The following is a 57,671-nucleotide window of genomic DNA, read 5'->3' as shown; positions in this document are numbered from 1 at the left end:
ACGTCAGACTTCGTATCAAATTTGCCCTCAAAGATAGATCTTGTGGCGACTTTTAACCGCTTTATCACGAATCACGAATCATTAAGGTTTAAACTTTTGCCATAAAAGGCTAATTATTCAGCAAGCCAAGATTGAGTCAATAAAGGGGTAGCAGCTTTTGTGGCTGATAATATTTGCTCAAAAGACTCATATTCTATTTCTGCCCATAGTTTGACTTCAAACTTTGCCCCTTTAGCTATTAAGCCCACGCCTTTGGGGGTTCCGGTCATCACAATGTCACCCTCTTCTAGTGTTAAAAACTCGGTAATGGAACTTTGTATGTCAGTCTCCGAATACATCATCAAATCGCTATGACCTAATTGCGCTAACTCGCCATCAATCGTCAATTGAAAACAAAACTTGTCACTTGAGTTACCAGATGGCAATTCAATAAACTCGCTAAACACTGCTGAGCCATTAAAAGCTTTTGCCCGCTCCCAAGGTAACTGTTTGGTTTTAAGCTTTGATTGAAGTTCACGCTTAGTTAAATCAAGCCCAATACCTACAGCCGAAAATTGGTTATTTTCAACTTTAAAACACAACTCAGTTTCAAAATGGATCGGCTCCTGATGAAATGAGGTCAAGGTCTCAGAAATAGCAGAGTTTGGCTTAATAAACACCACCATATCATCTGGTAATTCATTGCCAAGTTCATGAATATGATCAACGTAATTTCTGCCGATACAAACAATTTTTGAAGGAGTGATGTTTCCAATGTATCCGCGCTGGTTAATGGTTTTTAATGCCACAATAAATCCTTAACTAAGCTTATTTTTCAATTAAATATATGTCGAATAACTAATCGCTTTCTGAACTAAGTCTTTTGCATGAAACCTACTACACTTTACTAATAGTTATCAATCACTTTGGTGTCACTTTGGTTAAGCCTACCTTATTGATGGCTGAAGATAGAACAAAAAATAATTAATAATATAATCAGCTTTGCGTGGGGAAATATGGTTCAGCTCACTATAAAACAAAAAATCGCTTTGGGTTTTGGTTCCATCGGCATACTTTTAGTCATTGGCAGTAGTTTCTTTTATCGCTCGCTTGCGCATATACAAACTGCAAATACCAATATTGCTACGGTTGCCGTACCTGTTCAAAATTACTCAAATGAATTACAAGTCACACTATTACAACTGGCTAAAACTGGAAGTTTAGCTTTTTCCTTATCGGACCTAAACCAGATCCAAACTAGTTACCAACAATTTAAAGCGTTGGATAAAACATATCAGCAACTTAATCTTCAACTCACCGATAAAGTCAGTCATCGACCTCAAATGAAGGCCAGTTTAGCCGCAGCTAATAATGCTTATCAGCAATACTCTCAGCAATCTAACGCTTTATTTAACGCAAAACTTGCCATTGAAACCACAAAAGCTGCATTTAACACGTTAGAGAATGAGTTTATTACCGCAAGAAACAATGCCAGTAATAACACTATCGATTTGGAAATGCTGCAAGTTCCTAATGAAGACTTACAGTTATTAGAGGAAGTGACAGGCACAGGTATTAGAATTGACGATGCACTCTATACACTAGGTAATACTATGTTGGAGTTACCAAGACTGACATCGTTAGCTGAGCTTAAAAGTCACCAGCAGGATGTCGCCATTATATTAAGTAATATCAGCACTTATTCTGTTTATATTAAACAGCAGGCTGCGACTTTACCTGCCAAGGCGTTACTTGAAGATTTAGACAGCAATTTAACAAAAATAAATACCTTACTTGCCGAGCCAGCAACACTTTATCGCGCTCAAGAAGCAGTAATCAACCAGCAACAGCTAGCTCAAACCAATTATCTCGCTGCTAACAAATCCCTCGAAATCAGCAATCAAGCACTTGAACAAATAGTGATAATGGCGAATGGGCGTTTTACCGAGTTAATGCAATTAGCCGACGATGAGGTGCTTACAGCGCAAACATTAGCCGTTTCAATGGCGGTTATATTTATCGTGATGGCTTGTCTAATTTACTTTTTCACATCAAAAGCCATGCTTGGACCACTCACAGCGGTCAACCGAGCATTATCTCGCATTGCCAGTGGCGATCTTTCTAAACGCCTAACTAAACGAAATGAAGATGAGTTTGGTTTGCTGATGGATAACATTAATAAACTCTCTGATGATTTAGCGTTATTACTTAAAAATATTCATAAAGATGCCATTTTACTTGATAAGTCTGCCACTCAGTCACAAAAGCAAGGTCAGCAAATTGCCCGATCAGCAGACAACCAAATACAGCAAATTGAGCAAGCTAAACAACTTGCTGAACATATTCACCACAGTTCAGACACTGTAAACAGCCAAGTTTTTGATGCTGAAGAACAAATTAAACGCGCTTCAGAACAAAGCGGTCAAGTTAAAGTCATTGCTAACACCAATCGTGAGCGTATCGAAACCTTATCGACAAGTCTTTATGATTCGGTGGGTATTATGTCTTCACTAAGCAATCACAGCGATAATATTGGCGGGATCCTAGTGACCATTAGTGCTATTGCTGAGCAAACTAACCTTCTGGCGCTAAATGCAGCTATTGAAGCTGCAAGAGCTGGTGAGCATGGGCGAGGGTTTGCTGTGGTTGCTGATGAAGTTCGCTCCTTAGCTTCACGCACTCAATCATCTACATCAGAAATTCAAACTATGATTAGCGCTCTGCAGCACGAAACCCAGAATGCAGTCAGCGCCATTTCCCAAGGACAGCAACAAGCAAAAGATTGTGTCTCACAAAGCCAAAGTTTGAATGATGCAATTGAGCAAATCGAGCAAGCCTTAACAACCATCAGTAGTATGAGCCAACGCATAAGCCAAGCATCAAATGAGCAGCTTAATTATAGTGAAAAAATTGAGGCAACGATGGCAGAAACCACAGAAACAGCGCAGCAAAATGCAACTGAATCAAGTGAGATGGCAATGCGCAGTGAAGAGCTAAATCAACTAGCCCACTCGTTAAGTACATCAGTAGAAAGGTTTAAGTTATAGCAATAAAAAAGTCACAGGTTGAAAAACTAATCTGTTCAGCCTGTGACTTTCTGTGTTTGATCCGTGCTTGTTTTTGTGTTTGTTTTTGCTAACGCTTAACTATACAAATGCCATATATGAATGTCATATGTTAATGCTATTTGTTAATGCAATATATAAAAACCATCATTAAGCATAAGTAGAGATAAACTCATCTAAATGCTCATTGGCAATTTCAATGTCATCACCAACAAACTGCGCAATATGAAATAGCGCTTCACCCTCATTTGCCACAGGAATATTACTCAAGCCAATAATAATACCATCGGTCGGCGATTTAAGTTGTGACAACTCACCCCCTAATGGATTGACGACATTGGCTAATACGCAACCTTTGCTCACTCTAGAGCCAATTTTACGCTTTATATTCACTAAACCATCTGACTCACTTCGTAGCCAATAGCTACGACTCGCATTGATTGAGGCCGTAGGTTTGAGTTTACTGCTAAGCATTCCTAAATGACGCATCACATTAAGTACGCCAGTTAGTCCTGATTTTATGGCAAGCTCACTAAACCTAAGTGCCTCGCCTGCTTCATATAAAATACAAGCAATACCAAGCTCATTCGCATAGCCACGCATCGAACCTTCGCGCGCTTTTGAGTCCATAATCACTGGCGCACCAAAAGCTGTGGCCATTGCCATCATGGCTTCATCATCTGTATCACAGCGTATTTGCGGGAAATTATCCCGATGAATAGCGCCAGTATGTAAATCAACAATATGGGTCGCTTGCTTTAATAATTCATTTGAAAACAAGTTTGCTAAGCGGCTAGCCAATGCCCCTTTAGCACTGCCAGGGAAGCAACGATTTAAGTCGCGTCTGTCAGGTAAATAACGTGATTGGTGAATAAAACCGAACACATTGACTACTGGCACAACCACTAGCGTGCCAGTTAAGGTCTTAATATTCACTTTATCGATCAATCGTCGACATATTTCGATGCCATTTAATTCATCACCGTGAATAGCCGCACATACCAACAAAACAGGGCCAGGCTTTTTGCTGTGAAAAACTTCAACATGCAGATCTAAAGGCGTGTCGTTATACAGCTTTGCTGCGGGCAGTTTAATGCTAGCACGACTGCCAGCATCAATACTGAACTCACCAATTGTAAACGCTTCACGCTTAGGTGCCATTAACCCACCCCTTTAGTTTTTGTACCGCTTGGTTTATCATTTTTTTCAATAAACTGAATAATCTTTTCAGCCACATCAATACCGGTAGATTGCTCAATACCTTCAAGACCCGGAGATGAGTTCACTTCCATCACTAAAGGTCCATGTTTTGAGCGAAGTAAATCAACACCAGCTACATTTAACCCCATGGTTTTCGCAGCTCGTATCGCTGTAGATCGCTCCTCAGGGCTAAGTTTGACAACTTTAGCACTCCCACCACGATGTAAGTTAGAGCGAAACTCACCTTCAGCGCCTTGACGTTTCATTGCCGCAATCACCTTGTCGCCAATCACAAAACAACGAATATCTGCGCCACCAGCCTCAGCAATGTATTCTTGCACCATGATATTCGCTTTTAAGCCCATAAATGCTTCAATAACACTTTCTGCAGCTTTACGTGTTTCAGCAAGCACCACACCAATCCCTTGGGTACCTTCAAGTAACTTAATAACACACGGTGCACCGCCTACCATGTCCAAAAGATCTGGTACATCAGCAGGTTTATTAGCAAAACCAGTCACAGGCAAACCTATGCTTTTACGAGACAATAACTGCAATGAGCGTAACTTATCGCGAGAGCGAGAGATTGCTACTGACTCATTTAAAGGTCGAACTCCCATCATCTCAAACTGGCGTAGTACAGCCGTACCATAAAATGTAACTGAAGCGCCAATACGAGGAATAACAGCATCAAACTTAGGTAACTCTTCACCACGCATGTGAATACTAGGCGCCATCATATTAATGTTCATGTAACACGCTAATGGGTCAATAATCTGTACTTCGTGACCACGAGAAATGGCAGCCTCTTTAAGGCGACGAGTTGAATATAAATTAGGACCTCGAGACATAATTGCAATATTCATTTTTAATGAACTCCTGTTAAATGTGCTGCTGATGAATCAACTAAATAGCGCCCAGCTAACGCTCTACGTCCAAGTAACATTCTAAATTGCATGTTGTCGCGTTGAGTAAGTGTCACTTCAATATCAAATTGGTCCTCGCCAATGATAATCGGCGTTTTAACCACGTAACGGTTAGTAATATGTCCACCTGAATCTTTTACATGACGGCGATCAAATACTTCAAATTCACAAACTAACTCTCTTTCACTGTCTTGTTCTGGATGCATCCATACTTTAATCCAGTCTTCGTCACCTTTAATGAATGGCTTAATCCTGAAAGCATGTAAACATGACGTTTTAGCACCGGTGTCGATTTTCATATTAATCCGTTCATTGCCAAGTTCAGGAAACCTTGCCCATTCACACCAACCAACAACTTTTAATGTATTCTTTGTCATGTTTAAGCCTTTACAAAACCTTAGTTAATTTTTAAAGCGTTATACCCAAACAACCTGAAGATGCTCGATTTCAGCAAGAATTTACACGCGTTTAGGCAAGGCATTGATTGCGGGTAATGGTTATTCCCTTTTCAAAATCAATAACGCAGCATAAACGCGTGTAAAACTTGCCCTCAGGGAGTTTCACCGTGTTCCCACTACGTTGTTGCGCTAATTTATAAGGTACCTACATTACCGCATTAACGCGCCTAGTATTGAAAACACGGTGAAGCTCTGAAACACGTATCTTCAAGTTGTTTGGGTATAAATATTGAGATATGAACAAACTTTATATGGATACCTAGACAGTATCATAGCCATATAAAGTATCAAATTTAACCAAACTGACGAATTTTTAGGTTAGCAACAAGTTAATAACCTAACCTCAGTCAATTTGGAAGCGCATAATACTCCTAAAGTTTAAAAATACTACAAAAAAAACATCCGATATAAAAAAAAACCATTCACAACAGTAAGCAAGCTGAGATTAGATATATTTCGAAACACCTAAAAACAACAAACAACTTGAGACATAACAGGCAAAAACATCAAAGTAAATTAATATTGACGTTTTAACACACAGTATCATATGACATTAGTAGAAGTATTAATGCAGAATATAATTCAACCACTGAAGCTTGTAATACTTTTAAAGTCAGACGCGTTTTAGCGCGGTTAAATTCAGCGTATCGCTGACGCCTCAACATCATCACAGGTCAAGCTTTGCTTAAATAGACTTGATTAACAAAGAACTGTATTCCTAAAAATATCGTAAATTAGTGACTTTTTATGGCACACTTTAACTTCATCTTTTTTAGGATTTGTTATGTACTCTCAGCAAAGCTTTGACTTTTTAACCCTACTTGCCAATAACAATGATCGAGAATGGTTTAAGGCCAATCAGCAAGATTATGAAGATAAAGTCAGAACCCCGACTTTGAAATTTATTGAGGCCATGCAAGGGCCTATTCTAAATTTATCCCCTCGCCTAACTGCCGTTCCTAAAAAAGTGGGTGGTAGCATGATGCGACCACAACGCGACAGCCGTTTCAGTAAAGATAAAAGCCCTTACAAATTAAACGTTGGTATTCAGTTTAGACATTTTCAAGGGAAAGATGTCCACGCTCCTGGGCTATACTTACACTTAGCCAATGATAGCTGTTTTCTTGCTGCGGGGATCTGGCACCCTGAATCTAAAGCCTTAAATGCCATTCGACACTGTATTGATGAAAACCCAAACGGCTACAAAAAAGCATTATTAGCATTAGATAAAGCGGGATTTGAATTATCAGGCGATAGTCTTATTCGACCTCCACGGGGCTTTGATAAAGACCATCCGCTGATTGATGAATTAAAGCGCAAAGATTTTATTGCTATAAAACCCATTAGTATTGAACAAGTCTGTGATAATGGCTTTGTTGATTACTGCGCTAAAGAATTTGAGAAAACGTCTCTGTTAATGGGTTATCTTTGTTTTGCGCTAGATTTAGATTTTTAATCATTTTTTGTCTTTGATTACTCCTCAAATACCATTTAACAAACTGATAAAACGCTAACTCGATAGTTAGCGTTTCCAACAGCTCATTTCAAAGTTCTTCAGTCACTGTTCTATAGGCACGAAATTCATTTAATACCTGTACCTTTTCGCACTAACAATCTATATTATTTAATAAAACACAAACAAATCAACAACAAACCTTTCCTTTGAACCCCATGTAATAACAGGGATCGCTAATGATGAATAAACGCCACTGCACTCGTTTTGTAAAATCAATAAATGGTTCGAATACATTAGCCAACGCCTTATCAGTCATAGTCGTGTCAGCTGCTTTATTACTATTTAGTCATTCTTCTATAGCCGCTTCAGCTAATGTAAAGTCTGCCGTTAATCGCTCAGAGACTCCTGATACGGGTGCAGAGAAGCTCCTGCTACCTTACATTTTCAGCACAGACTCTATGGGAGTTAACTTAGGCTTAGGCGCAATGGCCAGTGGTTATTACCAAGATCAAATGACAGTGGGTGGAACTGTCTATGGTGGAGATGTCAGTTATGGCGCAGGAGGCGGTATTTGGAATTACCAGCTTCCGTCAACCGAGAGATTCTTTGTCAGTTTAGTTGGATTCATGGGCTATTATCCACAGCAAAAAGCTTATGCATCAGGCGGGGATTATATCCCTCAAGGCACGCCGAGACCTGGCAGTAATTACTCCTCAAATGAGCAGTTTCTTCAAGCTGATGGCTCATCAAATTGGTGGGATATTAAACTCGAATACGCTTTACCCATTGGAGCCACAAGAGATAAAGGCCGAGTCAACTATGAACTAACCGCAGGTTTACTAACCTCAGAGCCATCTGGTGGCAAAGTATGGAACCCACTTGAGTCCGGCGCAACCGTTGCAGTCTTGAAACAATTTAACCGTTATGAAAGCTACGAATTTGATGATGAAGAACTCGATGGCGCAGTGCATGCCATCGAATTAGGGCTTCTGTACGATAATACAGACTTTTCCATTAACCCAAGCTATGGCAGTAAACAGTATATCTCAGTCTCACACGATGCTGGTTGGCTTGAGTCTGATCATTCTTGGACATTTTTCGAATTTGAAGCCAGCAAGTACTTCTCATTTGGTGAATCAACCTATGCTTCACAACGTATTTTAGCGGTAAACTTTTGGACGGGTTATTCGCCCTCTTGGGAATTAGAGTACGATGACCAAGGTGGGAGCAAGGCTAATAATAATCCACCTCATAGTGAAGGGGCAAATTTAGGTGGCTTCTACCGTATGCGAGGATTTGATAGTCATCGCTTCCACGATAAAGCTGCAATTTACGGCACTGCGGAGTATCGCTATACGCTAAAATATAATCCCATAGCAGATGTAAACTGGCTTAAATTCTTACGCCTTGATTGGTTCCAATTAGTCGGCTTTGTTGAAGCAGGTAGAGTTGGTGAGTCATATACGGCAGAGGAGTTACTCACGGATATGAAATACGATTATGGGGTATCACTTAGAGCATTAACAGCAGGGATTGTGGTGCGTTTTGATGTGGCTCAGTCTGATGAGAATACCAATGCTTGGGTTATGGTCGACCATCCTTTTTAATCAAACTTTAACTAGCCACTTTAAACAGATCTCTTTAAAGCAAAGCATGTTTAGTAGAAGAGTTCATACGAGCGGTGATACTTATTCAACCCCATTTAAAGACATGGTAAACTGCAGCTCAATTAATTTCGCGTTACCAAAAGCTTTCAATACGCTTTGGTAACCACAGTTAGAGTCAAAGATGCAGCCAGTAAATCATTCCCAAATACAAGCTACAACACCCGCAGAAAAAAGAGCTCTGAGCTATTCGAGTACCATTAAAAAACTCTTTGATGAAGTGTTAGACACTAAAATGCCTGCGGACAGAATTGTAGCTAATTACTTTAGGGAACATAAAAAGCATGGCTCGAAAGACCGCCGCGTAATTCGCGAAACCTTATTTGGATTATTTCGTTGGTGGGGCTGGTTTAAGCAGTTAGGTTCGCAACATGACGAACAAACTTGGTTTAAAATGCTAAGTAGTTGCGCCCTATTAGAGCAACATAACTGGCAGCAATTTGCTGAAGCTTGGCAAGGTTTTGCGGGTTTTCGCAATGAGCAACTTCAAACCATTGCAGATTTCATTGCTCAAGCTAATCCTACTATAGAAGAAACAAAGACGTTATCTGTCTGCAATAGAAATCAGCTAATGAATCAACTATTTGCTGATATTGAATTTAAAGAACAGCAACTAGTACCAGATTGGTTCTGGGATGTTTGCCCGATTGAAGATATCGCTCAACAAATTGAGCTAATCGAAGCGATGAGTTCACGTCCACCGATTTGGGCGCGTGTGCAAAAGTACGATACCCACAAAGCGATTAACGAGTTACAACAAGCGCAAATTGACGCAAGTGTAAGTGGTTACTTCGACGATGCGATAAGCCTTGGCAGTAAAAGTATCAATTTAAATGAAGTAAAACTTTATAAAAATGGTCAACTTGAGATCCAAGATTTAGCTTCACAAGTGATTGGTAATGTCTGTCAGCCCAAAGCGGATGAAAATTGGTGGGATACCTGTAGCGGTGCAGGCGGTAAAACCTTACAGCTTCGCTCAAAACAATTTCAAGACGCTAAAGGCTCAAAGTCAGCTGGTAGCATCATCTCATCAGATATTCGCTCGAAAGCTCTTGAAGAGTTAAATAAGCGTGCTAAAAGAGCTGGCTTTGACAACATCTCAATTGCACGCTGGAAAAGTGATGAACTGCCAGTTGATAAAAATAGCTTTGATGGCGTATTAGTCGATGCACCTTGCAGCTGTACCGGCACATGGCGCAGAAACCCAGATATGCGCTGGATTGATGACAGAAGCTGTGTCGATGACAAACCAGCGCTTCAGTTAGATATCCTCACCCGAAGTGCCAAAGCAGTTAAATCGGGAGCAACGCTTGTTTATGCAACCTGCTCATTATCACCTCTTGAAAATGAAGAGGTCGTTACGCAATTTTTAGCAACTAATACTGAATTTGAACTTGTAGTGAGCACTCACCCTTTTACCAAAGAGCAAAGCAAGCACATCACTGTTTGGCCTTATGAAGCCAACAGCGATGGAATGTATGTTGCGAGAATGGTAAAGCGCTAGAGCTAAATTTAGAGTTAAAAGTTCAAATTAGAGCTTTTGAACAAGTCGCTTTAAAGAACCTGACCAATTGGGGGATTTAATTCCCCAAGTGTCATTGATTTTTTGACAATTCAATACTGAGTATTTAGGTCTTACCGCTTGATTTTCAATTGTTATTTTAGCTTGGTCTTGATTGGGTATTTTAGCTTGACTTGTTATTTGAACTTGATTGCGAGCAGCAAATTCTTCTGAAGAAATAGCAACTACTTTAGGTTTTAACGTAATTTTAGAATGAACAACGGCTTCATCTAAAATTTGATGAGTTAATTCATACCAAGTCATTGCTGTATCACCACAGTAATGAAATGTCCCCCACTCTTTTTGCCCTTTAGCTATAGATATTATTAAGCTGCAAATTGCTTCAGCTAAATCACTGGCATAAGTAGGACAACCAACTTGATCATCTATAATGGTTAGCTGCGGGTGCTGCTTGGATAATCGTAGAACTGTATTGAAAAAGTTATGTCCACGCTCACTAATAAGCCAGGAAGTACGGATAATAAGATACTTAGCTAACGTTTTTCTGATTAATTCCTCGCCCTGGAGTTTTGACTGTCCATAAGTATTGATTGCATCAGTTTTATCATCTTCTAAATAAGGCACACTAGCCTGACCATCAAACACGTAATCCGTTGAAATATGGATAAGTGGAATATCTGCCTCACTGGCAACTATCGCTAAATTAGCCGCGCCGTGTGCATTTACCTGCATACACAAAGCAGTTTCTGTTTGAGCAAGCTCAACGTTCGTGTAGGCAGCAGCATTTACAATAATGTCGGGGTGGTTTTTATTAACAAACTCTGAAATTGATGCCAACTGGCATATATCAACATCTGACTTTGTTGTGGCAATAAAATTAAGCAACTGCCCTTTTGGTGCAAGTTCATTATCATTGAACTCAATGATACTCTTACCTAGCTGACCAGCGGCTCCAACTAACCAAACCTTCACTGTTCGGACTCTCGATTATTTATATTGCTTATATTTATATGACTAATATCTTTATGACGAACCTGTAACTCCTCAAGCTTTAAATCCTTTAATTTCAAACCCAGCTGGTCTTTTTCAGATAAAATCGGAGATTTAACTGGCCAACCAATCGCCAAGTCAGAATCATTCCAAAGTAAGGATGCTTCGTGTTGAGGCGCGTAATAATCAGTGCATTTATATTCCACGTCAGCAAGCTCAGATAATGTAACAAAGCCATGAGCAAAGCCTTCAGGTATCCAAACTTGGCGCTTATTTTCTGCTGATAACTCAACTCCAATCCACTTGCCAAAGTTTTCTGAGTCCCTGCGTAGATCTACTGCGACATCAAAGATACTTCCACTAATGATGCTGATGAGTTTTCCTTGAGGTTGTTGTCTTTGAAAGTGAAGTCCTCTTAAAACCCCTTGTTTAGATTGAGATACATTACTTTGCACAAAAGGCTTTGGGATATTTAACGCTTTTTGGTAGCGTTCAGCTTGGAAGCTTTCATAGAAAAAACCTCTGTCATCATTAAATACTTGCGGCTCAATAATTTTGACATCTGCCAGTGATGTTTCAATGATTTTCATGCTGTTACTGGTTTTATGGCTTTTCATATGAATGACTTTGTTCTTGTGCGATTAGCATTAGATAATCTCCATAAGCCGTTTGTTTATGGCGCTGAGCTTGCAGCTTAAGTTGCGTCACATCAATCCATTGATTGATAAATGCAATTTCCTCTAAACAGGCTACTTTAAGACCTTGGCGCTTCTCAACTGTTTGCACAAAGTGACTTGCCTCTAATAATGAGTCATGGGTACCCGTATCTAACCAAGCAAAACCTCGGCCCAGTATCTCAACATTCAGCTGCTTTCGATTAAGATATGCCAAATTCACATCAGTTATTTCTAACTCACCTCTTATAGAAGGTTTCAGGGATTTAGCGATATCAATCACTTCATTATCGTAAAAGTATAATCCAGTGACAACATGGTTTGATTTAGGCTTTAAGGGCTTTTCTTCGATATCGATGACTTGTCCATCATTATTAAAATCGATTACCCCAAAATGTTCAGGTTCACTCACTCTGTATCCGAATATGGTGGCACCAGACTGTTTCGACACCGCCTTTTTGAGTTGTTCACTAAAGCTTTGTCCGTAGAAAACATTATCTCCAAGCACAAGCGCAACATTACTATCACCGATAAATGATTCACCAATTAAGAATGCTTGAGCCAGACCATCGGGTGAGGCTTGTTTTTCATAACTAATCTTAATCCCAAATTGCTCGCCATTACCCAGTAAGCGTTTAAAATTTGCAAGATCTTCAGGGCTTGAAATGATTAATACATCCTGAATACCCGCTAACATCAGAACTGATAACGGATAGTAAATCATTGGTTTATCATAAACAGGTAACAGCTGTTTAGAGGTGCCAAAAGTAATAGGATAAAGTCGGCTACCACTGCCACCAGCGAGAATAATACCTTTATATAGCGATGATTTAGCTTGTGTCATTACTCTGGGTTCACTCTGTCAAATGGCTTCAATTGATAACCGTTATCTATGATATTTTGACACCAGTCTAGATTAGCTAAATACCATTGCACAGTTTTTCGTAAGCCCGATTTAAAGGACTCTGTAGGTTGCCAACCAAGCTCTGTTTGTATTTTAGTGATATCAATTGCATAACGAACATCATGCCCAGGTCTATCGGTCACAAAAGTAATCAACTCGGTATATGATTTATGCTTCCCTTTACTTGGCGCCAATTCATCTAATAACTTGCAAACTTGGCGGACGACATCAAGGTTTGTTACCTGATTCTGCCCACCAATATTATACACTTCGCCAACTTTCCCATGAGTGAGAAGCTTAACTAATCCACGCGCATGATCTTCCACATGTAACCAATCTCTAATTTGTAAGCCATCACCATAAACAGGCAAAGGTTTACCAGCCAGGGCATTTAAAATCATATGTGGTATGAGCTTTTCAGGGAATTGAAACTGGCCATAATTATTCGAGCAATGACTCATCACAACGGGTAAACCATAGGTTCGATGCCATGCATTGACTAAGTGGTCAGAGGAAGCTTTTGAAGCTGAATAAGGTGAACTTGGCTTATAGGGAGTTAACTCATTAAATGCCGGTTCACCTTGGCCTAAATCACCATACACTTCATCAGTGGAGATATGAATAAACCGGAATTTGGGTTTATTCTCTGCATCTAAAGAAAGCCAATAGTCTTTTGCAACTTCGAGTAACTTAAATGTTCCTACGATATTAGTTTCAATAAAATCAGCAGGACCTTCAATAGAACGGTCAACATGACTTTCAGCCGCTAAATGCATCACTGCTGTTGGCTTATATTCCGAAAAAATACGCTGCAGAGTATCCGAATCACAAATACTGCCATGAACAAAATGGTAGCGAGGATTTGCTTCAACACTTGTTAAAGATGCTTGATTACCTGAATAGGTTAATGCATCTAAATTCACCACAGATTCATTGGTATTGTTTAAAATATAATGAATCAAATTAGCGCCAATGAAACCTGCACCGCCGGTGATTAAAAGCATAGTTGTCCTATTTGAAAGGGAATGACTGAATATCTGAACAAAGAATTATATCAAAGAAAACAACAATGCCAGCGTATATTACGCTGGCATTGATAATTTGATTTAGGATTAATTTTTAACTTAGTTTAAGCTCAGTTTAAACTGATTTTTAAACCTAGCTTTAACCTAACGATTAACCCGCAAGTTTTACAGCATCTGCGATGCTTTGCGCCTGAGTTTGAGTCATCTCTGCACAAGTTGATTCAACCATCACGCGAATTAATGGCTCAGTCCCAGACTTACGTAATAAAACTCGGCCTCTATCACCCATAAATTCTTCTGCAGCCACAACCGCTTGCTGAACAGAATCAGAAGCAATAATGTTATCGGCATTGTCAGCATTTAAGCGAACATTGATCAGTACCTGAGGCAGTTTTGTCATACCAGATTTAACATCTGCTAAGCTTTTACCTGACTCAATTACCGCATCAAGCACTTGCAGTGATGCAACAACACCATCGCCTGTAGTGGTGTGTTTTAAGCTTAAAATATGGCCTGAACCTTCGCCGCCCAACTGCCAGCCTGTCTCTTTTAATTGTTCAACCACATATCGATCACCGACTTTAGCGCGAACAAAAGGGATATCCATCTCTTTAAGGGCTAATTCAAGGCCTAAATTAGACATCAGTGTACCTACCACGCCACCTTGTAACTCACCTTTAGCTTGTGCAGCTTGAGCCAAAATAAATAGGATTTCATCACCATCAACGGCATGACCGTTATGATCAACAAACAATACTCTATCGGCATCACCGTCTAAGGCAATACCAAGGTCTGCTTCGTGAACCATAACAGCAGTTTGCAGGCTGTCTAAGTGGGTCGCACCACAACGTTCGTTAATATTCAGCCCATCAGGCTTGTCATTAATGCTAATCACTTCAGCACCAAGCTCAGCATAAACGTCTTTAGCGATGTGATAAGCCGCGCCATTGGCTGAATCAACCACAATTTTAAGGCCTGTCAATGACTTATATTTATCAAATGTGCCTTTACAAAACTCAATGTAACGACCTGCGGCATCAGATATACGGCGCACCTTGCCCAATTTATCAGAATCAACACATGTCATCGCACCATGGTTAATTGCTTGATCAAGTAGATGCTCAATCTCTAACTCTTGAGCATCATTTAATTTAGTGCCCGAGTTTGAAAATAACTTAATACCATTATCATAATAAGGATTATGAGAAGCACTGATCACCACGCCTGCATCAGCTCTAAACGTCGATGTTAAATAGGCAATAGCAGGTGTAGGCATAGGGCCAACAAGCGCACAGTTAATACCTGCCGCAGAAAAGCCTGCTTGCATCGCAGTTTCAAGCATATAACCACTAATACGAGTATCTTTACCAATAATCACTTCTTTAGTACCTGCTGATGCTAAAACGGTTCCAGCAGCCCAACCTAATTTCATTGCGAAAGACGGATTAATAGGGAAGTCACCTACTTTACCGCGCACACCATCGGTGCCAAAATACTTACGAGACATTACTACTCCATTAATTAAACCTATTTAACAAACAATACGTATTTCTAGCTCAAATTATACTGAAATCAGCTTTTAAAATTTATTTAGTTAAATTAATTAAAAACTATCATTTTAAAGTTAAAATAAACACTAGTCTTAACTAAAAAACAAATAAGTTGATTAAAAAATCTTAGGGGATGTTTAGCTATAACCATGTGGATTCATAGATTGCCACTTCCAGCTACTATTGACCATATCTTCTAGATTATGAGTAGCAGCCCAACCTAATTCAGCTTTCGCTTTTGACGGATCTGCATAACAAGCACCAATATCACCAGCTCGGCGAGCAACAATCTCGTAATTTATATTTCTCAGTGAGGCTTGTTCAAACGCTTGTACCATATCTAAAACACTATAACCTACTCCGGTACCTAAGTTATAAGTGACAAAACCACTGTTTAACTTTAGCTTCTCTAGCGCTTTTAGATGCCCTAAAGCCAGATCTACCACATGGATGTAATCTCTTACACCCGTGCCATCTTTGGTTTCATAATCATTACCAAATACCATTAACTTTTCTCTTTTGCCAATAGCAACTTGAGAAATAAACGGCATTAAATTATTTGGAATATCGTTGGGGTCTTCACCAATTAAGCCACTTTCATGTGCGCCGACCGGATTAAAATACCTCAAACAAGCAATATTCCAGTTAGGATCAGACTGCGACAAATCAGCAAGTATATGCTCAACTATTAGCTTCGACTGACCATAAGGGTTTGTGGCTGAAGTAGGGAATGATTCAACAATAGGTAAGCTGGCCGGGTCACCGTAAACCGAAGCAGAAGAGCTAAATACCAGATTTTTTTACCGCAAACTGTGCCATGACTTCACAAAGCAAAATCGTACCTGTGACATTATTCGTGTAATAAGTCAGTGGCTGTATAACTGACTCACCAACAGCTTTTAAACCAGCAAAGTGAATAACTGAATCAATATTATTTTCGGTAAACAATTTAACCAACAAAGCTTTATCTAAAATATCACCTTTATAAAACTTAACCGCCTTACCTGTGATATTTTTTACTCTATTTAAACTTTCAAGACTTGAATTGGAGAGATTATCTAGAACAATCACATTCGCAGCAGAATTCAAAAGTTCTACGATAGTGTGGCTACCTATATAACCAGCCCCTCCAGTAACCAAAACAGTCATTATTATTCCTTAACTAATTGTTAAATGCTTTTACTTATAAAGCATTAATTAACAGCATCAAAAATAGACTTTATTTAACTAGCCAAGTTTAATCACATTTTTAAAATCAGAGTCTAAAGAGTTTTTTTGCTGATAAACTAAGTCACAAATACCATCTGTAGGGTTAAATCCAGTTGGCGTTTTTAATAAAATCTCACGGATTTCTTCATGATTAAACTCATGACAAGCTGTATCTAAGCAGTCAAGGATAATTGAATATTCAGACCAGTCTAGATTGATCTCATTCGCAGTCATAATCCTTTCATGTTCTGTACCAGTCACATCATCACCAATCAATAACTCTTCATAAAGCTTTTCTCCTGGACGTAGGCCAGAGAAGTCGATTGAAATATCACCATCTAAATTTGTACTATTTTTGATTTCTAAACCACTCAAATGAATCATTTTGGTGGCTAAATCAACTATTTTTACAGGTTCGCCCATATCTAAAACAAACACATCTCCACCTTTACCCATAGCTCCAGCTTGAATAACTAACTGAGAAGCTTCCGGAATCGTCATAAAAAAACGAGTGATATCTGGGTGAGTAACAGTCAGAGGACCACCATTGGCAATTTGATTTCTGAACAGTGGTACAACAGATCCAGAGGAGCCTAAAACATTACCAAACCTAACCATACAAAAACGCGTATCATGTTTTTCTTTAGCAAAGGCCTGAAGCACTAACTCAGCCATTCTCTTGGTTGTGCCCATTACGTTTGTAGGGCGCACTGCTTTATCTGTCGAAATTAATACAAAAGTTTCAACTTTTGCATTAATAGCCGCTCTCGCGGTGTATAGGGTACCAAAGACGTTATTACGAACTCCCTCTACTACATTATGTTCAACTAAAGGGACATGTTTATAGGCGGCCGCATGGTAAACCGTCTGCACCTTAAAAGCTTCCATTATGGCTGTAACTCTATTTTCTTTTTGAACTGAGCCAATCATAGGGATAACTTCAACTTCAATTCCTAGTGAAGTTTTTAACGCTAAAAGTTCACGTTCAATTGTGTATAAACCATATTCAGATAATTCAAAAAGGACTAACTTTTTAGGAGATTGTTTAAAAATTTGTCTACACAATTCTGAACCTATAGAGCCACCAGCACCAGTAACCATTACAACTTTATCTTTGATATTAGCTTTTAAGAGATCATCACGAGGAGCAACCGAATCACGACCAAGTAAGTCATCAATTCCTACCTCTTTTATATCACTGAATAATTTTTTTCCATTGACTAGATCTGCCATAGCAGGAATTGTCATCACTTGAACTGCTAAAGGCTCTAATGTTGACAGTATTTCATGCCTACGAGAGCGACTAGCACTAGGTAACGCTAAAAGCACTTTTGTGGCTGACTTTTGTTGTACTAACTTTCGAATTATGGAAGGCGAATGAACATGGATTCCTGAAATAACAGTGCCATGTAAAGACTCATCGTCATCTACATAGGCATAAGGGTAATATTCATGACTTTGCATTAAAGATGTCATCAATTGTCTACCGCTGACACCTGCTCCATAAATTATGACTGGCTCACCTTGTTTTTTAGTACCCGTTCCAATCGCTGAACGAAATAAAGACCGAGTTCCACCCGTCAATACTAAAATAAATGAAAAGTAGATTATTGGAACAGTTCTAGGCAAGTCTGTATTGGTAAAATAAGCAAGAATAACCAATGAAAAAGTCGATATAGCTGCACCTAGTAAAACGGCTGTAAGTGCCTGTATACCTAGGTATCTTAAAACAGCCCTATAAAGTCCTAATTTGATAAATGTTATAAGAGTTATTGGAGTTATTAAACTAATTAATAACCAGTTATTCAAGTTAGAAAAAATACTAACATCATCAACCCTGACAAAAAAAGCAGCCCAAAAAGCAACTAAGATGAAAGAGCAATCAATAGCCAAGCTAATCAGACGCTTTTGAAACCTAGGAAGCCTAAATATATTGTTTAAAAAGTCCATTTACTGGCTCCGAAATAATACTTAGTTGAAATAAATACAAAGTTGAAATATTACTTAAAATATATAAATAAATGCTATTCAAGAAAACTTAACATGTTGTGATGAAATTTTTATGAATAATATAATTCTACAGCTTTGATAAAGTCTTTTATGTGACCCTTAGGGAGTTTATTCACACCTGCTGCAGCAGACCGCCCTCCACCTGTTGCAAACTGACTGCAAATATCACCCGCCCCTTGTTTATTATTTAAAGGAGCCCGTAATGAAACAGTGTAAGAACCATCATTATTATCGGTTAGTACTGCATGCGCCCGACTTGGTGCTTCATTGGCTAGGTAATTACCATATACACCGCTGATCCTTTTAGCCCAAGTGGTGTTTGGCAATTCAAATACTGCTATTTTGTTATCGTCTACACTTGCGTCAATAGCTTTAGCATTTTCAAAATCTTTGTCATATGCAGACTTTAAAACATAATAAGGTGAGTTAAGATCCTTGATAACTTCAAATGGGCAAGGATATTTTAAAAGAGCCCTATATAAATCTGCCGGATGAAAATGTAAATCAGTGACATTGGCACCATAGCCATTGTAATTGATAAGGGTTCCTAGCTCTTTTAACTGCTCAGATTGCTGCGAAGATAAGCCTTCAAGCTCACACAATTCATTTGCTTTAGCAAAAAGGTTGTCGCCAAATGCAGCCGTTATTGCCCAATTGCGAAATTTCCCTTTGAGTACTTCGTCAACAATTAATGAGGTGCAGCAGTTAGCATCAAGGTTTATATGCGCATCTAAATTGGTGTGACGGGGAATATCACCGCTTCGATGATGATCTGCATAGAAAATATTAACACCATTTTCTAGCAATGCTTGTAAAGGTTCAATGTTCTTCTCCATAGAGATATCAAGCACAGTAACATTATCCCCTTTGTTAGCCTCAACTTGCTTTAAAAGTTCAATATCACGTTTAACCCCGGTGATTAAAGTACTCGACTTGTTGTCCGCTAAACGCAACTGAATTAAAGCAATAATACCATCAGCGTCGCCATTAAATACATCAAAGTTCATCTGATTATTGTCCTTCAACAATATATTGGTTAGCGATTAAATAGTCGATGACTTGCTTAGCGCAAGCTTCTATATCCTTTTCAGCAGTTTTAACATGCACCTCTGGATTTAAAGGAACATCATATGAAGAGTCGATTCCGGTAAAGTTTTTTATCTCGCCAGCACGGGCTTTCTTGTATAAACCTTTAGGGTCCCGTTGCTCACATACCGCTATTGGAGTATCAATAAATACTTCAATAAACTGACCTTTAGTTAACTGCGTGCGAACCATCTCTCTATCTTTGTGGAAAGGAGATATAAATGCAGTGCTCACAATTAGTCCTGCATCAACGAATAATTTAGAGACTTCACCAATTCTACGAATATTTTCAATTCTATCCGCATCTGAAAAGCTTAAATCACCATTCAAACCGTGGCGAACATTGTCACCGTCGAGCACGTAAGTTTTACAGTTTAAATCATGAAGCATTTTATCAACGGCATTGGCTACAGTTGATTTACCAGAACCGCTTAAGCCTGTGAACCATAAAACAGCAGGCTTATGGCCATTTTTATTTATTCTATCCGAAGCACTCACACTAGCGTTATGCCAAACAACATCAGATGATTTCTCACCTTGAACATCGACTTCTTTATACGGGGTATGAGACATGAGAATCCTTTATAAAGCCTATTTAAAATGGAAAAAAGATCGGCACTGTAATAATAACAATTGCGCCATACGTCAAACTGACTGGCAAGCCAACCTTCACAAAATCTTTTAATTTATATTGACCAGCGTTAAAAACCATCAAGTTAGTTTGATACCCATAAGGACTAATAAAGCTGCCACTCGCTGCAAAAGCCACAGTCATCACAAAAGGTAATATATCGACACCAAACCCTAAGGCTAAACTATATGCAATTGGAAACATTAACGCAGCTGCTGCGTTATTAGTAACAAGCTCAGTCATTAGCCAGGTTAAAAGATATATTAGAATTAAAGCAATATAGGCATGTTCTTTATCAACACTGTGGTTAACAAAATCCCCCATGTACTCCACTACTCCAGCATTAACCAAAGCATGAGAAAGTAAAATTGCAGATGATACAATTAACCATATATCTACAGGAAACCGCCGCATAATTTCATTGACATTAACTGAACGACTAAAAAGCAAACCACCAAGTAATATAACAAGACCTTCCAACAAGTCGATCATACCGAAGGCAGCTAAAGCTATCGTAAGTATAAATCCACCTACTGATAACCAAGCTTTCCAACCATTAAGGCGCTTCTCAGTTTCAACCCCTGTCAAAACAATAAAGTTTTTACTAATATTTCGTCGTGACTTAAAGTCATCACCAGCAGCCAAAACCAAAAAGTCACCAGCCTTGATCTCAATATCACCCAACTTACCAGAAACTTGCTCACCATCTCTTCTAATAGCAACAACAGCAGCATCAAAGAGTGCTCTGAAACCAACATTTTTTAATGTTTTTCTCACTAAAATACTTTCTTGTCGGACAACAACTTCGGTTAAATTTGAATCTTTTAAGTCATTGGTATGGGCAAACGTCTCTAAACCAGAAAATTGACTCAATTGCCCAACTTTGGTGATATCTCCACTAAAAATCAGTCGGTCGTTTTGCTGAAGAATTTCAGTGGGAGATACGGGGCTGATTAAGTGGCCGTCTCTTACAACTTCTACAAGAAATAACGACTCTAAGTGGCGTAAACCGTTATCTTCTACAGAACGGTGTATTAGTTCAGAGTTTTCAACAATTTTGGCATCGATAAAGTAACCTTCTCTACCATCCACTTGATGCTCGTTTTCAGGTAAAAATCTTACAGAAAGTGCTAATACCAAACCACAACCAACAACCAATATGATGCCTATTGCGGAGAATGAAAAGAACTCTAGAGAATGGCCTTCTGCATCAATGAATAAGCTATTTACTATTAAGTTCGTCGAAGTACCAATAAGAGTCAGGGTTCCCCCTAAAATGGCAGCATAAGAAAGGGGTAATAGTAATTTGCTAGCAAAATGATGAGGGTTATTACGTATAGGCGATAAAAGAGTGGCAACGACAGCAGTATTATTTAGCAATGCTGAGCACGCTGTTGTCACAGCAAATAAACGTAAAAAAGTTGCTTTATAGCCAACAAGAATGACTTTTGATGCAATTATTCGCAGCAATTTAGTTTTTTCTAAAGCAAAGGAACAAACGATGAGCAAAATAAGTGTAATAAGGCCTGGGTTAGCGATACTTGATAATAACTGAGACTTAGTCACTAACCCACTTGCTACTAGCGATAACAAGGTCACACCAAAAACAGCAGCTGGCCTATTTTGAAACTTTAACAGCCCTATAATAGTGAATAAGAAAATCGTTATCGTTAAATACGCGTCTATGGACATAAAATCTTCAAAATAAATTGATGGAAACAAAAAGGCTGCAAGCATCATTAATTGCATAGCAGCCCTTTGAAGTGAACACCTTAGATTGGTTAACCTATCACTTTAGCGCCCCAATGTGGGAAGTGTTTTCTTACTAATGCATTAAATTCCACTTCAAATTCTGAATACTCAGAACCCTTCGTTGACTCTTTACCAGAAATCTCATTTCTTATCATGCCGGCGCCAACAGTGACATTAGTTAAACGGTCTATAATGATAAAAGCACCAGTTGAACGATTAGTACCATAAGCATCAAATTGAACAGGTTCATTGACAGCAAAATTACAGCTACCCATCTCGTTTAACTCAAGCTGAGTTGCAGCTGAAACTTCAAGGGTATTCACATCAACGCGATGGTTTACAGCCTCAACATAACCGTAAACAGATTTGCTACCCACTTTAATCGCATATTCACGATCAACGTGTAGTGCTTCTTCTGTCATCCATACAACGTCAGCTTCAAAATGGCTAGCTGAAGATGTTAGCTCATGAGGTCTAACTAGCATATCGCCGCGGCTGATATCAATTTCATCTTCAAGAGTGATAGTAATTGCCATACCAGCTGAAGCTTTTTCGATATTACCGTCAAAGGTCACAATAGACTTAACCCTGCTTTCTTTACCTGATGGTAAGGTTTTTACGGTATCACCGACGCGAATGTCACCTGAAGCGATCGTGCCGCAGAAGCCTCTGAAATCAAGGTTAGGACGATTCACATACTGAACTTGCATTCTAAATGCACTCGATACATCACGGTTAATGGTAACCGTGTTCAGTAACTTCATCATGGTAGAACCGGGATACCAAGTCATATTTTCACTTTCGTTTACGACATTATCACCTTTTAACGCGGAGATAGGGACAAAACGAACATCTTCAAAAGACAAATCTTCTGCAAATTCACGGTATTCTTTTTTAATATTTTGATAAACACTTTGCTCGTAATCAACAGCATCCATTTTGTTAATTGCAATAATTACGTGCTTAATACCTAGCTGAGAACAAATGAAACTATGACGGCGAGTTTGAACTTGAACACCGTGACGAGCATCAATCAGGATAATGGCTAAATCAGCAGTTGAAGCACCAGTTGCCATGTTACGCGTATATTGTTCATGACCAGGAGTATCAGCGATAATGAACTTGCGTTGCTCCGTTGCAAAATAACGATAAGCAACATCAATGGTAATACCTTGCTCACGTTCTGACTGCAAGCCATCTACTAATAAAGCTAAGTCAAAAGAGTCGTCAGTGGTATTAAATCGTTTAGAGTCTTTTTCAATTGCAGCCATCTGATCTTCAAAAATCATTTTGCTATCAAACAACAATCTACCAATTAACGTTGATTTACCATCGTCCACACTGCCGCAGGTTAAGATACGGAGCATGTCTTTATTTTCATGAACTTTTAAATATGCTTCAATGTCAGAAGCAATAAGAGACGTACTGTTAGACATCAATCTTTCCTTAAATTTTGATCGTTTTTCGCAACTATAGTTGCTTAAAAGTAGTTAAAGCTTTTATTACTAAGCAAGGGAAGTATGGATTTAAGATTAAAAGTAACCTTCCATCTTTTTCTTCTCCATCGAACCTGCTGAGTCGTTATCAATAACTCGACCTTGACGCTCTGATGTTGTACATAAAAGCATTTCTTGAATAATTTCAGGTAAGGTTTGTGCAACAGAGTCGACAGCACCAGTTAGTGGGTAACAGCCAAGTGTTCTAAAACGAACCATTTTTTGTTCTGCTGTTTCGCCTTCTTTCAGCTCCATACGATCGTCATCTACCATGATTAACGTACCATCTCTTTCTACTACAGGACGCTCTTTAGCAAAATATAGTGAAGGAATTTCTATACCCTCAAGGTAAATATACTGCCAGATATCTAACTCAGTCCAATTCGATAACGGGAACACACGAATACTTTCACCTTTATCTACTTTACTGTTGTATATATTCCAAAGCTCAGGACGTTGGTTTTTAGGATCCCAGCGATGCTTATTGTCACGGAATGAATAAACACGTTCTTTAGCACGCGACTTTTCTTCGTCACGGCGTGCACCACCAAAAGCGGCATCAAAACCATGCATATCCAAAGCTTGCTTCAAGCCTTCCGTTTTCATGATATCGGTGTGCTTAGCGCTACCATGTGTGAAAGGGCTGATATTCATCTCCATTCCACGTGGGTTTTTATGCACAATTAAGTCAAAATCGTATTTCTCAGCCATTTGATCTCTAAACTGGATCATTTCTTGAAATTTCCAGTTTGTATCTACATGCATAAGTGGGAAAGGAATTTTACCTGGGTAAAAGGCTTTACGCGCTAAATGCAGTAATACTGACGAATCTTTACCAACAGAGTAAAGCATTACAGGATTATCAAATTCTGCAGCAACTTCACGCATGATATGAATTGACTCAGCCTCGAGTGCTCTTAAGTGCGTTAATCTATCTTCTTTCATGAAAATCTAATCCTATTAATTTAGAGCCATTTCAAATACTGTATTTAAATACAAGCAACTTCCAAATATATAAACATTATACGTAACAATGTTTAAATCGACTTATATTTATAATTAATAAATAAGAACAAAATTTAATCTTTTGAAAATAAGTCTCTTGTGTAAACCTTATCTTTAACATCCAAAATCTCATCAACTAACCTATTTGATATAATAACATCAGATTGTTGTTTAAAATCAGCTAAAGACTCTATCACTTTAGAGTTGTAAAAAGACTTCTCTTTAAGCACTGGCTCATACACAACGACTTTTATTCCTTTAGCCTTAATTCTTTTCATTATACCTTGAATAGAGGATGCACGAAAATTATCTGAACCCGTTTTCATAATGAGTCTGTATACACCAACACAGTTGGGATTTTTTTTCAAAATAGACTCTGCGATGAAATCTTTTCGTGTGGTATTAGAATCAACTATTGCACTAATTATATTATTAGGTACGTCTTTATAATTTGCTCTAAGTTGTTTGGTATCTTTAGGCAAACAATAGCCACCATAACCAAAAGAAGGGTTATTATAATGTTCACCAATTCTTGGGTCTAAGCATACACCTTCGATGATTTGACGAGAATTTAAACCATGAGACTCTGCGTAAGAATCAAGTTCATTAAAATAAGCTACACGAAGGGCTAAATATGTATTTGAAAATAATTTAATCCCTTCAGCTTCAGTACTATCAGTATATAAAACTTTAATATTTTCTTTTAATGCACCTTGTGTTAACAGCTCTGCAAATATTCGTGCTCTTTCACTTTGCTCTCCGACAATAATTCTAGAAGGATATAAATTGTCATATAATGCACTCCCTTCACGTAAAAACTCAGGAGAAAAAATTAAATTGCTGCATTTTAACTCTTCGCTTATTCTAGCCGTAAAGCCAACCGGTACCGTTGATTTAATGATCATTACAGCATTCTTGTTGATACTCATTACTTCTTTAATGACACTCTCAACTGACGAGGTATTAAAGTAATTAGTTTGCGGATCATAATCAGTAGGTGTAGCGATAATCACATATTCAGCATTAACATAAGCTTCATTCTTATCTAATGTAGCCCGGAATGAAATGTCATCTCTTTTTAAAAAGTCCGAAATCCCACTATCTACTATTGGTGAAATACGATTATTCAACAAACTGACTTTTTCTTCCAAAATATCGACAGCAATAACGTCATTATTTTGAGCTAATAACATTGAATTTGATAAACCTACGTATCCAGTTCCTGCAATTGCTATTTTCATAATATCTACTTCTGTGCCGCTAATAAAACTTTTCTGATGACAGAACAACTCTTATTAATTTCGATTTCAGTTAAAGTGGGATGGACTAAAAACATTAAACTAGTTTCACCAAGTAATTTTGCATTTTCTAAACGCTTATTTGGTCTCCAGCCTGTATCATCGAAAGCTTTTTCAAGATAAACTTCAGAACAACTGCCCTGATAAACTGGCACCCCAAGAGAAATAATTTCATTTACAATTCGATCTCGAGACCACCCATCAGCCAAATACTCAGGTTTTATAAACATGTAATGTTTGTAATGTGCATGATTGATGTGATCAGGTATATTAATAGCACGGACAACTTTAATATCACTAATTGATTTATTTATCGCTTCGGAATTTCTTTGACGCTGCTCAGTCCAGTGTCTCATTCGTTTTAACTGAATTCTACCAACTGCAGCTTGTATTTCAGTCATTCTCCAGTTAGTTCCAAAGCTGTCATGTAACCATCTAAATCCAGGAGGGTGATCGCTGTTATAAACAGAGTCAAAATTTTTACCATGGTCTTTATAAGACCACATAAAATTCCAGAGGGCCTTATCATTAGTAGTTACCATGCCACCTTCTCCAGCGGTGGACATGATTTTATCCTGACAGAATGACCAAGCTCCAATGTGCCCAATACTGCCGACACTACGACCTTTATATTTTGCCCCATGAGCTTGAGCACAATCTTCAATGACTTTAAAGCCGTGCTTTTTAGATAAAGCCATAATATCGTCCATTTCAGCAGGCATTCCAGCTAGGTGGACAACAATTACCGCTTTAGTATTATCAGTTAAAACAGCTTCAATTGTATCAGCAGTAATATTTTGACTATTCAAATCAACATCAGCGAATACTGGATTAGCACCAGCAGTAACGATACTTGATGCTGATGCTAAAAAAGTTCTAGGTGTTGTTATAACATCGTCACCATTACCAATCTTTAAAGCTTTTAATGCAATATCTAAAGCTAAAGTACCATTAGCTAGAGCAACAGAATAGTTGCATCCAGTCCAAGAAGAAAACTCATCCTCAAAGCTTCTCCCTTCATTACCAGTCCAATAATTGACTTTGTTCGAGAGTAAAACACGACTAATAGCATCTGACTCTTCCTTTGTGAAAGAAGGCCAAGTTGAAAAAGGGGTATTAAGCATTTTGAATTCCTAGTTTAGAAACACAATCATCAGGCTGTTCAAATGGGGTAACGATAGTTCCAAATAACGAGCGTCCGATTACCGTTATTAGAATTAAGTCAATATCTAATTTCATTGTATGCTCTTGAAGGTAGTTTAAATTAATCTTTGTTTTTAATGGAAATATTACAGAGTCATTAAATGTTTTAGGATCTTCTACCTTAAGTAGTATTTCTTCTTCATTTTTAAAGTGAAGTGTTGCCAAACCGGTAATTCCTGGTCTTAAACTTAGTATTGCCCTGTCATCTCCAATTAAACAATCTGCATAACCTGGTACGTCAGGCCTAGGCCCAACAAGACTCATCTGCCCCAACAATACATTGAAAAGTTGTGGGAGCTCATCAATTTTATACTTGCGAAGTATTTGGCCAGTTTTAGTAATACGAGATTCATTTAGAGCTGTTATTGATGAAGTATTTTCAGAAACTGAAACCATGGTTTTTAATTTGTATACATAAAAAATAGAACCATTTAAACCAACTCTTTTTTGTACAAAAAATCCGTTAGACTTTGTACTAAAAGTTGCAAAAAGCCAACCTATACAAATAACAGGAGAAAAAAATACAATACCAAAAAAGGAAACAAAAAAATCAAAAAACCTCTTCATTTCAAATCCTTTTTTTACACGCATTAAATGCATAATTAATAAAAAACCAAAAGCTCTTTAAATAGTTGAATTTAAAATATTCTGTGTAGACTTTCCAAACATCATGAGCAGCTTTACCTTTTTTAGCCGTATTAGATGTACTAACTAAACGATAATTAGCTAGCACATCTGGTATGCCATGCGCATTTATATAGTTAATTTTAAGTATATCGCCCCATAATGCCATATCATGACTAGATTTTAGGTTTGGCATTGTAAAAGGTTTTACTTTACTCGCATCAATAACAACCGTTAAACAACCAATAATTGTATTTTTCATATAACCATTAAAATCAATTTTACTAACCGAGTGAATGACTTTACCGGTTCTTTTACCATCCTCGAATAAAGTATTATATGAACTAAAAGTAAAAGCCGCATCCGAAGACTTCATATAATTAATATGGGTCATAAGTTTACTTGGCTCCCAAGTATCATCACTATCTAGAAAAGCAACATATTGTCCCTTAGCTTCTCTTAAAGCAACATTACGAGCTTCAGCTGCACCCACATTCTTATCGAGTTTGAATAACTTGAATCGTTTGTCAGGCAAAATTGATTCTATGAAATCAGCACTTCCATCAGGTGAAAAATCATCAACTATTAACATTTCAAAATTACTATAACTTTGACTCATTACACTATCGATTGTTTCTTGTATAAAACGTTTAGATTTGTAACTCGGTGTGATGATAGATACTAAATCTTTATCTCGGGAATTCATTATTCATCTTATCCATTGTTGAAATAAAACTTTTTGTATGAGCTTTGTAACTATTTCTATTACTTAACTTATCAGAACTAGAAAACTTAAGATGAAAAACTACACTATTCTGTTTCGCTCCAATAAAACTAGCTAACGACTTTTCCACCGTTGACCTATCATTTATGATGTCGTCAAACAAAATGTTAAAAGAATTAGAGTTTTTGAGGTCTTTAGTTGATCTACAACATGATGCTACCCATTGTAGTTCTGCGTACTCATGTAAATTATTTATTCTCGACTTCGTAAACCTCGGCCCCCAATAAAACTTAGTTCTATAACCAAAAAGACCGAGTACTAATGAAGTATAGTATTTATAGTTTTTCGCGAAATAACTAAAACTAAAAGTGGGACTTTGCAATTTATCTAGTATACGCCGATACAGAAAAACAATTTTATTCTTTATGGGCTCTTTCTTACTACTAGTTACTGTAACTTTTCTTGAATCACCTAGGTTCTTTTTGATTACAGAATTTACCACATCCCTACCATCACGATAGACATATACAAATTTGGCATCTGGAAATAATTTTACTAAAAAATCAGTTCGCAACGAATTTGCTGCTGTTTTTTCAATAACAAAGTCTGCATCAAGATCTATTAAATCTAAAAAATCAGCTCTAGCCTTTTCTAATATAGAATCTGGAAATTCATTTACACACCTAAAAGTATCTATCGAGCTATCTAAATTGTACTTGTTCCAAAACTCATTTATTTCTGCAAGATACTGAGTATTATTTGAAATTTTAGAGAGTGTACTCCCGACAAGATGAGTTCCTGAGCGGGCAGCTCCGATCACAAATATCAACTGAGCTTTCATTGGCTATAACCTAACATAGTCAATTCATCTTGTAATGTCTCAGTAATGAATTCTATTTCTGTTGTCGAAAACTGAGTTTGCCAGCGACCAGAGTTTGATCGAGTTAAATCAAACTTTGAAAATTCTTCGACATAATCTATTCCACAAAATATAGATAGTTTATTTAAAACATGCTTAGGTTCCTTACATAGGTCTTCTAGCTTTATCCGAATAAAACTATCACAATTAAGTTTCCTTTCGTTTTTGATTGAACTATTAATTAGGTTTTTATAAAAATAAATAACATCAGCTAAATCTGTAGGTGTCCACCTTTGGCCGATATATGACGCAATTACATCTCTTGGATCTCTCACCATATGGATAAACTTTGCATTCGGACATAAATGAAGAAGTTTATCAATGAATAAGCTATTGTAAGTATTGTCTTCTACATATATTTTTTTATTATTTCTATAAAGAAAGTCAGAATATAAAGTATTTATAAATTCCGAAAACTCAAATTCTATAGTTGAAGCATCAGTTGAATGATACATCAAACTATTGTTACTTAACGCACCAGGCCATTTTGCTGTGTAAGTAAAATGGCTAACCCCTTTAATCAATTTATCAACCAATTCATCATAATTATGAAAATGCTTACTTAACTCCCAGTCAGCATAATAACTTTTATCTATCAGAGAGGCTGAATTTTTGGTTGATAATTGTTTTAAAAAGCTTTTTAACCGTTTAATTTTCAGGTCTGCAATAAAAGGGCTTGAAGCTTGAGTGATACCAGTCAAAGAATCAATTAATCCATCTGGGTCAATTGTAAATCTAGTTTCAAATGGTAAAGAACCAACGTCTTGATTAAGGCTTAAAATATCTTTTATTACATTCGTTCCGCAGCGACCTGTCCCACCTATAAATACTATATTAGGCTGATTCATTTTTAATAACCCATCTGATAACTTCATATACTTCTGAAAAACCTAAGCCAGTATTACTTCCCTGTTGTTGACACATATTTCTCATATAACCCTCTTGTGCATAAAAGCGATGAGACTGGCTTTTATAACAGGCAATGGAATTCTCTTTAGCTTTGACATCATCAGCACTGACTTCTACGACTAAATCTGCTGAAAAATTTATGCAATTCCAAGGAAAAAAATAACCTATAAGAGTGGTATTTTTAAAAGCTCTTTGGCCTTCATTGAAAATAACGCTATGATCTTGATGTATATCACTTGAAGAAGGAACAATAACTAAGTCTGGCTGAAATTTTGCTCTCACTTTAATGAGTTTTTCTAATATAGATTGTCTATGCTCGTTAAACTTTCTAACTGGATAATCCAAAATTTCAATATTCGATATTCCAAGAGTTGCTGTAGCTAATTGACATTCCTTGACTAGAGTATCAGGCTCAAAACCATCTCGTAATGATTCTTTACAACTAGAAAAAGCTATATATTTAACTTCCGCTCCCGATTGGATTAACTTATTTATAAAAGCACCTGCTCCTATCTCACCATCGTCAGTATGTGGAGATAAAACTAGGATTCGACTAAACTTATACATCATTATATAAAATATCCTTATAGAGGCTACTTAAACTTAGAAATTCTGATTCCCATGACATTTGTTTTGCAGCATTTTTTCCATTGCCAGAGAGTTCAAGATTTAAATCAAAATCAGTCAATAAAGAATCTATAGATTCACAAATCGAAACGGGATCATTAGAGGAGCAAGATAAACCAAACTTATATTTATCATTCAAATCAGTCCAAAGTTTGAAGTTTGAAAAAACCACAGGCAAACCAGCCGACATATATTCGAATAATTTATTCGGTAATGCGTTTTGATAGTTAAATATATTTTGATTACAAACAACCCCAACAGAACTGGTTTTCATGTGATAGACAATCTGTTCAAAAGGGATCTCACCAAGATAGCTTATTCGTTCATGACTTAAATAAGACTCAACTCTTTTTAATACACTTGGGTTGGCTTTACCCGCGATAACTAATCTAACATTATCATTTTTAGAACATATAACAGCTTTAATAACCTGTTCTATACCGCGGTTAGGTGTTAACCCTCCCGAATAAAACACCTTATTAGGTTTCCTTTCCTCTTCTACTTCAATAGATTTGATAAAAGATAAATCAGGGAAATTCCTAACTAATACTAATGGACAAGACTTAATATTAATGGTGCTGCCAATAGACTCTTCGGCAACAATGACAGCAGAAAATTTATTCATTAAGTTTTTCAAAATAAACTTATAAAAAGCAATAAATAACTTCGACAAATATTTATTAAGCCAAGGCCTAGCTTCAATCTTTCCAATAAAGTTTTCGTGTATATCAAAAATGACATTTTTACCTAACAATCGTAGAACTAAACCTACAAAAATTAGCTCAGGATCATGAATATGATAAAGATCAGCATTTAATTTTTTTGATACAAAAAAAGACTTTATCATAGTAAAAGACATTCTTTTAATTCTACTTGTAACATCATCAAAAGCGTTAATTTGAACACCATCGAAGTTTTCATTAACTCCTTTGGCATTTAATAAAATGACTTCATAGCCCTCTTCTGACAAGGATTTACATTGCCGCCTGAGAATACGAGTATCATAAGGATTATGCACGGTAGTTAAATGTACTAATTTCTTTGTAGATCTGGTCATATTGTTAAATCTTTAAAGGTGGTATAAAGTAAGCGTTTATTGAAATTCAATCTACATTTCTTGCTTTGTCTCTAATTCCATAAGCAAGGATAGCAAGTACTCCAAGGAATGCCCTTAAATCTTCATAAGAATAACTTTTCATGAGATTCAAAGTGAAAAAAACTAGAATGACATAGAATGATATTTTTTGATTAGCTGAGGTGATAAAAATAGTTATAAAGGAGATAAACAAGATTAAACCAATTAATCCTGTTTCAGCTAAGAGTTCCAGAATAATATTATGTGGATATAGTCTTCCATCAACGCCTGTCACATAAATAGAAAAACTTCCGAAACCATGCCCCAACATAGGTTTTTCAAAAAACATTTCAAGAGCTATATTAAAATAATCTGCCCTTGCAGTAATTGAGTTACCCATATCATCATTCAAAAACCTTAACAACCTATCTACAGTCCTATCAACTTGTAAAAGCGCATTAGTTACATCGAAGTTTTGTAAAATAAAAAAGACAAAAAAAGGAATTAGAATAAATGACAACACAGTATAAATAATTTTTTTCTTATCAATTTTAAATCTTACCTTAGTTATTGGATATAATTCTTTAAACTGAAAAATGAAAAGGGTCATTATACAGAAAATTAATGGTCCACGAGCGCCCAACATTATTAATAAAATCAATGTAACAATTCTAAAAAAAAGTTTCCCAGTAAAATTTTCATAAAAAGTTAGTAAAAAGACCATACCTATAAACAAGCCACTATTAAGGTAAAGCCCTAGTATACTTTCAGGAATATTACCATAAGAAACATTCATCCTAAAATAAACTGATACGATGCCGCTAAGAACGGCAAAACAAGAAATAAAAAACAATGTATGCTTCACACGAACTAATATAATTATAGGAAACAAAATAACAAAGACATGTGAAAAGCTAGCGAGTAATTTTCTGTAAGAGTAATCTTCTGACAAAGAAAAAATAACACTTATTGACAAATACATATAAAACAATAGCAAAATAAAAATCATCAAAAATTGCTTTCCACTAATTCTAATTTTCTTAGAAATTAAAGATAATAAAATTATAGAAACCACAGCTAAAGCAAACACAACAGTAAAATCAAAATTAGTAAACCAACTTAAGCTTGCTTTTATTAACCCTGAAGATATAAAGCCTGCAATAATAAGACTAAATATAAATTGTTTAATCATTTATAACCCATATTATTAGAATATGTACACTTCTTTACTCATTTCACAATCAATACTTAACAACGCTTTACAACTACTGAAATGATTGTCAAATATATACCATACAATAAAAAACCAACCACTGATAATAAGACTACATATTCAAAAAAGCTTAAAAAATATACTTTAGAGACATAGTATGTCGCTGAAATTAATATGACTAACAAAGAATCATAAATCAGCTTTACCTTTTGAGCTCTTAAAACGATTAGTGTTCTACTCAAAGCACCTGCAACAAAACTGCCATATAACCATGGTGAAATAAGAACACAAACTGTCGCCATATCGACCCATTCGTCGCCAAAAATAATTGGAACCATTGGTTTTGCTAATATCATTATTGCTATATAAACAATTCCACCATATATAGCTAACTTCTTTAGATTTTCAAAAAACAAGCTTTTTAGCTTTAAATTGTCTCGATTATAAAGTTTGGCTATTTCAATCTGATAAACGTCAGAAAAAGATTTACCTATTTGCGAACTCGGAATTGCAACTAATAGCTTTGCAAAAGCAAAATATCCTGCTTGTTTAGCGCCAAATAGGCTAGATATACAAATTATAGGTAAAGCGAGTCCGATTTGATTTAAAAGAATTGAAGGCAACTCAAATTTTTGAAAATCAATATATTTTTTGATGAAAGTTTTATAATATTTTATGGATAAAACTTTAGATAAAATTGATAGGTTCACATAACGAAGTAACTGCCCCATAGACGCTACTGTTCTTATTATTTCAGATATAATCAAACCTACTAGATGCAATCCACTAAAACCTAAAACTATTCGAGATAATGCATAGTATATTGACCGTGATAAAGTTGCATTCCTGATAGGTTTAACGTTTTCATTACTTAACAATATTGATCTAAGTAATAAAAATATAGCTTCAAATAAAATACATACACCGATAGCAATACATGCCCACAATGGAAATACACCAAAACCACCGTATCCATTTTGTATAACAAAAAAGGTAACTACAGTTGTTAATATAGAGGTCAAAATTGTAAAAAACACACCACATTGCAGTGCCAGCATTTTTTCCGATTTTTTATTAGCTACAATAATAACTGAGTCATACCTAAGTGCAGCAACAGAAGATACCAAACTAAAAACTGTGATTAATAATGAAATGGCACCTATATCTTCAGGGCTGTAAATCCTAGAAATTACAGGCATAGCTAATATAGTAATCACTTGTGCGGACATTACACCAGATACTAGTGTTAGAACTTTTCTTTTCATTCTATGCCTTTATAACTGCTTTACTGCTTTACTGCTTTAGATATAGTTCAAATCGTCAGGCAAATAACCGTGCATTGGTAAACTTAATACATTTCGCGACAGGTTCTCAGCAATAGGAAAATCGCCTTCTTTATAGTTCAAATAAGCAAACGCAGTTTGTAGATGCATACACGTACCGTAATAAACCATTGTCGGTACATTTATGTCTTTTAACTCCATACTTAAGAGTTCCCTTTCTTCAGACTGTACAGTATATTGCGCCCAAGAACTGAAATATCCATCTGGAACTGTGGGAGTTATAACTTTTTTAGATAGCTTGTCTTGGTATTTACTGGCAGTGTTATTTCTATTAACTAATTCGATTGGGAACTCTTCTAATTTTTCTAAAAGAATTGCTGCCTGTATTGTATCTAAACGACTGTTCATACCAATTCTTACATTGTCGTATTTATTAGAGCCTTTACCATGCACGCGGTATGATTTAACTAATTCTGCATATTCATCATTATCTGTGAAAATAGCCCCTCCATCACCGTAACAGCCTAGTGGCTTAGCTGGGAAAAAACTAGTAGTTGCAATGTCCCCAAAACTTCCCGCTCGCTTACGTTCAATTGAGCCACCAAACCCTTGCGCTGCATCTTCGATTAGTCTTAAATTATATTTTTTTGCAATAGCTTCCAGTTGTGGATAATTTGCAGGTAAGCCAAAAAGATCAACTGCAATTATAGCCTTAGGCACAATTTGACCTTCTGCGATTGTTTTTTGTATTTGTTTTTCAAGATGCTTTGGACAAATATTAAATGTAACTGGATCCGAGTCGACAAATACAGGAGTCGCTTTTGCAAAAGCAACAACTTCAGCTGTAGCGAAAAAAGTAAAGGTAGGGCAAAATACTGCATCACCATCTTTAATATTCAAAACCATCAACGCTAAACTCAAAGCATCGGTTCCATTTGCACATGTAATCGCATGCTTAACACCTACAAATTCGGCCAGTTTTTGTTCTAATTCAAAAACTTCAGGTCCCATGATGTATTTTCCATGGTTAAGAACTTCCTGAATGCGCTTATCAATTCGAGTTTTAAGATGTTCATATTGGGCTTTCAAGTCAATAAACTGTATATTTTTATTCATTTTACACTTTCTTCTCTTATCACTATTCCTTCCGCCAACTTATAAAGGTCGCCAGTATGCTCACAAATAGTGCTAACAGAATTCCCCGTTAAAGGTAGATTCAATTTCTCACCATACGCACTCATCCAACCAATTTGCTTTGCTGGAACTCCAACAACTAAAGCATATGGTTTCACGTCCTTATTAACGACTGAACCTGCACCAACAAAAGCATATTCCCCAATTGTTACACCGCAAACGATTGTACAGTTAGCCCCCAGTGACGCACCTTTTTTTACTAAAGTATCTAAATATTCATCTTTACGTTCTATAAGCGAACGGGGGTTATATACATTAGTAAAAACCATACTAGGTCCACAGAATACACCTTCTTCAAGGTGTACATTATCGTAAACTGACACATTGTTTTGAATTTTACACTTATTACCGATAGTTACTTTATTGCCTACAAAAACATTTTGACCTAATGACACTCTTTCACCAATTATTGCACCAGCGCAAATGTGAGCCCAATGCCAGACTCTAGAGTCACAACCAATAACTGCACCTTCATCAACTATTGCTGTTTCGTGTTTCATATAATTCATTTTTTGTAGGCCTTTAAAGTCTTTCTAGATTAATTTCGACATAAGCGGATGATAGTGCTCAACATTATCAACAATTGGTTGTTCACGAATTTTCTCAACAGTTTCAATTGCTGTTCGATTATCTTCTAATCCGTAACCATTTCCATTGAGTACATTTTCGTAGCTCTGTGTGTGCAAATCAGTAAACCCACCAGAAAATTCCAATTCTTCTTCACCAATCATAATGCTTCGATACGTTTTCTTCTCACCTTGAACAGCATTTTCAGGCAAGTTATTGGCATCAATAGATAAGAACCATTTAACTCGTGCTCGTTCATACTCTAAATAACCTGAGACAGTTTGTTCATCTTTATAATGTATTTCATTGAACTTGATATCACCGAAAATAAAATGGAGCATATCGAAAAAATGAACGCCTACATTTGTCGCAACACCACCAGACTTCTCATCAGCTCCTTTCCAGGACTTTAAATACCATTTCCCACGAGATGTCATATAAGTTAACTCAACATCGAATACTTCATCAGAGGAGCTGTTCTGAACTTTATTACGAAGAGCTATAATTGAAGGGTGTAAACGCAATTGAAGAATACTGTTCACTTTGGCATCATATTTTTCTTCATAAATTTTTAATGTATCAATTTCTGAAGAACTCAGTACTAATGGCTTTTCACAAATAACATCAATCCCATGCTTTAGGGCAAACTTCATATGTGGAGCATGTAGATAGTTTGGTGAACAAATTGCTACGAAATCTAATTTATTTCCTTTTAGCATTTCATCTTCAACATAAGCTTCAAAGTGTTCAAATTCAGTAAAAAATTCAGCATCTGGGAAATGGCTATCCATAATCCCAACTGAGTCATTAACATCCATAGCTACAACTAGTTCATTACCAGTGGCTTTTATTGCATTCAAATGTCTAGGAGCTATGTAACCACCAGCTCCAATTAGCGCAAATTTCTTCATGAAAAAATTCCTTTATAGACGAATATCAGCGTCTTCAGTCCCAAATACGTATTTTACATCGTATACAACATGATTAGGGCGACAAAGCTTTCGAACTTCCTCTATCCCTTTATTTTTTAACTCACTATGATCTACGGCTAATATCACACCATCGTAATGCTCTTGTTTCAATTCACTTATGAGTTCAACTCCGTACTCATGCTTGACTTCTGCTGGGTCAGCCCAATTATCATATATATCAACATTTATATTAAAGCTCTCAAGTTCTTTGACAATTTCGATAACTTTAGTATTTCTCACATCTGGGCAATCACCTTTAAACGTAAAGCCCATAATGAGAACTTTTGCTTCATCAATATGAATTTTCTTGCTTGAAATCTTTTTAACCATTTGCGTTGCAACGTAGCTGCCCATCCCGTCATTAATCCTTCGTCCAGCAAGGATTACTTCAGGTTGATAGCCAACCTCTTTAGCTTTATAAGTTAAGTAATAAGGATCTACGCTAATGCAGTGTCCACCAACAAGCCCTGGTTTAAATGGTAGAAAATTCCATTTGGTTCCAGCAGCTTTTAGTACTTCTTCAGTATCAATATTTAATTTATTAAATATCTTCGCAAACTCATTAATGATAGCGATATTCAAATCACGTTGTGTGTTTTCAATAACTTTTGCAGCCTCAGCTACTTTGATAGATGATGCTTTATGTGTTCCAGCTGTAACAATCGACTTATATACAGAATCTACAAAGTTTGCAGTCTCTGAGTTTGAACCAGATGTAATTTTTATAATAGTTGTTAAACGGTTAACTTTATCGCCTGGATTAATTCTCTCAGGGCTGTAACCAGCAAAAAAATCTTGATTAAAAATCAGTCCAGAACCTTTTTCTATAATAGGGATGCAAACTTCTTCTGTAGCCCCTGGGTATACCGTCGACTCAAATACAACGATGTCACCTTTAGAAATAATCGAACTCAATGCTTCAGAGGCTTTTTGAAGCGGAGTCAAGTCTGGGGCATTGTTATCATCGATTGGAGTCGGGACAGTTACAATGTAAAAGTTACACTGCTTTATATCACTAAGTGAAGAAGAGAACTTCAAATTATGTGCTTCTCTGAGCTCTTCTGGAGAACATTCTAGAGTTGAATCTTTTCCACTAATTAACTCTTGTACTCTCGGCTGATTGATATCAAAACCTGTGGTGCGGTATTTTTTACCAAATTCAACAGCTAAAGGTAAGCCAACATATCCTAAGCCGATTACACCCACATCCAGGGTGTCTAATGAAAAGCTCATAGTATTTTCCATATAAAGTTTTAATGATTTGTTTCAGAATTGAACTAGTAATTATCTATCTTGGTCGAACATCTATTTTGAGAGTATTTTTTAATTAAGAGGCAGTGCTTTACACTGCCTCTTAATTATATTGGTTTATAAGCTTCCCCATATTTGTTAATAAGTTTTAAACTAATTAACAGTTATAAATATAGGGTTAACTTTTATAACTATAATTATAATAGCCATAATTATAACTTGAGCCTGATTGTTCAACCATATTCAAAATAGTCCCAGCGACTTTAATTCCTGACTGTTCAAACCTGCTATTGGCAACATCGATTTCTTTAGCTGCATTTTGATCATACTTTACGACCATTAAAGTCGTTCCTGATTGACGAGCAATAATTGATGCATCGGTTACAGCTAAAACAGGAGGCGTATCTATTACGATAAAATCATAATTTTTATTTGCCCAATCCATAAATTCAGTAAATCTTTCATGCATTAATAATTCGGCAGGATTCGGCGGCACAATACCACGGGTTAAAACATCTAGGTTTTCAATAACATTTTTATCTATTACTTGTTCTAGGGCCAATTTTCCAGATAGGTATTCAGATAAGCCATTTTCATAAACTAATCCAAAGTGACGTTGCATATAACCTTTACGCATATCAGCATCTACGACTAACACCTTTTGACCAGACTGGGCGATGATTGTTGCAAGGTTTGCTGATACAAATGATTTACCAATTCCTGGTGATGGACCAGAAATTGAAATGATATTATTTTTTGCTTCCATCATGGCAAAGTGAAGACTGGTTCTAAGTCCTCGTAGAGCTTCTATTGATAAATCTTCAGGGTTAGAGTATGCCAATAAATTTTCTTCTAACCCAGTTCGTGAACGTTTTTTAGACTTGCCGAAAATTAAATCCCGCTTATTTTGAACCTCAGATTTAGGTACAGTTGCATATACAGCTAACCCTAAAGCCTCAATCTCGTCTGGAGACTTTACACCGCGATTAAAAGCAGCCTGAATTAATACTCCAGCAATAGCTATCATTGCCCCTAGCATTGTGGCTAAAACTACAATCAAGGGCTTTTTAGGTTTAATGGGTAATAGAGCCGATTGCGCATTATCTAAAATACGTACATTACCTACAGTACCCGCTTTGAGTATGTTTAATTCTTGTACTTTATTGAGTAATTGAATGTATATTTGTTGATTTACTTCTACATCACGAGTCATCCGCAACACTTCACGTTGCGTTTTGGGTAGTTTTTGAATTTGACGGTTCAGCCTATCTCTCTCACCCTCAAGCGTGGTCCGTTTATCTAACAGTGAAATATAGGCGGGATGTTCTTTAGTAAAGCGTTGGCTGATTTCTGTTTCTTTGAACGTTAATTCGTTCATTTGAGCTTCTAGCTCAACCATAACCTTTAGAATTGACTGTGCTTCTAAACCTAAGTCAATTGATTCATTCTTTTGCCTGAAACCATTTAAAGTATCTTCTGCTACTGATAGCTCTCCTTTGATTCCAGGTAAATGTTCGTTTAAAAAAGCTAAACTTTTTTCAGCTTCTGCTGAATTACGCGCGATATTCTGTAAAAAATAATTTTGGCTTATGTCATTTAAAACTGCTTCTATTTTTGAGCGCCTCTCACCTGTATAAGAAAGTTCTAAAATCCCACTTTGTTTTCCACGCTCAGAAATGCCTAAATTTGATTTGATATCTTGAATAGCTCTTAACTTATTCTGAAGAGACAATGTAAATTCATCTCCCTCATGTGCTGATAAGCTCCTAACAAATAACTTAAAGTCACCATTTTCTGATAACTCATCAACTTTACCTGAAAGAATTGTATCGCCTACTTCATCAATTAGATTATATTGACCTTCAGCATCAGTAACTTCAAGAGTAAATGTTGTATCCTCATGACTAATTGCGATCTCAAACCGAGCAATATCTATTGAGTGCTGATTGCTAGTAAGACGAGCAATGCCTTTACCGACGACCGGAAAGTAATTAGGTTCTACAACAATGTCCAAGTTTAATTTATTAACAGTTTCTCCAAGGATCATTCTTGATTTTATGATTTCAATTTCCGTTGTAGCAGATGATTCCGAGCTGAACATGTCACCCATTTCGCCCACTAAAGCAGACATTCCACTTTGTTTCTGCTCAACTTGTAACAGTGCATCAGCTTTATAAATCGGAGTAGCTAATAACGCATAGGCTACGCCAATAACTGAAAAAAGGAATGTAATACAGGCAATAGTCCATTTTGCCGAAAGAAGTATATGCAATAACTTCCCTAAATCTATTTCGTCATTCTCTTGTGGTTTACGGCTTTCGTTTGAACTCATTATATGACCCTAAAATTACACTCAACCTATTACTAAAACATTTCTCTAAGCTTCTAAAATTAGTTTAAAAATGAATACTAATTATTTAGATAGAAGTATTTTCTATAGCTTTTTAGCCCAAGAAATTGCAGATTCATTTATTTTTTTATATACAATTTCAAACATTTCTCTACTTTGACGATAAGGATCTGGAATATCTTTTTGACCTTCCCAATGTCCAAATAGCATCGTTTTACCACGAGCTTCGGGTACCATTTCCGTTACAGCACTAAGATGTCCTTTTTCCATGACCAAGATTAGATCATATTGTTGTGCTAGCTCACGTGTTAATTGCTGTGATTTGTGTTGAGTAATATCTAAACCATTCTCAGCAGCAACCTCTACTGCATTTGAATCTGCAGGTTTACCCACTAAACCACTTTTTTCTGATGCGATACCCGCTGAGGCAATGTGCTTGTTAGGCAGCAACTGTTTAAGTGCAGCCTCTCCTGAAGGTGAACGGCAGATATTACCAACACAAACGACTAATACTTTATTGAACATAAGAAATGCTTTCTTCCGAATTAATTATCACTATAAATATTATTTGTACGCTCAACACCCTGAGCTAACTGATTGAACCCAGAAATTGTAGGCAGTAATTGGTACATAATACGATTCCAGCGACTTAATGGCGCGGCAGTGACGTAAACTACATCATACGGTTGAAGTTCAAACTCTGTACCTAAGGCTAATGACGTTGCTTCACTTACATCAAGCTGATATACATCAACCTCTTTATTTTCTGAGGTACTCCGAATAACAAACACGCCAGTTGCATCAGCTTGATACTCATTAATTCCACCAACACCACTTAACGCTTCAGTAAGGCTCATCCCAACGCGGTCAATCTTAAGCATTTTAGGTTCGTTTACTTCACCTAAAACAAATACCTTTTGATTGTCATTACGTGGAACATGCAAAATATCGCCTCTTTGTAATAATCTATTTTGTGTTAAGTCACCTTTTTGCATTAATCCATACAGTGAGACTTGTTCGGTTACCCCATTTCGTGTCAATGTTGCTTCTTTCCAAGCTGCATCTTCAGTTATACCACCAGATTGATTAACCGCATCTAACAAAGTAAGCGGAATATTACTTATCGGTAAAACACCTGATTTACTCACTTCACCTGTAACATATACTTTTTGGGAACGAAACGATGCAAGGTTAACATCGACTTGAGGAGATTCAATAAATTGGCTTAACTTTGCTGAAATATCACTTCTGATTTCTCTTACAGATTTACCAGCGACATGGACAACACCGATATAAGGATAGAAAATGGTTCCGTCTGAGTGAACCCAATTACCTGATTCTGCTGAGCTACGATAAGAACCCGCAGGAATGGTTAATTCTGGATGGTCCCAAATAGTAATATTAAGGACATCACCTACACCTACATGATATTCATAGTTCTGAATTTGAAGCTCTAAAGAAGGGTTTGCTGTAGAAGAAATCTCATTTTGCTTAAATGTGTAGATATTAGCCGGCGTTATTGGATGAACGTTAATTTTAGTGTTTACTGCTTCACTTTCTGATGTTGTTTGCTCATCATCAACAGTTAAATGACTGCCTGGAACGGCACAGCCAGAAATTAAGGCCGCTGTTAAGACTATCATTACTTTATTTTTAATTATTAAATTCATTTAATTATCTTGCTAATGTTGGGAGTTGTTATGATGAATACGGTAAGAGTTTAGCATTACAATGCTTGTCTATAACACATCTATTTATTCTATTTTAGACACGCTACCGCCCTTAGATTACAGCCTCTAAAGTGCTAAGGTTTCCAAATTTTGAAGCGTAATGACAAATTAATTTAAACAATAAAAGCGTCATAAAAACGTAATAAACATAAAATCAGCATCACATTAAGCGTATAAAAATGTAAATGCAACTGAACTTTATAAAAATCACTTAAAATGCGACAAACACTATGTTTACAGCAAATAAACGCTAATAAATGATTGAAATTCAATCTGGAAGCTCGGGAAATTTAGATGAAATACTCTATGAACTTTAGATTACAAAATACCAAACCAATGTTACAAAAAATTGACGCTTTCTCAGAAAGATATGAAAATCTATATTTTCGTCAGCAAGAGGGAGGGAATAAAAAAAGGGAAAAGTAGTGGAAAATTATAGCGTCTCATATAACTCTAACGCTTCATTTAGGTCTGAATAAAATGTTAATTTTCCGTCGTGTAGGATGATAGCACTGTCACAAAACTCTTTTATTTCTTTCATATCGTGACTGACCATGATTACATTGGCTGTTTTACTTCTTTGTAATAACGCCGATTTGGCTTTTTTACGGAATTTCTGGTCACCTACTGAAGTAGCCTCATCAATCAAGTAGATATCAAAATCTATTGCAATGCAGCACCCGAAAGCTAATCTTGAACGCATACCACTAGAGTAATTTTTTACAGGCAAATCGTACTTAACACCTAACGCGGCAAATTTTTTAACTTTTTCTTCGTAATCGGATAAGTCACCCACTCCATTAACACGGCCAATAAAACGAGTATTCTCACGACCTGTCATTTCTTTGTGTATGCCAGTTGCAAGTGCAACCGGCCAAGAAAGCTTTTGATTTGTGATGACTTTGCCTGAGTTAGGGTACTCACTACCAGCAAGTATTCTAAACAAGGTTGACTTACCCGCACCATTAGAACCTAGTAAGGCAATGTTATGGCCTGAAGGTATGGTGAAATCAACATCTTCAAATATATATTGATTACCTAATTCTGATGGGTAGTACTTGGTTAACTTTTCAAGCTTAATCATAAATTTCTCAAATTAGTTAATACTGGCGTTTTCTTACAGGCAAACTCTGTTGATTATATCCAAGTAATGCTTTGATATTTTCAAATGACAAAACTCAGTTTCCGCTTTTTTCCTACCCAGCATCCCCATATCAACTCTTTGTTGATGACCCGATTCAACGATTGCAACCATAGCGCTTACTAACTCATCCTGGCTTTTAGGTTTCACCAAAATTCCATTAACGCCATCATCTACGGCATCTCTGCAACCAACATTATGGGTTGTTATTATGGGTTTCCCCATAGAGCAAGCTTCAATAAGGCATTGAGGTAAACCTTCGCGATAGAATGAAGGTAACACAACACAATCTTGATCTTTTACAATCGAAAATACATCATCAGTTTCGCCTAAATAGTTTACACCTGAATTCGCATCCCATTCCATTAACTGTTCATAAGTAATTCGTTGAGGGTTTTGCTCATCTACAAAGCCTAATAAAGAGAATTCAACATTCACTTTTTTCACATTTATGGCATTTTTTAAATTGTAGTGTTGGGTCACTTTTTTTGCAGCTTCAACAAAGTCGATAACACCTTTATTTTTAAGCATACGAGCTACAAGGATAAAACGCGTACAATTATCATCAATTGAATGGTGTACAGGAAAAGACGCTAAGTCTAAACCGATACCGTGTACTCTTGAACACTTTTCAGAAACAACCAATCTATTAGCGAGATATATTTCCTTATCTTCATTATTTTGAAAAACAACATGATGTGCAAGTGGTTGGGTTAGCTTTAAAAGCACTTTCCCAAGCTTTGACTTCAAACCTTTTTCAGTAAAAATTGACCCCAAGCCCGCCACACTGTTAATAACCTTTACACCTAAAACTCTTGAGACAAGTGTCGAGTAGATGTTCATTTTTGGGGTGAAGTTTAAAACTACATCAGGTTTTATTTGAGAGATATGCTTATAAAGAGAATAAAGCGTTGAAACTTCGCTGGATATTCGTGCACCTGAACGATCAACCCCGACAGCGCTATAACTACAGCCTAAATCTTCAAGTTGAGATGAATATTTATCTAGAGGGGCTAAAACATATACTTTGTGTCCAGCATTCAGGAACTCTATAATACTGGCTTTAAAGAAATTGTGAATGAACCAAGAGGTGTTAGAGGTTATGATGATTTTTTTCATTATTATTCAAGAGTTCACATATAAAAAGGAAAGTTGTGTCTTTTTTAAAAAACAGTAAATTCAGATTGATTTTTCAAATATCAAGATTGCTTGCTTTATACCCTGTCAATCTGTTGTCGTCATTGCTTCCTTCTTCATCTAACATCTGGGTGTTTGGTCATGTGCATGGATATACGGATAATTCAAAAATTTTATTTGAATTTATCCAAAAAAATAATCCTGAAATAAATGCAGTTTGGTTAACTCAGACTAGAGGTGCTATTGATAGCTTAACTGATGGCAAATTTTACTATAAATTTAGCCTTAAAGGTATTTATTATACTTTTATAGCTAAAAATTTCATTTACGCTACGGGCTCCTCTGATATATCTCCACTAGTGCCTCTCTATGGTAGACACCTCTATCAGCTTTGGCATGGCTGGCCAATAAAAAAGCTCGGCGTAACCTCCCCGGAGACTTACCCTTCTCCAGCCCCTTTAGCTAAAATGTTAATGACTAAGTTGTTGGCCAAAAAATTCAAACAATATAAATTAGTCTTCTGCCATGACAGCATAACAAAAGACATACTCACAGAAGCATTTTTACTCAATGCTGAGCAGTGTTCAGTTACAGGTTGGCCAAGGTTTGACCACAAACGTAAAATTGAACTCGAATCAAAAACTAATAATAAGAACTGCCTTACAATTCTTTATGCGCCTACTTGGCATACGGACGAGACAACATCTAAAAATTTACAAGACTTAACCAGTCCTAAATTTATTACTTTTTTAGAGAAGCATAATTATCAGCTGTTAATAAAGTTACATCCGCTAGAAAAAGTAACGAACACGTTCAAATCAAAGAATATTAAACTAATAAAAGATGGTGAAGCTATCGAGCAATATTTAGCTCAATCAACTATTTTTATCAGTGACTTTTCTAGTTTACTCGTCGACGCTTCTATAACTAAACCAGTTTATCTTTTCGGCACTAATTTAGATGATTACAAACTTAATAGAGGGATCAACAGTCAATATATTCAAGTTTATAATGACAGTTTTAACCATAACGCAGAGCAATTAATTAACGCTATCGAAAGCAATAGCGTCGCCGATTTTTCCGTTAGTCTCGAAACCAACACCTGTTCAAGAATTATAGATAAAATAAAATTGATTTAAATTACTATAATCCAATATGAGAGTTAATTTTATTTTCTATCGATAAAATGGTTTCGTTTGCATTAGAGTTCATATGGTAACGATTGTATAATCTTTCAAAGTCACTAGATAGAACTTCAATGTCTTCTTGCTTTAATAAATCTAAAACTGCCATAAAATCAATTACCATTTTTGACGGTATAGATGTCTGAAAATCATGAATAAAGCCATGGTTCAATTCGTAGCTATCTAAATCCGCACAGTAAAAAACAATAGGCCTTCTTAACAACATATAGTCTATCCAAATACTTGAATAATCGGTAATAAGGACGTCTACTTCCCTCAGTAGAATGTTCTGATTCTTTATATTGCTAACATCTCTTATATTGTCATGTAAGAAAAAAGAGCTTTTACTGCATGATGAAAATTTATGATATCTCACTAAAAGCAAGCTATTTGACTCTTCAAGATAACGATGAAGAAGCTGTTCTTCATGTTGAGATAGATTGAGAGGATCATTGAATTGGTGGCTATCTCCTCTATATGTCGGTGCCCAAAGTATTACCTTGCTATAGCCACTAGAAATATTCTTAACAAGATCATATTCATCATAAATATCGATTTCACTTAATTGTTCATTTGTGCATGTTAAGTAAGCGTTTCTTGGTAAACCTGAAGATAACATTTTCTCTTCGGTGACATTAAAACAGCTTTGCATTTGAACTGAGTCAAAAGGTGAATTTGAAATTAGTAGATTGGTAACAGTCGATTGATAATCGAGGAATTGTTGTGTAAAGCATTCTTTAAGTAAGCAACGAATTCTTTTTATCGGACTTCCATGCCATACATTGATGCATAAATGCTTACCTTCAACTAACCCGATTGGTAAACTATGATCGAAAATAATCACTTTAGAGCGGTATATTTTATAGAAGCACTTTAGCGTCTTGTAAGGACTTGATCGTGAGACATCATTTCCGTCTATCACGATCACTTCAAACTTAGACTTGAATTTTGCAAATAGAACTTGTTGGTTTGGGTCCCAGCTTGTTCTAGCTGTTATGAAGAAACAAACAACATTCTTCTTAGGAAGGACTAAATCTAAAATACTTAGAACCTTCCTTAAAATAGATTTATACATTAACTAAACTTATTAACAATTTCGTTCTTTCTATCGGTAGTTGAAACCCCATCCGTTCTTGGTAAATACACGACTTCACAATACTCTTTTAAAAAGTCAAACTTACCAGCCCAATCATCGCCAATAACAAATACATCGATATTGTTTTCGACAACATCTTTTATTTTTTGATCCCAGTTTGTTTCTGCAATAACTTCATCAACATATTTAATACTGCCGACAATTTCTGCTCTTTCGTAGTATGGCTGTGCACAAACTTTACTCTTTGACTCAAGATTGAACTCGTCAGTTGAAATAGCAACGGTTAAATGATTGCCTAACGCTTTTGAGCGTCTTAATAAGTTCAAGTGGCCAATATGAAATAAATCAAAAGTGCCATAAGTTAAAATTTTCATCTCACATCCTATTTAATAAAGTTCTTAGCTTTATTTAAAGTATTAATCTCTTTTCTCAAATCTAAAAGTTCAATGTAATCCACGACCCAATCTAAATGTCCATTAGATATTAAACTGTATAGCTTTCGATACTCTGAGTTACATTTACTATTAATTAAATCAATATTTTTTTCTACATACTGTTTTATTATTTTGAAAGCATACAGGGACTGCTCATCATTCGTTTCAAGTTCTCTAATATGCCTTACTAACCGATGTTGAAAGTTTAGCTTCACCTCATCTCTTGTTAGTAAATGCTTACCTTTCTCAGTCTGAGAAAGCTTATAAGTTTCATCCATTTGAATGAATCTACTATTTAAATTGAATTCACTTAACCTTTCTTGAGTGATAGATTTAGTCACTCCACTTCTTCTCCTATAGTAATAAACTTCATTACCTCTAAAAGTTGAAAAGTTATCAGTAAGCAAAGCGACTTGATAAGAAAAAATAAAATCTTCTGAACTAATACCTTCTTTAAAAAGCAAGTTATTGTCATGAAGAAACTTAGTGCGGTAAAGCTTTGAATGTACAGCAATTACATTTAACAATGCAGGGTATTCATAAACATTGCAATTAGTAATATCTTTATTAAATAACTTTGTGTCTAAGTCTGGATTAGGCTCATATTGGTCGTCAATTATCCAGCCTCTACGACCAATAACAACATCACTCTCTGCTTCTGTAATTCTATTGTACAAATCGTATAGTGCTGCTGAAGTTAAGATATCATCAGAATCCACAAAGCAGATAAAATCACCGGTAGCTTTACTAATACCAACATTTCTCGCTGCGCTTGCCCCAGCGTTTTCTTGTTCAATTAATATAAAGTTTAGGTCGGCACAATGGTGTTTTATTAACTCTACAGAATTATCTGTAGAGCCATCATCAATGACTATAAGTTCAAAGTCTTTTTCAGTTTGAGCTTTTATAGAGTCAATGCACTCAACAAGGTACTCTGAGGCATTGTACATCGGAATTATTATACTAATTTTCATTTCACCGCCTAGCGTTCAAGCTTATTATTGAGAGCTAATTTCTTCATTTAGCTCTACAAGCTTTGCAATCATTGTTGTCGTTGCTGAGCCGATATTGCTTAAATAATAATCCCTTATCGTTTGACGAGCTTCGCTAAGGTTATCATCACTAATTTGTGAGTAAATTATAGTATCAATTGATTGATAATCCTTATCTTCCAATAAGTAGCCCCCTTCAACGAACTTAGGAATACCTGCATTGAAAAAATCTGTGACTAGGAATGGCTTATCATATGATAGGTAATCGATAGCAACAGAAGTGTTATCAAAAATGGCAATATCAACAATATTGAAAAAGGACTCTGTAGTTTCGGTCGTATCATATATTGCAAATTCATTTTCTTCTATTTGCTCAATGATATTAAGATGCGCTTGCCTCTCTTTAGAGCAAGTAGTACCCACTGCAGGATGTGGTTTGTATACTAATTGATATCGTTCATCATTCAGTATCTTAGCAACGAGTTCTTCACCATACTTCGCAATTGATGAGTAATTCATTGATTCATGCGTCGCTGCCCAGGTAGGAGCATACATAACCTTAATTCTATCTTGTTCAAGTTCTGTTTGAGAGTCAGTAATGAACTCAATCTGAGGTCTGCCTATTTCGATGAAATTATCTACAGGGCAGCGTAACAAATGTTTTTTGTATCTATCGGTACCAGCTGTACCTGCTGTAAACACAAAGTCATATGCTTTGGCTTGGTTTGAATACATACATGACTTCTCACTTTCGCCATGGTTGATATGGACATGGTAAGCTTTGTTGTAAATAAGAGATTGGAAGTTTTTATAACCATTATTCACATATAAAACAGATTTAATATTCTTCTTCTCATAGAAGGCCATTAAATCGTCGATTGTATGTATATACCGAATATCTAATGGTATTTCCTCAGAGAGTAATAACTCATAAACCTTGTAGCTACGAACTAAAATCGTAAAGTTCACACTATGACTAATCACTTCTACAGTAGAAAGCCATTGCTTTAACTGGTAGATCTTTTCAATTCCATCTGAAAAATATATTACAGAATCAATACTTTCTTTAGAAAACATATTCATTGAAATTCTGGTAATCAAGCTATATTGAGGGGCACTAGAAACCTTGCTAGAGTGTGACTTTATTGCTCCGCTTGAAACAACTCTTTTATTAGTTTTAAAAACCTTATAATAAATACGCTTAGTTACATCAAATAACCCCAAAGTTCTTAATAATTTTTTAAACATGCACTTAACTCTTTTATTTCAATTCATTGAAGGTAGAAAATATTATTCTTGCAACACCATAAAGCAAAAATAGAATCACACTTAATAAGGTAATATTATAAATAACCTTAGGATATAAATTATCTTCAGGTTCAGTCGGGGTTTCTATTAAAATTAGATACTTTAACTGCCTATAGGCTTCTACTCTCGATTTTTCCATAGAAATAGTCGAAGAAGCAAAACCTTTTATTGCCAGTTCTAACTCAATTTTTAAGTCAGAAAACCTTGCTAAAACTTGACTCACAGACAGATCTGATTCGTTCAAACCTTCACTTTGCTGTGTTAGCCTATTTTTTTCGAATAACAATTGCTCTTGAAAAGCCTTAATTTGATTTTCTATATTGATGACTTGAGGCGCTTCATCACTCATCACTGCTCGTAATGTCGTTAACTCTGTATTTTTAGCTGCTATTTGCGCTTCAATACCATAAGCAATTTGCGCCAACGCTTTCCCTTCATCCTCTGGATTTAACAGGTTATACTTTTGCTGAAATGTCAGTAAATCTGTTTGTGCTTTTACCAATCTTTCCTCAACTGATAAATGCTCTTGTTTAACAAATTTCAGCTGCGCATTGGCTAGCTGGTGACTTATATCATTTATATACCACTCAGCTTTAGTCGCAATTTCGGAAGCTAAGAGCGTAGAAAATTCAGAACTAAAAGCTTGTACCTTAACTGTTATTACTGAAGACTTTTCATCAATAGCCACGTCAACCATTGAGTTATAAAATTGACTAAATGATTCCTTTGATTGCCAGCTATATAATCTGCTGAACATATCAACATCATTACTTTCAAAATGCTCCCTTATAGCAAGACTGCTATCCAAGTATTGGAGCATATCATTCGAGAATATATATGCCTGAACTATTTGAGTATCGGTATTAACTGGTGTCCCGCCTAAACCGGTTAACAGCGCCATACTAGGATCTAAAGTTGACATGCCATCTGGTTGCTGAACAATCATTTGTGTACGGCTTTCATATCTAGGGCTTGCCCACACAATTTGATAAAATGAAAAAAGTAGGATTGGCAAGAAAACAAAGAGGCCCAAGGGAGTATAGAGATACTTTAAGAATCGATGCTCACTTGATTTCTCTTTCATTTGTTTTAATTTCGTTATAAAGCTGGCAGAAGACACTTTCTCTCCAGAATCATCTGCTTTTACTTCATCATTAATATTCACTTAAAAATCTCATATTCGTTTTGATTACCGACAAAAGAACAATTAACGACTAATTGCTTGCTTCCAGCTCAAGGTGTAACAACACAATGAAAAAAAGCTAATTCCAATTGTAAAAAGAAATAAATACAGTTCACTAACGCCTACTGCTCCATATGCAGGATAAGCAGCTAACCTTGACAGCTCAATAGCATGTAATATTGGGTTCCACTGCAGAAACTTCCATAGACTTTCTGGAAGGTCTTGTAGGCTGAAAAAAACACCTGAAATAAAAAACAAAGGCCTTTGTAGCATTGTTCTTACTTTATCAACCTCAGGAATAAAGGCTCTAGCCAAGGCAAATAGCATTCCTGTACTTAAAGCAATAAACCATATTAAAACCAGATAAAGCAATATTCGAAGTGGATCATAGATACTAATTTCGATTTGCAAAAGGTACATAATCATTGCCAGCACACTGATAACAGCAATCTTGTTAATTAACTCAAATAAACCCACAGCGATAATCGAAGCTATAGGTTGCACTTGTCTGAAAGAAAATAGTTGCTTGTTCTTTTTTATACTTCCAGCTGTTGAAGTCAGAGTGGTTAAAAACAATTGAATACAAACCATGCCGTAAACCATAAATACAAACGTAGGCATAGAGTGTGTCTCTCCGCCCTCAATAGAGCCTCGTATATATGACAACACAAAAATAAACGAAACAGGTTGGGCTACAGCCCAACTTATTCCGAGTTTATCGCTAAATTTACTTTTAATCTCTCTTAAAAAAATAGCAAAAATAACGTCTAACCATACTTGAACAACTGACCGATTTTTAACAAATGCCATGGATTAACCACTCAACTTTTTGAGCGAAAAATACAGAGTCACTCTAATTAATAGCATTTGCAGCAACCGCGATTTGGTAAATAATTTGTGTCACATCTTTAACAGACTGCATTATTTTCGCGTCTACTTTCGGCAAGACAAGTATTTGATCTCCTGCTTTCAAATTATCAGTGGCATTCATTTCAATCATGCCATTTTGGCGAATAACCATAATTTGTTCATAGTTGGCTCTTTCTGAAAAGCCGCCAGCCCAAGCAATATAATCAGTAACCAAGGCTTCATCATTATAAACAACCGCTTGTGGCATTATGACCTCACCACCTATGTGTATTAAGTCCGTTTTAGGCGGGATAAAAACAACATCACCAGTTTCTAATAATACATTTGCGACTTTACCTGAATCAGAAACAATCACTTTACCGAGAGGCTGAACGAGCCTTGCTCTTTTAGTAAACTCTAATACCATTCTTGCTTCTTCTGCACGTATCCTTGCCTCACCATCAGATGAAGCTGGTGCAGTAAAAATACTTCTCTCTAATCGGTTTAAAGAGTCATCAATCATTTGTTTTTGCTTCAATGCAACACTTTGTCTTTGAATATATACATTGCCAAAGTTCGTTTGATTTTGCTCTATTGGGATATTTGCGAGCAAATCATGTAATCTCGTATTTTTTCTCACAGCAAAGTAAGAAGGACCGAGATAACTACCTGACACTTGTATATCAATGACCTGTGCTCTAAGGTCATCATTAAAGAACAATTTGTCTCCATCACTTAAATCAAAATTTTCAAACTCTGAAAAAGTCATATACCTAGAAAATGGACCTGTAGCCCTGTCTCCCATCACTCCAACATGGCTCACTTTCGCTAATGGTCTAGCATAATTGATTACTTCACTACCAATAGCTGTTTTATCCTTAAGCTCAAAGCGGAATGGGTACCTAACACTCCCAGCAACAACAACTGATGCTCTTTGTTTAGAGACTAAAATAACGTCCCTATCTTTAAAGTTAAATGTAGGTAAAAAGCCCCTAACCATAAAATCATATAAATCAATGGTATGAATTATCTTGTTATTTCTAAGAACTTGGACATCCCTATAGCTACCACGGTCAGGATCAATACCGCCAGCTCGCTTTAAAAAATAAAGTAAACTATCTGATGCCAAACCAGCATATTGACCAGGCCTAACAATATTGCCAGTGATAAATACACTTACAGGAGTGGAGGTTAATAAGTTAACGTAGATTTGAACTGAATCTTTATAGGTTGCACGAATCCTTTGAGTAACTACTTGATTAAGATTACTCGCTTTAACATCTTGAACCGCTACAGGTCCAATATTAGTGATAAATATATTTCCCTGAGAATCAACAGTTAGCACTTCAGAGATTGAAACCGCTCCCCAAAGCTTAATAGAAACTTTGTCTCCTGGTGCAATTAAATAATCTTCATTAAGACCATCTAACCTTTCTGTCTCGAATCCACCAGCAAAAATATTAGAGCCAAAAGGAGGAGGTAATCCATTCTCACTTACAGGTAATAATGAAGACACATCACTCTCACCAGGTAACAACACCCCTTGCCTTGAGCTTTGTTGATAACTGCCTAAACTATTTTGATTAGTTGCGTCTGATTGAGATTGAAGAGATTCAAAAGTATTTGCTGTTTCTGCTGTTGGAAACTGATTTTCTAGAGTCGAATCCGCTGCAAATATGTTTGTTGCAAACAACATTAAAAGAATAAAAAACGAACGTTTATAAAACAAAAGGGCATTCATATCTTCAATTACCTAGCTCAATTTTATTATTATTATCGATAACATTTGAGATTAAATACCAGCTTTTACCACTATTAGATTTGCAACTTACTCTTTCAAATCTGTTTGTATTTTTACTCGGTACTTTTGAAATATATATCTTTCTACACTGTAATCCTAGAGCAGAAAAATATGACTCTCTAAACGTAATTTCTACATCATTATATGGAGTGACGTCATTTACATTTTTTTGTTCAAGATGCACCCAAAGTGGTTCAGGTACCAACTGAGCCGACTCTAAAACTTGGTCATATTTAATCATACTTCTTGATGCTTCTACTCTCGGTGGTGAAGATGAACAGGCACTGAGTAAAATAGCGAGCAAAAACGTTACAGTTAAAACTTTCATATTTTTTCTTATATAATCAACTAGTAATATCTAATTTAAGAGAGTTTATAAAAGCCCAATAATGGTCAATTATGACTTTCTGAAGAATTTAAGGATACTCCATACATTTTGTAGAGCAAAGTTATATACAACAAATACTGAAATGAAACCTAAGAACATAATCCATTCAGGAACATTGTTGACTTCAGCCCAACAACCTATGATTGCAAACCCAGCACTAATAGAGCTTATCAAAACCAATGTTTGCTCTCTAGAGAAACCTGCCCGTTCAAAAATATGGTGTAAATGTTCGCGATCAGCCTTAAATGGCGACTGCCCTTTCTTAAATCTTCTATACATAATGGCTGCCATATCCATTAGCGGTATAGCAAATAAATACAATGCTGTTACAGGTCTGAAGGCTTGCTCAAGATCATTAGTACCTATCACCATCAACCAGACTAAGGTAAGGCCAATAAACATATTGCCTGCATCACCCATGAATACTTTAGTGAGAGAGGTATGTGAACTTAAATTAAAAATCAAATATGCAATTAGAGCTGGTATAAATAATATTGGTAAAAGAACCCACTCACTTTCAGCCCGATGAAGTAGAAAGGCTATACTTGTGAATGCAATTAAACTTACAGAACCAGCTAAACCATCGATACCATCCATCATATTAACTGCATTAATACCGCCAATTATTGCGACTATCGTAAATGAAGCTCCTAAAAAGCCTAACTCAACATTAGTAAACCCAGTAATACTACCTAGCGATGTAAAATGCTGCTCGGTTCCAAAAATCATCAAAGAAGCAATTATAACTTGCGCAACTAAGCGAATTTTTACACTCAAATCATAACGGTCATCCAAGCTACCGACAAACAGTACCATTGCTGCAGCAACTAGATAGACATTTAAAACTTGACTGTGCTCAAAAAACAACATCGATGCCGTTAGAATCGATATATATATGCCAATCCCGCCAACAAGTGGGATTTCTCCGTCATGTAATTTTCTACTTTCGTTTGGTAGGTCAACTAAACCAGCTTTAATCGCGATCGGTCTTGAAAGAACGATGGTAATTAATGACAAAACAAAACTAATTAACAACGGGAGCAAATAATCCATTATTTAATCTCCATAATTTAAATTGTAATCATTCGGTAACATGTGTAGGTTAATATAACTTAATTGAAACACTACTTTCATGCCCTTTCGGGTTGGGATTTAAAAATACTGTTCCTCAGCAAAACAAAACGCCCCAACTCACAGAACAGGCATAATAGCCTTGCAAAATACTATTATACGTCGAATAAAGCTTATTCGAATGTCCAAAAATGCTCAAAATATTAAAATCGCTCAAAAACCCCTCCAACTGTATCTATTGTAAGTTTTTATATTCAGAGTTTAAAATCTAAGTCATTGTTTAATAGAAACATATTTAATTTGCTTAATATAAATACAATAAGCAGTATGGGGGATGTCTCACAAAAACATATGACTATTTCCTTCAAGAACGTTTAATTCTTCAATTAGCAAAGCTCAATATCTTGAATTTTTACTGACATTCTCTTTTGCTGCCCCATAATATCAAACAAAACAAAACAACGCTTTTCGGCATTTTTCTCTTCAAAAATAGCTTCAATATCTACGAAAGGCCCTTCTGTAAATTTCACCTTATCACCTGGTTGTAAACCTTTATCTATTTCAGGTTTATGTTGCATCACACGCTGCTTTATCTGCTGAATGATCCGCTCATCAATGGGAGTCATCGCCTCTTTACAACCAATAATGCGAGAAGCACCACGAGTTGAATGAATGCGACTAACACTCACTTCTGCCGGGTCAAAATAGATAAAAAGGTAACAAGGGAAAAGGGGGACATCGACTAATTTAGTCTTTCCTTGAGAGGTCTTCTCTTCTTGAATAATAGGTAAATAACTGTCTATCTGTTGCATTGCTAAATTTTGTTGAGCTCGTAATTCACTACGCGGCTTACAATATAACAAATACCATGATTTCATCGTTAATTACTCTTTTATTATCCTACGGTGGCTTCCTTTGTCACCAATATTTAAATTTTAGCAAAGCTAATTTTGTAAAGAAATCTCTTTTAGAGTTTATGCCGCTATTTGATGAATTTTGGTACAAACCAATATTAAAAAGTTGACTAAAGAACCATAAAAGTCCTTTGTTTTATTAATATTGTTAATTATAAAAACAAAAAACCACCTTAAAAGTAAGGTGGTTTTAATCTTGTTGTCACAGTTTTTCACGTTTAAGTAATGTAAACGGTGTAAATTGACATCACAAATCAATTAGAATTACTCAACTTCCGGCTTTGGTGGGAAGTTCATCATGACTTCACCAATTGCATTATTAATGATTTCCACTCGCTCTTCTGGAGTGCTTTGGTCACGAATAGTATCTGCTACACTACCTCGCCATACTAAGTTACCTGACGCTTTATCCACCAAATCAACAATTAGTGTACCTACTTCGTATTCACGTACGGTTGTTTGTGTATTCATACCTACTCCACCCCAGCCACGGCGACCATAGTATGGGTAGTAACCATAGCTTGTATTGAACGTATCGACGTTAATTTTTTTGTCGACTTTAGTTAAGTAGTTAACCAGTAAATCTGCTTGCTCAACGTCTACTTTTGATAAACCTTTTTGGGTGAGTTGCGAATTAACAGCTTCTCTAACACGTTGATCCATCAAACCATCTAAGTGGTAAGTACTATCTTCATTTTTCTTTTCTACCCAAGCAAAACTCTTGTACTGTTCAAATGAAACAGCTGGATCGTAATCACTGCTGGTTTTTAATGAACTACAAGCACTCAATGCTAACACTGCGGCGGCTACAAAAAGCTTTTTCATATTAACTCCAAACGGTAACAAGCAAACTGCTTGTTTCATATATGATTCAATCGGTTTTACTCTCATAATTATCAGCTTACAGAGGGGCTGTTGATCTTTCAAGGTTCTTTTTGTAGTGAATTGTTGGCCATTTGTACAAGACAGAGGCTTTATGGTGTAGTTATTCTACACAAAAAGAAGAAAACGCAGTAAAAGTGGCCAACAAACACTACCCAAAGGGTTCGGTTAAAAACGTTTTTAACTCGAACAAAATCCAACCAGCAAAGTTCAACGATGGAATGGTCTCCTCCTCTTATCGGCATCACAATGTGCCAAACTTAGGTTGAAACGTTAAGTTAACAGAGCGAGGAGACCAATATGAACATTACTACAGTTGGATTGGATTTAGCAAAAAATGTCAGTCATTTTGTTGGGTGTAATCAAGCAGGAAAAATTGTTAAGAAAAAAATGTTGCACAGGAAGGACATACTGGCTTTTTTTGCTCAATTACCTAAATGTTTAGTGGGTATGGAATCGTGTGCAAGTGCGCATTACTGGGCAAGAGAAATTAAAAAACTGGGACATGAAGTGAAACAAATCGCCCCTCAGTTTGTAAAAGCATATGTTCGAGGTAACAAAAATGACTACAACGATGCCTTAGCTATTGCAGAAGCCGTTGTTCGGCCAGAAATGCGCTTCATCCGAACCAAAACGCAAACTCAACAAGACATTCAGGCAATACATGTCATGCGCAAGAAATGCGAACGAGATAGAACGGCAAACACAAATGAAATAAGAGGACTACTTGCAGAGTATGGGGTGATTATTC

Annotated in this window: 51 protein-coding genes and 1 pseudogene; 6 read left to right on the top strand and 46 right to left on the bottom strand. The window is 36.3% G+C overall.

What is annotated here, in order from left to right:
* Positions 1-113: 113 nt before the first annotated feature.
* A complete protein-coding gene (locus L2735_RS09620; protein WP_248984493.1) occupies positions 114-788 on the bottom strand; it encodes a fumarylacetoacetate hydrolase family protein in 675 nt (224 codons plus the stop codon).
* A 207-nt stretch (positions 789-995) separates the two neighbouring features.
* On the opposite strand from L2735_RS09620, the gene L2735_RS09615 reads away from it, so the two are divergent.
* Entirely contained in the window at positions 996-3,026 is a 2,031-nt protein-coding gene (locus L2735_RS09615; RefSeq protein WP_248984492.1) for a methyl-accepting chemotaxis protein, read from the top strand.
* A 168-nt stretch (positions 3,027-3,194) separates the two neighbouring features.
* Here L2735_RS09615 and L2735_RS09610 read toward each other — a convergent pair whose 3' ends face one another.
* Genes L2735_RS09610 through L2735_RS09600 form a run of 3 tightly spaced genes read right to left on the bottom strand, consistent with a single transcriptional unit; the run spans position 3,195 to position 5,547 of the window.
* Positions 3,195-4,205, bottom strand: coding sequence for a succinylglutamate desuccinylase/aspartoacylase family protein (locus L2735_RS09610; protein ID WP_248984491.1), 1,011 nt, complete (start codon positions 4,203-4,205; stop codon positions 3,195-3,197).
* On the bottom strand, positions 4,205-5,110 hold the full coding sequence (gene rimK, locus L2735_RS09605) for a 30S ribosomal protein S6--L-glutamate ligase (protein WP_248984490.1): 906 nt from the start codon (positions 5,108-5,110) through the stop codon (positions 4,205-4,207). The genes L2735_RS09610 and rimK overlap by 1 nt, the downstream gene beginning before the upstream one ends.
* A 2-nt stretch (positions 5,111-5,112) precedes the next feature.
* On the bottom strand, positions 5,113-5,547 hold the full coding sequence (locus tag L2735_RS09600; RefSeq protein ID WP_248984489.1) for an ATP-dependent zinc protease family protein: 435 nt from the start codon (positions 5,545-5,547) through the stop codon (positions 5,113-5,115).
* Between the two features lie 865 nt (positions 5,548-6,412).
* Here L2735_RS09600 and L2735_RS09595 point away from each other — a divergent pair.
* The 3 genes from L2735_RS09595 (at position 6,413) to L2735_RS09585 (ending at position 10,252) form a co-directional block, all read left to right on the top strand.
* The gene (locus tag L2735_RS09595; RefSeq protein ID WP_248984488.1) at positions 6,413-7,084 is read left to right on the top strand and encodes a DUF2461 domain-containing protein; all 672 of its coding nucleotides are present in this window, start codon (positions 6,413-6,415) and stop codon (positions 7,082-7,084) included.
* A gap of 236 nt (positions 7,085-7,320) precedes the next feature.
* Complete coding sequence (locus tag L2735_RS09590; RefSeq protein WP_248984487.1) at positions 7,321-8,691, top strand: BamA/TamA family outer membrane protein; 1,371 nt, start codon at positions 7,321-7,323, stop codon at positions 8,689-8,691.
* Between the two features lie 181 nt (positions 8,692-8,872).
* On the top strand, positions 8,873-10,252 hold the full coding sequence (locus L2735_RS09585) for an RsmB/NOP family class I SAM-dependent RNA methyltransferase (RefSeq protein WP_248984486.1): 1,380 nt from the start codon (positions 8,873-8,875) through the stop codon (positions 10,250-10,252).
* Between the two features lie 27 nt (positions 10,253-10,279).
* On the opposite strand, the gene rfbD is transcribed toward L2735_RS09585, so the two are convergent.
* The 31 genes and pseudogenes from rfbD to L2735_RS09430 all read right to left on the bottom strand — a co-directional run bounded on the left by rfbD (position 10,280) and on the right by L2735_RS09430 (position 44,800).
* Positions 10,280-11,242 carry a dTDP-4-dehydrorhamnose reductase gene (gene rfbD / locus L2735_RS09580; protein ID WP_248984485.1) on the bottom strand — a complete coding sequence of 321 codons (963 nt, stop codon included), beginning with the start codon at positions 11,240-11,242 and terminating at the stop codon, positions 10,280-10,282.
* Positions 11,239-11,850 (bottom strand): dTDP-4-dehydrorhamnose 3,5-epimerase, encoded by a 612-nt coding sequence (gene rfbC / locus L2735_RS09575; RefSeq protein ID WP_248984484.1) that lies wholly within the window; start codon positions 11,848-11,850, stop codon positions 11,239-11,241. The genes rfbD and rfbC overlap by 4 nt, the downstream gene beginning before the upstream one ends.
* Before the next feature lie 13 nt (positions 11,851-11,863).
* Positions 11,864-12,778, bottom strand: a complete 915-nt coding sequence (gene rfbA / locus L2735_RS09570; RefSeq protein ID WP_248984483.1) for a glucose-1-phosphate thymidylyltransferase RfbA — start codon at positions 12,776-12,778, stop codon at positions 11,864-11,866.
* Entirely contained in the window at positions 12,778-13,842 is a 1,065-nt protein-coding gene (gene rfbB, locus L2735_RS09565; RefSeq protein WP_248984482.1) for a dTDP-glucose 4,6-dehydratase, read from the bottom strand. Before rfbB ends, rfbA begins: the two co-directional genes overlap by 1 nt.
* A gap of 172 nt (positions 13,843-14,014) precedes the next feature.
* Positions 14,015-15,370, bottom strand: a complete 1,356-nt coding sequence (gene glmM / locus L2735_RS09560; protein WP_248984481.1) for a phosphoglucosamine mutase — start codon at positions 15,368-15,370, stop codon at positions 14,015-14,017.
* Positions 15,371-15,550: 180 nt separating this feature from the next.
* Positions 15,551-16,562: pseudogene (gene galE / locus L2735_RS09555) on the bottom strand (UDP-glucose 4-epimerase GalE).
* A 78-nt stretch (positions 16,563-16,640) separates the two neighbouring features.
* Positions 16,641-18,572, bottom strand: coding sequence for a polysaccharide biosynthesis protein (locus L2735_RS09550; protein WP_248984480.1), 1,932 nt, complete (start codon positions 18,570-18,572; stop codon positions 16,641-16,643).
* 110 nt (positions 18,573-18,682) lie between these two features.
* A complete protein-coding gene (locus L2735_RS09545) occupies positions 18,683-19,639 on the bottom strand; it encodes a DHH family phosphoesterase (RefSeq protein ID WP_248984479.1) in 957 nt (318 codons plus the stop codon).
* Positions 19,640-19,643: 4 nt separating this feature from the next.
* The gene (gene cysC / locus L2735_RS09540; RefSeq protein ID WP_248984478.1) at positions 19,644-20,291 is read right to left on the bottom strand and encodes an adenylyl-sulfate kinase; all 648 of its coding nucleotides are present in this window, start codon (positions 20,289-20,291) and stop codon (positions 19,644-19,646) included.
* A 22-nt stretch (positions 20,292-20,313) separates the two neighbouring features.
* Positions 20,314-22,041 (bottom strand): SLC13 family permease, encoded by a 1,728-nt coding sequence (locus L2735_RS09535; RefSeq protein WP_248984567.1) that lies wholly within the window; start codon positions 22,039-22,041, stop codon positions 20,314-20,316.
* 89 nt (positions 22,042-22,130) lie between these two features.
* A complete protein-coding gene (gene cysN, locus L2735_RS09530) occupies positions 22,131-23,537 on the bottom strand; it encodes a sulfate adenylyltransferase subunit CysN (RefSeq protein ID WP_248984477.1) in 1,407 nt (468 codons plus the stop codon).
* Between the two features lie 96 nt (positions 23,538-23,633).
* Complete coding sequence (gene cysD / locus L2735_RS09525) at positions 23,634-24,542, bottom strand: sulfate adenylyltransferase subunit CysD (protein WP_248984476.1); 909 nt, start codon at positions 24,540-24,542, stop codon at positions 23,634-23,636.
* Positions 24,543-24,676: 134 nt separating this feature from the next.
* Positions 24,677-25,843: a nucleotide sugar dehydrogenase gene (locus tag L2735_RS09520; RefSeq protein WP_248984475.1), complete on the bottom strand. Its 1,167-nt coding sequence runs from the start codon at positions 25,841-25,843 to the stop codon at positions 24,677-24,679.
* A gap of 5 nt (positions 25,844-25,848) precedes the next feature.
* Entirely contained in the window at positions 25,849-27,024 is a 1,176-nt protein-coding gene (locus L2735_RS09515) for a DegT/DnrJ/EryC1/StrS family aminotransferase (RefSeq protein ID WP_248984474.1), read from the bottom strand.
* Complete coding sequence (locus tag L2735_RS09510) at positions 27,017-27,670, bottom strand: sugar transferase (protein WP_248984473.1); 654 nt, start codon at positions 27,668-27,670, stop codon at positions 27,017-27,019. The genes L2735_RS09515 and L2735_RS09510 overlap by 8 nt, the downstream gene beginning before the upstream one ends.
* 1 nt (position 27,671) lies before the next feature.
* A complete protein-coding gene (locus L2735_RS09505) occupies positions 27,672-28,433 on the bottom strand; it encodes a glycosyltransferase family 2 protein (RefSeq protein WP_248984472.1) in 762 nt (253 codons plus the stop codon).
* Positions 28,417-29,292 (bottom strand): sulfotransferase family protein, encoded by an 876-nt coding sequence (locus tag L2735_RS09500; protein WP_248984471.1) that lies wholly within the window; start codon positions 29,290-29,292, stop codon positions 28,417-28,419. The genes L2735_RS09505 and L2735_RS09500 overlap by 17 nt, the downstream gene beginning before the upstream one ends.
* On the bottom strand, positions 29,289-30,245 hold the full coding sequence (locus L2735_RS09495; RefSeq protein WP_248984470.1) for a sulfotransferase family protein: 957 nt from the start codon (positions 30,243-30,245) through the stop codon (positions 29,289-29,291). The genes L2735_RS09500 and L2735_RS09495 overlap by 4 nt, the downstream gene beginning before the upstream one ends.
* On the bottom strand, positions 30,205-30,849 hold the full coding sequence (locus L2735_RS09490; RefSeq protein WP_248984469.1) for a PIG-L deacetylase family protein: 645 nt from the start codon (positions 30,847-30,849) through the stop codon (positions 30,205-30,207). The genes L2735_RS09495 and L2735_RS09490 overlap by 41 nt, the downstream gene beginning before the upstream one ends.
* Positions 30,839-31,963: a glycosyltransferase gene (locus tag L2735_RS09485; protein WP_248984468.1), complete on the bottom strand. Its 1,125-nt coding sequence runs from the start codon at positions 31,961-31,963 to the stop codon at positions 30,839-30,841. Before L2735_RS09485 ends, L2735_RS09490 begins: the two co-directional genes overlap by 11 nt.
* A 46-nt stretch (positions 31,964-32,009) precedes the next feature.
* Positions 32,010-33,173: an O-antigen ligase family protein gene (locus tag L2735_RS09480; RefSeq protein ID WP_248984467.1), complete on the bottom strand. Its 1,164-nt coding sequence runs from the start codon at positions 33,171-33,173 to the stop codon at positions 32,010-32,012.
* 56 nt (positions 33,174-33,229) lie between these two features.
* Positions 33,230-34,459: a lipopolysaccharide biosynthesis protein gene (locus L2735_RS09475; RefSeq protein WP_248984466.1), complete on the bottom strand. Its 1,230-nt coding sequence runs from the start codon at positions 34,457-34,459 to the stop codon at positions 33,230-33,232.
* Between the two features lie 36 nt (positions 34,460-34,495).
* The gene (locus L2735_RS09470; protein ID WP_283104593.1) at positions 34,496-35,593 is read right to left on the bottom strand and encodes a DegT/DnrJ/EryC1/StrS family aminotransferase; all 1,098 of its coding nucleotides are present in this window, start codon (positions 35,591-35,593) and stop codon (positions 34,496-34,498) included.
* Positions 35,590-36,180, bottom strand: coding sequence for an acyltransferase (locus L2735_RS09465; RefSeq protein ID WP_248984465.1), 591 nt, complete (start codon positions 36,178-36,180; stop codon positions 35,590-35,592). Before L2735_RS09465 ends, L2735_RS09470 begins: the two co-directional genes overlap by 4 nt.
* Positions 36,181-36,204: 24 nt before the next feature.
* Entirely contained in the window at positions 36,205-37,149 is a 945-nt protein-coding gene (locus tag L2735_RS09460) for a Gfo/Idh/MocA family protein (protein ID WP_248984464.1), read from the bottom strand.
* Between the two features lie 12 nt (positions 37,150-37,161).
* Positions 37,162-38,442, bottom strand: coding sequence for a Vi polysaccharide biosynthesis UDP-N-acetylglucosamine C-6 dehydrogenase TviB (tviB, locus tag L2735_RS09455; RefSeq protein ID WP_248984463.1), 1,281 nt, complete (start codon positions 38,440-38,442; stop codon positions 37,162-37,164).
* Between the two features lie 196 nt (positions 38,443-38,638).
* Positions 38,639-40,792, bottom strand: coding sequence for a polysaccharide biosynthesis tyrosine autokinase (locus tag L2735_RS09450; protein ID WP_248984462.1), 2,154 nt, complete (start codon positions 40,790-40,792; stop codon positions 38,639-38,641).
* Between the two features lie 102 nt (positions 40,793-40,894).
* On the bottom strand, positions 40,895-41,335 hold the full coding sequence (locus L2735_RS09445; protein WP_248984461.1) for a low molecular weight protein-tyrosine-phosphatase: 441 nt from the start codon (positions 41,333-41,335) through the stop codon (positions 40,895-40,897).
* Between the two features lie 20 nt (positions 41,336-41,355).
* Positions 41,356-42,480: a polysaccharide export protein gene (locus L2735_RS09440; RefSeq protein ID WP_283104592.1), complete on the bottom strand. Its 1,125-nt coding sequence runs from the start codon at positions 42,478-42,480 to the stop codon at positions 41,356-41,358.
* A 493-nt stretch (positions 42,481-42,973) separates the two neighbouring features.
* Positions 42,974-43,624 (bottom strand): ABC transporter ATP-binding protein, encoded by a 651-nt coding sequence (locus tag L2735_RS09435; protein WP_248984460.1) that lies wholly within the window; start codon positions 43,622-43,624, stop codon positions 42,974-42,976.
* A gap of 33 nt (positions 43,625-43,657) precedes the next feature.
* Complete coding sequence (locus tag L2735_RS09430) at positions 43,658-44,800, bottom strand: glycosyltransferase family 4 protein (RefSeq protein ID WP_248984459.1); 1,143 nt, start codon at positions 44,798-44,800, stop codon at positions 43,658-43,660.
* 35 nt (positions 44,801-44,835) lie between these two features.
* Here L2735_RS09430 and L2735_RS09425 point away from each other — a divergent pair, with 35 nt between their 5' ends.
* Positions 44,836-45,957 (top strand): CDP-glycerol glycerophosphotransferase family protein, encoded by a 1,122-nt coding sequence (locus tag L2735_RS09425; RefSeq protein WP_248984458.1) that lies wholly within the window; start codon positions 44,836-44,838, stop codon positions 45,955-45,957.
* A 4-nt stretch (positions 45,958-45,961) separates the two neighbouring features.
* Here the strand turns inward: L2735_RS09425 and L2735_RS09420 are convergent, their stop codons facing one another.
* The 11 genes from L2735_RS09420 to L2735_RS09370 all read right to left on the bottom strand — a co-directional run bounded on the left by L2735_RS09420 (position 45,962) and on the right by L2735_RS09370 (position 56,863).
* On the bottom strand, positions 45,962-47,077 hold the full coding sequence (locus tag L2735_RS09420; protein ID WP_248984457.1) for a CDP-glycerol glycerophosphotransferase family protein: 1,116 nt from the start codon (positions 47,075-47,077) through the stop codon (positions 45,962-45,964).
* On the bottom strand, positions 47,077-47,472 hold the full coding sequence (locus tag L2735_RS09415; RefSeq protein ID WP_248984456.1) for an adenylyltransferase/cytidyltransferase family protein: 396 nt from the start codon (positions 47,470-47,472) through the stop codon (positions 47,077-47,079). The genes L2735_RS09420 and L2735_RS09415 overlap by 1 nt, the downstream gene beginning before the upstream one ends.
* Before the next feature lie 8 nt (positions 47,473-47,480).
* The gene (locus L2735_RS09410; RefSeq protein ID WP_248984455.1) at positions 47,481-48,506 is read right to left on the bottom strand and encodes a glycosyltransferase; all 1,026 of its coding nucleotides are present in this window, start codon (positions 48,504-48,506) and stop codon (positions 47,481-47,483) included.
* 24 nt (positions 48,507-48,530) lie between these two features.
* The gene (locus tag L2735_RS09405) at positions 48,531-49,772 is read right to left on the bottom strand and encodes a CDP-glycerol glycerophosphotransferase family protein (protein WP_248984454.1); all 1,242 of its coding nucleotides are present in this window, start codon (positions 49,770-49,772) and stop codon (positions 48,531-48,533) included.
* Between the two features lie 13 nt (positions 49,773-49,785).
* Positions 49,786-50,997: a KpsE/RkpR family capsule polysaccharide export protein gene (locus tag L2735_RS09400; RefSeq protein ID WP_248984453.1), complete on the bottom strand. Its 1,212-nt coding sequence runs from the start codon at positions 50,995-50,997 to the stop codon at positions 49,786-49,788.
* Between the two features lie 42 nt (positions 50,998-51,039).
* Positions 51,040-51,825 carry an ABC transporter permease gene (locus L2735_RS09395; RefSeq protein ID WP_248984452.1) on the bottom strand — a complete coding sequence of 262 codons (786 nt, stop codon included), beginning with the start codon at positions 51,823-51,825 and terminating at the stop codon, positions 51,040-51,042.
* Between the two features lie 43 nt (positions 51,826-51,868).
* Positions 51,869-53,605: a polysaccharide biosynthesis/export family protein gene (locus tag L2735_RS09390; protein WP_248984451.1), complete on the bottom strand. Its 1,737-nt coding sequence runs from the start codon at positions 53,603-53,605 to the stop codon at positions 51,869-51,871.
* Between the two features lie 4 nt (positions 53,606-53,609).
* A complete protein-coding gene (locus L2735_RS09385) occupies positions 53,610-53,993 on the bottom strand; it encodes a putative periplasmic lipoprotein (RefSeq protein ID WP_248984450.1) in 384 nt (127 codons plus the stop codon).
* Positions 53,994-54,062: 69 nt separating this feature from the next.
* On the bottom strand, positions 54,063-55,106 hold the full coding sequence (wecA, locus tag L2735_RS09380) for a UDP-N-acetylglucosamine--undecaprenyl-phosphate N-acetylglucosaminephosphotransferase (protein WP_248984449.1): 1,044 nt from the start codon (positions 55,104-55,106) through the stop codon (positions 54,063-54,065).
* Between the two features lie 404 nt (positions 55,107-55,510).
* Positions 55,511-56,002 (bottom strand): transcription/translation regulatory transformer protein RfaH, encoded by a 492-nt coding sequence (gene rfaH, locus L2735_RS09375; protein ID WP_248984448.1) that lies wholly within the window; start codon positions 56,000-56,002, stop codon positions 55,511-55,513.
* A gap of 300 nt (positions 56,003-56,302) precedes the next feature.
* Positions 56,303-56,863 carry a DUF4136 domain-containing protein gene (locus L2735_RS09370; protein WP_248984447.1) on the bottom strand — a complete coding sequence of 187 codons (561 nt, stop codon included), beginning with the start codon at positions 56,861-56,863 and terminating at the stop codon, positions 56,303-56,305.
* Between the two features lie 357 nt (positions 56,864-57,220).
* Here L2735_RS09370 and L2735_RS09365 point away from each other — a divergent pair.
* On the top strand, positions 57,221-57,671 hold a 451-nt coding region (locus L2735_RS09365), incomplete at its 3' end, for an IS110 family RNA-guided transposase (protein ID WP_248984446.1).

It is taken from the genome of Shewanella olleyana (genome assembly GCF_023283825.1).
Classification (GTDB): domain Bacteria; phylum Pseudomonadota; class Gammaproteobacteria; order Enterobacterales; family Shewanellaceae; genus Shewanella; species Shewanella olleyana.
The sequence above is the reverse complement of the archived record's forward strand: the minus strand, read 5'-3'. Positions and strand labels throughout refer to the sequence as shown.

Coding starts and splice junctions, on each gene's coding strand:
- L2735_RS09615 (WP_248984492.1), top strand. CDS start 996: ATGGTTCAGCTCACTATAAAACAAAAAATCGCTTTGGGTTTTGGTTCC.
- L2735_RS09610 (WP_248984491.1), bottom strand. CDS start 4,205: ATGGCACCTAAGCGTGAAGCGTTTACAATTGGTGAGTTCAGTATTGAT.
- rimK (WP_248984490.1), bottom strand. CDS start 5,110: ATGAATATTGCAATTATGTCTCGAGGTCCTAATTTATATTCAACTCGT.
- L2735_RS09600 (WP_248984489.1), bottom strand. CDS start 5,547: ATGACAAAGAATACATTAAAAGTTGTTGGTTGGTGTGAATGGGCAAGG.
- L2735_RS09595 (WP_248984488.1), top strand. CDS start 6,413: ATGTACTCTCAGCAAAGCTTTGACTTTTTAACCCTACTTGCCAATAAC.
- L2735_RS09590 (WP_248984487.1), top strand. CDS start 7,321: ATGATGAATAAACGCCACTGCACTCGTTTTGTAAAATCAATAAATGGT.
- L2735_RS09585 (WP_248984486.1), top strand. CDS start 8,873: ATGCAGCCAGTAAATCATTCCCAAATACAAGCTACAACACCCGCAGAA.
- rfbC (WP_248984484.1), bottom strand. CDS start 11,850: ATGAAAATCATTGAAACATCACTGGCAGATGTCAAAATTATTGAGCCG.
- rfbA (WP_248984483.1), bottom strand. CDS start 12,778: ATGACACAAGCTAAATCATCGCTATATAAAGGTATTATTCTCGCTGGT.
- rfbB (WP_248984482.1), bottom strand. CDS start 13,842: ATGCTTTTAATCACCGGCGGTGCAGGTTTCATTGGCGCTAATTTGATT.
- glmM (WP_248984481.1), bottom strand. CDS start 15,370: ATGTCTCGTAAGTATTTTGGCACCGATGGTGTGCGCGGTAAAGTAGGT.
- L2735_RS09550 (WP_248984480.1), bottom strand. CDS start 18,572: ATGGACTTTTTAAACAATATATTTAGGCTTCCTAGGTTTCAAAAGCGT.
- L2735_RS09545 (WP_248984479.1), bottom strand. CDS start 19,639: ATGAACTTTGATGTATTTAATGGCGACGCTGATGGTATTATTGCTTTA.
- cysC (WP_248984478.1), bottom strand. CDS start 20,291: ATGTCTCATACCCCGTATAAAGAAGTCGATGTTCAAGGTGAGAAATCA.
- L2735_RS09535 (WP_248984567.1), bottom strand. CDS start 22,041: ATGTCCATAGACGCGTATTTAACGATAACGATTTTCTTATTCACTATT.
- cysN (WP_248984477.1), bottom strand. CDS start 23,537: ATGTCTAACAGTACGTCTCTTATTGCTTCTGACATTGAAGCATATTTA.
- cysD (WP_248984476.1), bottom strand. CDS start 24,542: ATGAAAGAAGATAGATTAACGCACTTAAGAGCACTCGAGGCTGAGTCA.
- L2735_RS09520 (WP_248984475.1), bottom strand. CDS start 25,843: ATGAAAATAGCAATTGCAGGAACTGGATACGTAGGTTTATCAAATTCA.
- L2735_RS09515 (WP_248984474.1), bottom strand. CDS start 27,024: ATGCTTAATACCCCTTTTTCAACTTGGCCTTCTTTCACAAAGGAAGAG.
- L2735_RS09510 (WP_248984473.1), bottom strand. CDS start 27,670: ATGAAGAGGTTTTTTGATTTTTTTGTTTCCTTTTTTGGTATTGTATTT.
- L2735_RS09505 (WP_248984472.1), bottom strand. CDS start 28,433: ATGAATTCCCGAGATAAAGATTTAGTATCTATCATCACACCGAGTTAC.
- L2735_RS09500 (WP_248984471.1), bottom strand. CDS start 29,292: ATGAAAGCTCAGTTGATATTTGTGATCGGAGCTGCCCGCTCAGGAACT.
- L2735_RS09495 (WP_248984470.1), bottom strand. CDS start 30,245: ATGAAGTTATCAGATGGGTTATTAAAAATGAATCAGCCTAATATAGTA.
- L2735_RS09490 (WP_248984469.1), bottom strand. CDS start 30,849: ATGATGTATAAGTTTAGTCGAATCCTAGTTTTATCTCCACATACTGAC.
- L2735_RS09485 (WP_248984468.1), bottom strand. CDS start 31,963: ATGACCAGATCTACAAAGAAATTAGTACATTTAACTACCGTGCATAAT.
- L2735_RS09480 (WP_248984467.1), bottom strand. CDS start 33,173: ATGATTAAACAATTTATATTTAGTCTTATTATTGCAGGCTTTATATCT.
- L2735_RS09475 (WP_248984466.1), bottom strand. CDS start 34,459: ATGAAAAGAAAAGTTCTAACACTAGTATCTGGTGTAATGTCCGCACAA.
- L2735_RS09470 (WP_283104593.1), bottom strand. CDS start 35,593: ATGAATAAAAATATACAGTTTATTGACTTGAAAGCCCAATATGAACAT.
- L2735_RS09465 (WP_248984465.1), bottom strand. CDS start 36,180: ATGAATTATATGAAACACGAAACAGCAATAGTTGATGAAGGTGCAGTT.
- L2735_RS09460 (WP_248984464.1), bottom strand. CDS start 37,149: ATGAAGAAATTTGCGCTAATTGGAGCTGGTGGTTACATAGCTCCTAGA.
- tviB (WP_248984463.1), bottom strand. CDS start 38,442: ATGAGCTTTTCATTAGACACCCTGGATGTGGGTGTAATCGGCTTAGGA.
- L2735_RS09450 (WP_248984462.1), bottom strand. CDS start 40,792: ATGAGTTCAAACGAAAGCCGTAAACCACAAGAGAATGACGAAATAGAT.
- L2735_RS09445 (WP_248984461.1), bottom strand. CDS start 41,335: ATGTTCAATAAAGTATTAGTCGTTTGTGTTGGTAATATCTGCCGTTCA.
- L2735_RS09440 (WP_283104592.1), bottom strand. CDS start 42,480: ATGAATTTAATAATTAAAAATAAAGTAATGATAGTCTTAACAGCGGCC.
- L2735_RS09435 (WP_248984460.1), bottom strand. CDS start 43,624: ATGATTAAGCTTGAAAAGTTAACCAAGTACTACCCATCAGAATTAGGT.
- L2735_RS09430 (WP_248984459.1), bottom strand. CDS start 44,800: ATGAAAAAAATCATCATAACCTCTAACACCTCTTGGTTCATTCACAAT.
- L2735_RS09420 (WP_248984457.1), bottom strand. CDS start 47,077: ATGTATAAATCTATTTTAAGGAAGGTTCTAAGTATTTTAGATTTAGTC.
- L2735_RS09415 (WP_248984456.1), bottom strand. CDS start 47,472: ATGAAAATTTTAACTTATGGCACTTTTGATTTATTTCATATTGGCCAC.
- L2735_RS09410 (WP_248984455.1), bottom strand. CDS start 48,506: ATGAAAATTAGTATAATAATTCCGATGTACAATGCCTCAGAGTACCTT.
- L2735_RS09405 (WP_248984454.1), bottom strand. CDS start 49,772: ATGTTTAAAAAATTATTAAGAACTTTGGGGTTATTTGATGTAACTAAG.
- L2735_RS09395 (WP_248984452.1), bottom strand. CDS start 51,825: ATGGCATTTGTTAAAAATCGGTCAGTTGTTCAAGTATGGTTAGACGTT.
- L2735_RS09390 (WP_248984451.1), bottom strand. CDS start 53,605: ATGAATGCCCTTTTGTTTTATAAACGTTCGTTTTTTATTCTTTTAATG.
- L2735_RS09385 (WP_248984450.1), bottom strand. CDS start 53,993: ATGAAAGTTTTAACTGTAACGTTTTTGCTCGCTATTTTACTCAGTGCC.
- wecA (WP_248984449.1), bottom strand. CDS start 55,106: ATGGATTATTTGCTCCCGTTGTTAATTAGTTTTGTTTTGTCATTAATT.
- rfaH (WP_248984448.1), bottom strand. CDS start 56,002: ATGAAATCATGGTATTTGTTATATTGTAAGCCGCGTAGTGAATTACGA.
- L2735_RS09370 (WP_248984447.1), bottom strand. CDS start 56,863: ATGAAAAAGCTTTTTGTAGCCGCCGCAGTGTTAGCATTGAGTGCTTGT.